General features: G+C 58.6%; 51 protein-coding genes and 1 tRNA gene (1 of these 52 running past the window's edge). 35 read left to right on the top strand and 17 right to left on the bottom strand.

Annotation, left to right across the window (positions count from 1 at the left end):
* The 15 genes from hpf to nagA all read left to right on the top strand — a co-directional run.
* A protein-coding gene (gene hpf, locus DXC52_RS03090; RefSeq protein WP_117746081.1) for a ribosome hibernation-promoting factor, HPF/YfiA family crosses the window boundary here: on the top strand, positions 1-231 show its 3' portion. The gene continues 354 nt to the left of window position 1, outside the view; the window shows 231 of its 585 coding nt (coding positions 355-585); the start codon falls outside the window, past its left edge; it ends in the stop codon at positions 229-231.
* A gap of 79 nt (positions 232-310) precedes the next feature.
* Positions 311-1,264 carry a DegV family protein gene (locus tag DXC52_RS03085; protein WP_117746110.1) on the top strand — a complete coding sequence of 318 codons (954 nt, stop codon included), beginning with the start codon at positions 311-313 and terminating at the stop codon, positions 1,262-1,264.
* Positions 1,265-1,362: 98 nt separating this feature from the next.
* Complete coding sequence (locus tag DXC52_RS03080) at positions 1,363-2,451, top strand: NAD(P)-dependent oxidoreductase (protein ID WP_117746080.1); 1,089 nt, start codon at positions 1,363-1,365, stop codon at positions 2,449-2,451.
* A complete protein-coding gene (locus tag DXC52_RS03075) occupies positions 2,448-2,876 on the top strand; it encodes a hypothetical protein (RefSeq protein WP_117746079.1) in 429 nt (142 codons plus the stop codon). The genes DXC52_RS03080 and DXC52_RS03075 overlap by 4 nt, the downstream gene beginning before the upstream one ends.
* 15 nt (positions 2,877-2,891) lie before the next feature.
* Positions 2,892-3,590, top strand: coding sequence for a HEAT repeat domain-containing protein (locus DXC52_RS03070; RefSeq protein WP_117746078.1), 699 nt, complete (start codon positions 2,892-2,894; stop codon positions 3,588-3,590).
* A 6-nt stretch (positions 3,591-3,596) separates the two neighbouring features.
* The gene (locus DXC52_RS03065; RefSeq protein WP_117746077.1) at positions 3,597-4,682 is read left to right on the top strand and encodes an isocitrate/isopropylmalate dehydrogenase family protein; all 1,086 of its coding nucleotides are present in this window, start codon (positions 3,597-3,599) and stop codon (positions 4,680-4,682) included.
* Positions 4,683-4,808: 126 nt separating this feature from the next.
* A complete protein-coding gene (locus DXC52_RS03060) occupies positions 4,809-5,903 on the top strand; it encodes a hypothetical protein (protein WP_117746076.1) in 1,095 nt (364 codons plus the stop codon).
* A gap of 631 nt (positions 5,904-6,534) precedes the next feature.
* A complete protein-coding gene (locus tag DXC52_RS03055) occupies positions 6,535-6,978 on the top strand; it encodes a PTS sugar transporter subunit IIA (protein WP_022094613.1) in 444 nt (147 codons plus the stop codon).
* Positions 6,978-7,259, top strand: a complete 282-nt coding sequence (yajC, locus tag DXC52_RS03050; RefSeq protein ID WP_022094612.1) for a preprotein translocase subunit YajC — start codon at positions 6,978-6,980, stop codon at positions 7,257-7,259. Before DXC52_RS03055 ends, yajC begins: the two co-directional genes overlap by 1 nt.
* A 36-nt stretch (positions 7,260-7,295) precedes the next feature.
* Positions 7,296-7,778, top strand: coding sequence for a PTS N-acetylgalactosamine transporter subunit IIB (agaV, locus tag DXC52_RS03045; RefSeq protein WP_022094611.1), 483 nt, complete (start codon positions 7,296-7,298; stop codon positions 7,776-7,778).
* Between the two features lie 90 nt (positions 7,779-7,868).
* On the top strand, positions 7,869-8,669 hold the full coding sequence (locus DXC52_RS03040) for a PTS sugar transporter subunit IIC (protein WP_022094610.1): 801 nt from the start codon (positions 7,869-7,871) through the stop codon (positions 8,667-8,669).
* A complete protein-coding gene (locus DXC52_RS03035) occupies positions 8,659-9,741 on the top strand; it encodes a PTS system mannose/fructose/sorbose family transporter subunit IID (RefSeq protein WP_055310429.1) in 1,083 nt (360 codons plus the stop codon). Before DXC52_RS03040 ends, DXC52_RS03035 begins: the two co-directional genes overlap by 11 nt.
* Before the next feature lie 185 nt (positions 9,742-9,926).
* Positions 9,927-10,658: a GntR family transcriptional regulator gene (locus DXC52_RS03030; protein WP_055310430.1), complete on the top strand. Its 732-nt coding sequence runs from the start codon at positions 9,927-9,929 to the stop codon at positions 10,656-10,658.
* 114 nt (positions 10,659-10,772) lie between these two features.
* Positions 10,773-11,939, top strand: a complete 1,167-nt coding sequence (locus DXC52_RS03025; protein ID WP_035137674.1) for an SIS domain-containing protein — start codon at positions 10,773-10,775, stop codon at positions 11,937-11,939.
* Between the two features lie 117 nt (positions 11,940-12,056).
* On the top strand, positions 12,057-13,226 hold the full coding sequence (gene nagA / locus DXC52_RS03020) for an N-acetylglucosamine-6-phosphate deacetylase (RefSeq protein ID WP_022094606.1): 1,170 nt from the start codon (positions 12,057-12,059) through the stop codon (positions 13,224-13,226).
* 75 nt (positions 13,227-13,301) lie between these two features.
* Here nagA and DXC52_RS03015 read toward each other — a convergent pair whose 3' ends face one another.
* On the bottom strand, positions 13,302-13,886 hold the full coding sequence (locus tag DXC52_RS03015) for a hypothetical protein (protein WP_117648434.1): 585 nt from the start codon (positions 13,884-13,886) through the stop codon (positions 13,302-13,304).
* A gap of 156 nt (positions 13,887-14,042) precedes the next feature.
* Between DXC52_RS03015 and DXC52_RS03010 the strand changes: the two genes are divergently transcribed.
* The 3 genes from DXC52_RS03010 (at position 14,043) to DXC52_RS02995 (ending at position 16,590) form a co-directional block, all read left to right on the top strand.
* On the top strand, positions 14,043-14,924 hold the full coding sequence (locus DXC52_RS03010; RefSeq protein WP_117746075.1) for an aldose 1-epimerase family protein: 882 nt from the start codon (positions 14,043-14,045) through the stop codon (positions 14,922-14,924).
* Positions 14,925-14,983: 59 nt separating this feature from the next.
* On the top strand, positions 14,984-15,919 hold the full coding sequence (locus tag DXC52_RS03005) for a hexose kinase (RefSeq protein ID WP_117746074.1): 936 nt from the start codon (positions 14,984-14,986) through the stop codon (positions 15,917-15,919).
* A 197-nt stretch (positions 15,920-16,116) separates the two neighbouring features.
* Positions 16,117-16,590, top strand: coding sequence for a YhcH/YjgK/YiaL family protein (locus tag DXC52_RS02995; RefSeq protein ID WP_117746073.1), 474 nt, complete (start codon positions 16,117-16,119; stop codon positions 16,588-16,590).
* A 134-nt stretch (positions 16,591-16,724) separates the two neighbouring features.
* Here the strand turns inward: DXC52_RS02995 and DXC52_RS02990 are convergent, their stop codons facing one another.
* On the bottom strand, positions 16,725-17,090 hold the full coding sequence (locus DXC52_RS02990; RefSeq protein ID WP_147330591.1) for a hypothetical protein: 366 nt from the start codon (positions 17,088-17,090) through the stop codon (positions 16,725-16,727).
* A gap of 427 nt (positions 17,091-17,517) precedes the next feature.
* Positions 17,518-17,593 (bottom strand) — tRNA-Thr (locus tag DXC52_RS02985).
* Between the two features lie 156 nt (positions 17,594-17,749).
* On the opposite strand from DXC52_RS02985, the gene DXC52_RS02980 reads away from it, so the two are divergent.
* Positions 17,750-18,232, top strand: coding sequence for a PTS sugar transporter subunit IIB (locus tag DXC52_RS02980; RefSeq protein WP_158554578.1), 483 nt, complete (start codon positions 17,750-17,752; stop codon positions 18,230-18,232).
* Positions 18,233-18,558: 326 nt separating this feature from the next.
* Here the strand turns inward: DXC52_RS02980 and DXC52_RS02975 are convergent, their stop codons facing one another.
* A complete protein-coding gene (locus tag DXC52_RS02975) occupies positions 18,559-19,611 on the bottom strand; it encodes an aldose epimerase family protein (protein WP_117746070.1) in 1,053 nt (350 codons plus the stop codon).
* Between the two features lie 205 nt (positions 19,612-19,816).
* Between DXC52_RS02975 and DXC52_RS02970 the strand changes: the two genes are divergently transcribed.
* Positions 19,817-20,581, top strand: coding sequence for a DeoR/GlpR family DNA-binding transcription regulator (locus tag DXC52_RS02970; RefSeq protein ID WP_233504765.1), 765 nt, complete (start codon positions 19,817-19,819; stop codon positions 20,579-20,581).
* Here the strand turns inward: DXC52_RS02970 and DXC52_RS02965 are convergent, their stop codons facing one another.
* From DXC52_RS02965 to DXC52_RS02955, 3 genes are all read right to left on the bottom strand, one after another.
* Positions 20,582-21,838, bottom strand: a complete 1,257-nt coding sequence (locus DXC52_RS02965; protein WP_117746069.1) for an ATP-binding protein — start codon at positions 21,836-21,838, stop codon at positions 20,582-20,584.
* A gap of 737 nt (positions 21,839-22,575) precedes the next feature.
* Positions 22,576-23,997, bottom strand: coding sequence for a 6-phospho-beta-galactosidase (gene lacG, locus DXC52_RS02960; protein ID WP_199409427.1), 1,422 nt, complete (start codon positions 23,995-23,997; stop codon positions 22,576-22,578).
* 75 nt (positions 23,998-24,072) lie between these two features.
* Positions 24,073-25,833: a PTS lactose transporter subunit IIBC gene (locus tag DXC52_RS02955; protein ID WP_117746068.1), complete on the bottom strand. Its 1,761-nt coding sequence runs from the start codon at positions 25,831-25,833 to the stop codon at positions 24,073-24,075.
* Between the two features lie 284 nt (positions 25,834-26,117).
* Here DXC52_RS02955 and DXC52_RS02950 point away from each other — a divergent pair, with 284 nt between their 5' ends.
* Entirely contained in the window at positions 26,118-27,119 is a 1,002-nt protein-coding gene (locus DXC52_RS02950) for a LacI family DNA-binding transcriptional regulator (protein ID WP_117746067.1), read from the top strand.
* 413 nt (positions 27,120-27,532) lie between these two features.
* Here the strand turns inward: DXC52_RS02950 and DXC52_RS02945 are convergent, their stop codons facing one another.
* Positions 27,533-29,293: a PTS lactose transporter subunit IIBC gene (locus DXC52_RS02945; protein WP_022094682.1), complete on the bottom strand. Its 1,761-nt coding sequence runs from the start codon at positions 29,291-29,293 to the stop codon at positions 27,533-27,535.
* A gap of 176 nt (positions 29,294-29,469) precedes the next feature.
* Positions 29,470-30,918: a 6-phospho-beta-galactosidase gene (gene lacG, locus DXC52_RS02940; RefSeq protein WP_117746066.1), complete on the bottom strand. Its 1,449-nt coding sequence runs from the start codon at positions 30,916-30,918 to the stop codon at positions 29,470-29,472.
* Positions 30,919-31,262: 344 nt separating this feature from the next.
* On the opposite strand from lacG (DXC52_RS02940), the gene DXC52_RS02935 reads away from it, so the two are divergent.
* Positions 31,263-32,291 (top strand): LacI family DNA-binding transcriptional regulator, encoded by a 1,029-nt coding sequence (locus DXC52_RS02935; protein WP_233504763.1) that lies wholly within the window; start codon positions 31,263-31,265, stop codon positions 32,289-32,291.
* 276 nt (positions 32,292-32,567) lie between these two features.
* On the opposite strand, the gene lacG (DXC52_RS02930) is transcribed toward DXC52_RS02935, so the two are convergent.
* Positions 32,568-34,007: a 6-phospho-beta-galactosidase gene (gene lacG, locus DXC52_RS02930; protein ID WP_117746064.1), complete on the bottom strand. Its 1,440-nt coding sequence runs from the start codon at positions 34,005-34,007 to the stop codon at positions 32,568-32,570.
* 66 nt (positions 34,008-34,073) lie between these two features.
* Complete coding sequence (locus DXC52_RS02925) at positions 34,074-35,849, bottom strand: lactose/cellobiose PTS transporter subunit IIB (RefSeq protein ID WP_117746063.1); 1,776 nt, start codon at positions 35,847-35,849, stop codon at positions 34,074-34,076.
* A 357-nt stretch (positions 35,850-36,206) separates the two neighbouring features.
* Between DXC52_RS02925 and DXC52_RS02920 the strand changes: the two genes are divergently transcribed.
* The 7 genes from DXC52_RS02920 to DXC52_RS02890 all read left to right on the top strand — a co-directional run bounded on the left by DXC52_RS02920 (position 36,207) and on the right by DXC52_RS02890 (position 42,359).
* Positions 36,207-37,211, top strand: a complete 1,005-nt coding sequence (locus DXC52_RS02920) for a LacI family DNA-binding transcriptional regulator (RefSeq protein ID WP_117746062.1) — start codon at positions 36,207-36,209, stop codon at positions 37,209-37,211.
* A gap of 214 nt (positions 37,212-37,425) precedes the next feature.
* Positions 37,426-37,764 (top strand): PTS lactose/cellobiose transporter subunit IIA, encoded by a 339-nt coding sequence (locus DXC52_RS02915; protein ID WP_055252615.1) that lies wholly within the window; start codon positions 37,426-37,428, stop codon positions 37,762-37,764.
* Between the two features lie 300 nt (positions 37,765-38,064).
* Entirely contained in the window at positions 38,065-39,045 is a 981-nt protein-coding gene (locus DXC52_RS02910; RefSeq protein WP_117746061.1) for a hypothetical protein, read from the top strand.
* 307 nt (positions 39,046-39,352) lie between these two features.
* The gene (gene lacA, locus DXC52_RS02905) at positions 39,353-39,781 is read left to right on the top strand and encodes a galactose-6-phosphate isomerase subunit LacA (protein ID WP_006234830.1); all 429 of its coding nucleotides are present in this window, start codon (positions 39,353-39,355) and stop codon (positions 39,779-39,781) included.
* Positions 39,782-39,844: 63 nt separating this feature from the next.
* Positions 39,845-40,369, top strand: a complete 525-nt coding sequence (lacB, locus tag DXC52_RS02900; RefSeq protein ID WP_006234831.1) for a galactose-6-phosphate isomerase subunit LacB — start codon at positions 39,845-39,847, stop codon at positions 40,367-40,369.
* A gap of 119 nt (positions 40,370-40,488) precedes the next feature.
* On the top strand, positions 40,489-41,370 hold the full coding sequence (locus DXC52_RS02895; RefSeq protein ID WP_117746060.1) for an aldose 1-epimerase family protein: 882 nt from the start codon (positions 40,489-40,491) through the stop codon (positions 41,368-41,370).
* Between the two features lie 53 nt (positions 41,371-41,423).
* On the top strand, positions 41,424-42,359 hold the full coding sequence (locus tag DXC52_RS02890; protein WP_117746107.1) for a hexose kinase: 936 nt from the start codon (positions 41,424-41,426) through the stop codon (positions 42,357-42,359).
* A 330-nt stretch (positions 42,360-42,689) separates the two neighbouring features.
* Here the strand turns inward: DXC52_RS02890 and DXC52_RS02885 are convergent, their stop codons facing one another.
* Together DXC52_RS02885 and DXC52_RS02880 are read right to left on the bottom strand one after the other, a co-directional pair.
* Entirely contained in the window at positions 42,690-44,318 is a 1,629-nt protein-coding gene (locus DXC52_RS02885) for a UDP-glucose--hexose-1-phosphate uridylyltransferase (RefSeq protein ID WP_233504761.1), read from the bottom strand.
* Positions 44,309-45,514, bottom strand: a complete 1,206-nt coding sequence (locus DXC52_RS02880; RefSeq protein WP_117746058.1) for a galactokinase family protein — start codon at positions 45,512-45,514, stop codon at positions 44,309-44,311. The genes DXC52_RS02885 and DXC52_RS02880 overlap by 10 nt, the downstream gene beginning before the upstream one ends.
* A gap of 383 nt (positions 45,515-45,897) precedes the next feature.
* Between DXC52_RS02880 and DXC52_RS02875 the strand changes: the two genes are divergently transcribed.
* Together DXC52_RS02875 and DXC52_RS02870 are read left to right on the top strand one after the other, a co-directional pair.
* The gene (locus tag DXC52_RS02875) at positions 45,898-46,884 is read left to right on the top strand and encodes a LacI family DNA-binding transcriptional regulator (RefSeq protein ID WP_117746057.1); all 987 of its coding nucleotides are present in this window, start codon (positions 45,898-45,900) and stop codon (positions 46,882-46,884) included.
* A gap of 129 nt (positions 46,885-47,013) precedes the next feature.
* Complete coding sequence (locus DXC52_RS02870; RefSeq protein ID WP_233504759.1) at positions 47,014-48,174, top strand: FprA family A-type flavoprotein; 1,161 nt, start codon at positions 47,014-47,016, stop codon at positions 48,172-48,174.
* Positions 48,175-48,233: 59 nt separating this feature from the next.
* Here DXC52_RS02870 and DXC52_RS02865 read toward each other — a convergent pair whose 3' ends face one another.
* Entirely contained in the window at positions 48,234-49,037 is an 804-nt protein-coding gene (locus DXC52_RS02865) for a DeoR/GlpR family DNA-binding transcription regulator (RefSeq protein ID WP_117746055.1), read from the bottom strand.
* Positions 49,038-49,371: 334 nt separating this feature from the next.
* Between DXC52_RS02865 and DXC52_RS02860 the strand changes: the two genes are divergently transcribed.
* Entirely contained in the window at positions 49,372-50,229 is an 858-nt protein-coding gene (locus DXC52_RS02860; protein ID WP_117746054.1) for a class II fructose-bisphosphate aldolase, read from the top strand.
* Positions 50,230-50,453: 224 nt separating this feature from the next.
* Here DXC52_RS02860 and DXC52_RS02855 read toward each other — a convergent pair whose 3' ends face one another.
* From DXC52_RS02855 to vsr, 3 genes are all read right to left on the bottom strand, one after another.
* A complete protein-coding gene (locus tag DXC52_RS02855; protein ID WP_117746053.1) occupies positions 50,454-51,077 on the bottom strand; it encodes an HAD family hydrolase in 624 nt (207 codons plus the stop codon).
* Positions 51,078-51,133: 56 nt separating this feature from the next.
* Positions 51,134-52,063 (bottom strand): AraC family transcriptional regulator, encoded by a 930-nt coding sequence (locus DXC52_RS02850; RefSeq protein ID WP_158554577.1) that lies wholly within the window; start codon positions 52,061-52,063, stop codon positions 51,134-51,136.
* A gap of 497 nt (positions 52,064-52,560) precedes the next feature.
* Positions 52,561-53,550, bottom strand: a complete 990-nt coding sequence (gene vsr / locus DXC52_RS10210) for a DNA mismatch endonuclease Vsr (protein ID WP_233504757.1) — start codon at positions 53,548-53,550, stop codon at positions 52,561-52,563.
* Between the two features lie 148 nt (positions 53,551-53,698).
* On the opposite strand from vsr, the gene DXC52_RS02830 reads away from it, so the two are divergent.
* The 3 genes from DXC52_RS02830 to DXC52_RS10205 all read left to right on the top strand — a co-directional run.
* Positions 53,699-54,484 (top strand): ABC transporter ATP-binding protein, encoded by a 786-nt coding sequence (locus DXC52_RS02830; protein ID WP_117746050.1) that lies wholly within the window; start codon positions 53,699-53,701, stop codon positions 54,482-54,484.
* Positions 54,474-56,675 (top strand): FtsX-like permease family protein, encoded by a 2,202-nt coding sequence (locus tag DXC52_RS02825; protein WP_117746049.1) that lies wholly within the window; start codon positions 54,474-54,476, stop codon positions 56,673-56,675. Before DXC52_RS02830 ends, DXC52_RS02825 begins: the two co-directional genes overlap by 11 nt.
* Positions 56,676-56,862: 187 nt before the next feature.
* The coding region (locus DXC52_RS10205; protein WP_233504755.1) for a hypothetical protein at positions 56,863-57,116 on the top strand (254 nt) is incomplete at its 3' end.

Below are 57,116 nucleotides of genomic sequence, written 5' to 3'. Positions count from 1 at the left end.
GATCTGGCCGACCTGCTGCTGCCCGAGGAGGACGACGACCTGCTCGTCCGCGAGAAGGTCATCGATGTCACCCCGATGACCGAGGAGCAGGCGCTGGTGCAGACCGATTTGCTGGGCCACGACTTCTACGTGTTCGAGAACGCGACGACCGGTCTCATCAATGTGGTGTATCACCGTAAGAATGGTGGATATGGCATCATCAAGCCCCGCATCGAAACACTTGACGAGTAAAATACGTTAACTTGCATGAGTTAACGGTTGGCGGCCATCCCATGCGGGTGGCCGCCTTTTTACGTAAGGAGTCGCTTTGATAGACAAGGCCGCATCCGCCGGTCATTCGAACCGTTGCCGCATCGTCGTCGATACCTGCTGCGACTTTAGCCCCGAGGTCGCCGCGAACCTCGATGTCGATATCCTGGGTTTCCCTTTCATTATCGATGGCGAGGAGCGCACAGACGACATCTGGTCGAGCATGAGCCCTAAGGAGTTCTACGACCGCATGCGCGCCGGTGCCCGCGTGTCCACCTCGGCTGTGTCGCTCGGTCGCTATATCGAGTTTTTTACCGAGTGCGCCAAAGAGGGCACGCCCACGGTCTACCTGTGCTTTACCTCGGCGCTGTCGTCGAGCTACAACTCCGCGTGCCAGGCGGCAGATGTCGTGCGCGCCGAGTATCCCAACTTTGAGCTCTACGTGGTCGACAACGCTCTGCCCTGCGCGACCGGTGCGCTCTTGGCGCTCGAGGCCGTGCGCCAGCGTTCGGCGGGACTGACCGCCAAGCAGCTGGTCGATTGGGCAAACGAGGCAAAGACCTACGTGCACGGCTACTTTACGCTCGAGAGCTTCGACGCACTGGCTGCCGGCGGCCGCATTCCTCCCGCGGCGGCGCAGCTCACGGCAAAGCTCGACGTCAAGCCCGAGCTCTCCTACGACCTGGCCGGCTCGCTGTCGCTGATCGGCGTCAACCGCGGCCGCAAGAAGGCGCTCAAGTCCATCCTCAAGTCGTTCCGCGAGAACTACGTGCCCGATCGCACCATGCCCATCGCCATCATGACGGCCGATGCCGAAAAGGATGGTGACTGGCTCGAAGCCGCCATCCGCAAGGAGGAGGGTTGCGCCGACGTCACGATCATTCGCGGCTCCGTGGGTCCCACCATCGGCTCGCACGTGGGGCCCGGCATGGTGGCACTTGCGTTTTGGGGTAAGAACCGCGCCGAGAAAGCCTCGCTTTCCGACCGTATCGCTCGCCGCGTGCGCGGGCAGTAGGCAAGCGATGCGTCCGTAATCGCCCTCGACTCACAGCCCAAACGCTGGCACCGAGTATTCAACCTGGTAATAACACCCAACCCAAAAGGAAAGGTTTCATGGCAAACAAGCTCTCTGTCGCATTTATCGGCACCGGAATTATGGGTGCCCCCATTGCCGGCCACATTCTGGACGCTGGCTATCCCGTCACGGTCAACAACCGCACCAAGTCCAAGGCCGCAGCGCTCGTTGAGCGCGGTGCCGTCTGGGCCGATACGCCGGCAGATGCCGCGGCGAACGCCGACGTCGTCTTTACCATGGTGGGTTATCCCTCCGAGGTCGAGGAGCTCTACCTGGCGGGTGACGGTCTGCTCGCGTGCACTAAGCCCGGCGCAGTCCTGATCGACCTTACCACGAGCTCGCCCGAGCTGGCGCGTGACATTGCCGAGGCCGCCCAGGTCTCCGGCCGCATGGCGTTTGACTGCCCCGTCACCGGCGGCGAGTCGGGAGCTATCGCCGGCACGCTTACGGCTATCGTGGGCGCCACCGAGAACGACATCGCGCCGGTCCGCGACATCCTTTCCACCTTTGCGGCAACCATCTGCTGCTTCGATGGCGCCGGCAAGGGCCAGGCTGCCAAGCTTGCCAACCAGGTGTCGCTGGGCGCCTGCATGGTCGGCATGGCAGACGCCATGGCGTTTGCCGAGCTGAGCGGCCTTGATCTTGAGAAGACCCGTCAGATGATCCTGGGTGGCACCGGCAAGTCCGGTGCCATGGAGAGCCTGGCGCCCAAGGCGCTCGACGGCGATTACAAGCCCGGCTTTATGGTCGAGCACTTCATCAAGGACCTGCGCTTGGCGCTCGCCTATGCCGACGACCGCGAGCTTGCGCTGCCCGGCGCCGACGTGGCCTTTACGCTTTACGACATGCTCGATGCCATCGGTGGCGCCAAGCTGGGCACCCAGGCCGTCACGGTCCTCTATAAGGAGGAGGCCGACGCCATCGCCGCCGGTCTGGACTGGTCGCAGTATCGTCCCGAGGAGCATGGCGCTCACGAGGAAGGCTGCGGTTGCGGCGAGCATGACGACGATCACGAGTGCGGTTGTGGCCACCACCATGGCGAGGACCACGAGTGCTGCGGCGGCCACGGTCATGACGACGGCCACGAGTGCTGCTGCGGCCACCATCACGGGGAGCAGCGCCTATGAGCTTGACGTTCGTGGTGCTTGCGCTGGTGCTCTTTCTCTTTGCGATCTACATCGGCTTTTTGTGCGGCCAGTGGGCGTGCGAAAAGCGCGTCATCACCAAGCGCGACTACTGGATTGCCAACTTTGCAGGCGCGGCGGCAGTCGTCCTGCTGACCTGGGTGTTCTCGCTGTTACCGCTGGTGCAGTTTGCGCCGATCGGCTGGCTCGGCGGCTTTATCGCCGGCCTTAAGATGAGCTTTGGCGAGTCCGTCGGTCCGTGGCGCAAGCACGACGAGGTCTTTAACGTCAACAAGGCACACCGCGCCGCCGCCGACGCGGGCGATGCCGAGGAACGCCGCCGTGCGCGTCGTAATGGCGCGGCCGACCGACAGCTCATCTCGGTCACCGATGACAGCAAGGGTGCTGGCAAGCACGCTAAGAAATAGTAAAAAGAGGTAACTATGGCAGAAAACAAAGACGAACAGCTCACCGACGAGGAGCTGGCACAGCTTCAGCTGGCAGAGGAGAACGAGAACGCCGTCGACCGTCTGGTCCAGGAGCTCGGCTGCCCCACGCGCCGCATCCGCCAGTTTGCCGCCCGCGTGCTGCACCTGCTCGCCGAGCGCGATCCGCAGCGCGTCGTGCCCTGCGTCCCCGCGCTGATCGAGGCGCTCGACCGCCCCGAGGCTCAGACCCGCTGGGAGGCCCTCGATGCCCTGACGGCGCTTGCCACCACCTGTCCCGAGCAGCTGGGCGATGCCTTTGAGGGCGCCGAGACCGCACTGTTCGACGAGATTTCCTCCACGCTGCGCTATGCCGCCTTCCGCCTGCTGTGCGTGTGGGGCGCCACGAGTGTCGAGCGTTCGCGCGAGGCTTGGCCCATCCTGGACGAGGCCATTCAGTGCTACCACGGCGACCTCGAGTATCGCGACATGCTCGGTTGCCTGTACGAGTTTGGCCAGGACGAGATCGACGCCGAGGTCGCCGAGAAGCTCGCGCTGCGCCTTAAGTTCGATGCCGAGAACGGCAAGGGCAGCTATCTCAAAGCCCGTTCGAGCGAGATTTGCGAAATGCTTGTTAAACGCTTTGACCTTGATCTCTCCAAAAAGAAGAAGCGTGCTAGCGTTAAAAAATCTGACGACGCCGAAAACGAGGAGTAACAGATTATGGCGCACGATGTAGTCCTGATTCCCGGTGACGGTATCGGTCCCGAGATTACGCAGGCCATGCGCCGCGTGGTCGAGGCCACCGGTGTCCAGATCAATTGGAATGTCCAGGAGGCCGGTGCCGGCGTCATGGACGAGTTTGGCACGCCACTGCCCCAGCACGTGCTCGATGCGGTCGCCGAGACCAAGGTTGCCATCAAGGGTCCCATCACCACGCCGGTCGGCACGGGTTTCCGCAGCGTTAACGTCGCCCTGCGCAAGCACTTCGACCTGTACGCCTGCGTGCGCCCCTGCCTGTCGCAGCCGGGCGACGGATCGCGCTTTCGCGATGTCGACCTGGTCATCGTGCGCGAGAACACCGAGGACCTCTACGCTGGCATCGAGTTCGATGAGGGGGCTGCCGAGGTCGAGGAGCTCTCGCAGCTTGTCGAGCGCTCGGGTCAGAAGACCTTCGCCGCCGATTCCGCCATCTCAATTAAGCCGATCTCCATCGCCAAGAGTCGCCGTATTGTGGAGTACGCCTTTGAGTATGCCCGCCGCTGCGGCCGCAAAAAGGTGACGGCCGTGCATAAGGCCAACATCATGAAGGCGACCGACGGCCTGTTCCTGCGCGTTGCGCGCGAGGTGGCCGCCAACTATCCCGATATCGAGTTCAACGACAAGATTGTCGACGCCACTTGCATGGGCCTGGTCCAGAACCCCAACGACTTCGATGTCCTGGTGCTGCCCAACCTGTACGGCGACATCGTGAGCGACCTGTGCGCCGGCCTGGTGGGTGGCTTAGGGATGGCCCCCGGCTCCAACATCGGTGTCGACTGCGCCATCTTCGAGGCAACGCACGGCTCCGCGCCCGATATCGCTGGCCAGGATATCGCCAACCCCACGGCCGAGATCCTTTCTGCTGCGATGATGCTCGATCACCTGGGCGAGAACGACGCTGCCAATCGCATTCGCGCCGCCGTATCTGCCACGCTCGACGAGGGCGAGCAGGTTACCGGTGACGTGCGTCGTGCCCAGACCGGCTCCGTCGAGGGGGCCGTGGGCACGCAGGCCTTTGCCGATGCCGTTATCGCGCACCTGGCCTAAGGTAGGCACGCTGCAAACGCCTAAATTGTACTTAAGTGTTTGCGTATAACCTAAGAATCAATACGCCCGGCGCTCTGTCGGGCGTATCCTATTGAGGACTATGTTTCCTAACAAGGAGTAACCGATATGGGTCTGATTCAAAAGAAGGACGAGAAGGACGAGATCGACGGTATCCAGATCATCGAGCGCGGCGAAGGCCCCGATGGTGATGAGGAGGAGAAGATCGATCTGGTCGCCGGTACGTCTGCCGAACATATTGCCGCCGGTACGACGGCCGAGGAGGAGGACGCTCGCCTGGAGGCAAAGATCGCCGCGGACGCCGCCGACGAGAACCTCATGCCCGAGGAGCAGGACGAGGACGACGATATCCTGGGTTCCGACGAAGACGACCGCGCATCCAAGCACAAGAAGACGATGATTGCCGCCTTCGTGGTTGCAGTCGTGATCGCTGCTGTGGTCGGCTTCTTTATCGGCAACGGTGGTTTTGGCGGCAAGGGCGTCGGCTCGGCGACCCTCACCGAGGACCAGCTCGATTCGACCGTGGCAAGCTACAGCTACAACGGCAAGAAGAGCGACATCACCGCGCGCGAGGCCATTGAGAGCCAGTACAGCCTCGACACCGTCAAGGATGGCGATGGCAACTACACCGCTCCCTCTGCCGACGTCATCCTGTCCTACGTGCGCAACAAGATCCTGCTCGACGCTGCCGAGGACGAGGGCATCACCGTCTCTTCTAAGGAGATGAAGAAGTACGCCGAGGATTCCATCGGCACTTCGGACTACAAGACCATGGCCACGCAGTATGGCGTGTCCAAGGACCAGGCCAAGCAGATCGTCCGCCAGTCCGCGACGCTGCAGAAGCTCTACAAGAAGAAGGTGGGCGATAGCTCCGCAAGCATGCCGACCGCTCCGACCGAGCCTGCTGACGGCAACGAGGAGACCGCGAGCAAGGACTACGCCGACTACATCATCAACCTTGCCGGTGACGAGTGGGATAGCGAGAAGGGCACTTGGAAGGACGCCGACAGCACCTACGCTAAGGCCTTTGCCGACGATGCCTTTACGGCCGATAGCGCCACCTATAAGCAGGCCATGACCGCCTACTACACTGCTTACCAGCAGTACTCTTCGCAGGCTTCGAGCGCCAGCTCCAAGTGGACCGAGTATGCTAACGGCCTCTACGCCAAGGCCAACATCAGCATCTACGGCCTGTTTGCGTAAGGTTTGCCTGCACTACTGCGCGCTAACCGATCTACCTGATTGAGCCCGCTAGAACGGACAACGTTCTAGCGGGCTTTTTGTTGCCGAAATCAATAGGATAGGCCTCGCGCCCGCACAAGCGCTCCATCGGGTTCCCCTAATTCATATGGGAAAACAGCTGCAAACGATTGCAAGTAACCGGTAAACGGTCGAAAACTACCGTTCACCGATAATCTCAAAACTGGTTCTAACTGGTATTAAGTCAAAAAGACCAATTCACATATCTTCACAATGACCTGCAATTTTTCTACACGCTATTTTTAGCCGCCCTGCGTTGTTTAGACACAGGAAAAGATCCGATCTTTTGCCAAAGCATTTCGGAACGGTTTCAAAACCGCAGGTAGAAGTGTTAACGACCGGTAAACGGTCGATTTATCACCGTGAGCGGTGCAAAAACGTTTTACCGTATGAATCAACGAAAGCGACCTCTTCTGGGGTGATATAGTGACAACAGCACGTCACGTGGTTACTACCAGTTTAGAAACCACTGGTCTTCAAAGTACGCTTTCTAAGAAGCTTTAAGGGCGAGCGCCCGCTGGCTTCCGAAAATCATCGGACTCAGATCGTACACACCTTCGGAAGGGAAATTTGAATGGTTGGCTTTATTCTTACCGGTCATGGACAGTTCGCACCCGGCCTCGCAAGCGCTATCGCTATGGTTGCTGGCGACCAGCCCGCTTTTACCGTCGTTCCTTTTGAGGGCGACCAGGCTGCTTCCTACGGTGAGGATCTCCGCGCCGCTATTACCGCCATGCGCGAGGAGTGCGATGGCGTGCTCGTCTTTACCGACCTGCTTGGTGGCACCCCGTTCAACCAGGCGATGATGATTGCCCAGGATGTCGACAACGTCGAGGTTCTGACCGGCACCAACCTTCCCATGGTTATTGAGCTTCTGTTCCTCCGCGGCAACGCCACGCTCGCCGAGCTTGGCGAGCAGGCCGTGACCGTTGGCCAGACGGGCATCACCGCCCAGACGGTCGCATCCGTTGCCGGCTCCGACGAAGAGGATATCTTCGGCGACGAGGACGGCATCTAATGGCCGATTTCGGAGCCAACGTCCTGAGCTCCTCGGTCGCCCTTTTAGGCCTGCTTGTCATCATGGGCTTGATTTACACCATCTGGTCGCAAATCAACATGAAGAAGAAGCAGAAGTACTTCAAGGAGCTGCACACCGAGCTCAAGCCGGGTCAAGAGGTTCTTTTCGCCGGCGGTATCTACGGAACCGTCAAAGGCATCGAAGGCGAGAAGGTCCAGATCAAAGTCCGATCCGGAGCCGTCGTAGATGTTTCGCGTTACGCGATTCAGGAGATCAAGTAACTGTCGTCAGCAAATAACGAAAGGAAGCTGATCAACATGGCAGAACCCAACATTCTTCTTACCCGCATCGATAACCGACTGGTTCATGGTCAGGTTGCCACCCAGTGGAACTCCACCCTGGGCTCCAACCTCATCCTCGTCGCCAACGACGACGTGGCGTCCAACACCATGCGCCAGAACCTCATGAAGATGGCCGCTCCCGCCGGCGTCGCTACGCGTTTCTTCTCTCTGCAGAAGACCATCGACGTCATTGGCAAGGCGAGCCCGCGCCAGAAGATCTTCATCGTGGCCGAAACACCGGAAGACGTGCTTACGCTCGTCAAGGGCGGTGTGCCTATAAAGAAGGTAAACATCGGCAACATGCACATGTCGGAAGGAAAGCGCCAAGTCGCCACCTCCGTCGCAGTTAACGACGAGGATGTCGCTGCGTTTAAAGAGCTGCAGGAATTGGGGGTGGAGTTGGAGATCAGGCGCGTTCCGAGCACGCCTGTTGAGGACACGAGCAAGCTCTTCTCGTAATCCTCGTGATCCACGTTGTCAGGAGTGAAACCCTGACGTTCTGTACGTGAAATCCAAAGTGCGTACATACATTTTGAAAGGAGGAGCAAGATGGAATACTCGATCATCCAGATCGCTCTGGTCTTCGTCGTCACGTTCATCGCGGCAATCGACCAGTTTGACTTCCTCGAGTCTCTCTATCAGCCCATCGTCACCGGCGCCGTCATCGGTCTTATCCTTGGCGACCTCAACACCGGTCTTCTCGTGGGTGGTACCTATCAGCTCATGACGATCGGCAACATGCCGATCGGAGGCGCTCAGCCGCCTAACGCCGTCATCGGCGGCATCATGGCAGCCATTCTCGCTATCGCCACGGGCCTCGAGCCCAACGCGGCAGTCGGTCTCGCCATTCCGTTCGCTCTGCTTGGCCAGCTCGGCGTTACCCTGGTCTTCACGCTTATGTCCCCGCTTATGTCCACGGCCGATAACATGGCTCACAACGCGGACACCAAGGGCATCGAGCGCCTGAACTACTTCGCCATGGCTCTGCTCGGCCTGATCTTCGCTGTCGTCGTCACCCTGTTCTTCATCGCTGGCGCTACCATTGGTCAGACCATCGCTTCTGCCATCCCGACTTGGCTGCAGACCGGTCTGTCCGCTGCAGGCGGCATGATGCGCTTCGTCGGCTTCGCCGTCCTGCTCAAGGTTATGATGAACCGCGATATGTGGGGCTTCTTCCTCATGGGCTTTGGCCTCGCGCTCATCACCGTTGCCAACGATTCGCTGGCAACCCCTGCTCTGCTCATCCTCGCTCTCATCGGCTTCGGCATCGCTTTCTGGGACTTCCAGCAGCAGACCGAGCTGAAGGGTGCAGCTGTTTCTGACGGAGGTGACTTCGAAGATGGCATCTAATGAGTATGTGATCCCGGAGCACTACGAGGATCTCACTCCTGCTCCGCAGCTCGACCAGAAGACCCTCAACAAGATGGCTTGGCGCTCCTGCTTCCTGCAGGCATCGTTCAACTACGAGCGCATGCAGGCCGCTGGCTGGCTTTACTCCATCATCCCCGGTCTGGAGAAGATCCACACCAACAAGAACGACCTCGCGGCTTCCATGAGCCACAACCTGGAGTTCTTCAACACCCACCCGTTCCTCGTCACCTTTGTTATGGGCATCGTGCTTTCGCTCGAGCAGAACAAGGTTGACATCCCCACGATCCGCGCCGTCCGCGTCGCCGCAATGGGCCCGCTCGGTGGTATCGGTGACGCCCTGTTCTGGCTGACGCTCGTGCCTATCACGGCCGGCATCACCTCCAACATGGCCATCAACGGCAACGCCGCTGCGCCGATCATCTTCCTGGTGATCTTCAACGCCGTCCAGTTCGCTCTGCGCTTCTGGCTCATGAACTGGTCCTACAAGCTTGGCACCAGCGCTATTGACGCTTTGACCGCCAACATGCAGGCCTTTACGCGTGCCGCTTCCATCATGGGCGTCTTCGTCGTCGGTTGCCTGGTCGTCACCATGGGTGGCACCCAGATCAACCTCGAGATCCCCAACGGCACCACCCGTGGCCTCTCCGCCACTACCGTGATCGTCTCCGAGAAGGAGGCCGAGAACTTCACCGGTATGGAGGGCATCGATACCGAGACCGCTGAGGCCGGTACCATCGCCATGACTAATGAGGACGGCGACGCCCTCACCGCCACCGATGCCGACGGCAACCCTGTCGAGTGCGGCGTCACCGATCTGGGCAACGGCATGGAGTCCGTTACCTACGGCACCGTTACCGAGGATCCGGTCAACTTCTCTGTTGCCGACACCCTCAACACCATCGTCCCGAAGCTTGTCCCGCTTATGCTTACGCTGCTGCTTTACTACATGTTCGCTAAGCACAGCTGGACCCCGACCAAGGGCATTCTGCTGCTCTTCGTCCTTGGCATCCTGGGCGCTGGCCCGCTTGGTCTCTGGCCGAGCATCTGGTAAGGCTCTAGCTTGAGGGGTGTGTCCCTACGCGGCTCACACCCCGACCCCTTAAGCCATGTGTATGTTAAAAGCCGCGTGCTCGAAAGAGCGCGCGGCTTTTGTTTTCTTGATGATTCGGGTGTGGCAGACAGATAATGCTAAGCACCCTAGGTAGCTAGCCGAATTCGAGCAAAAGGGAGGATAGGATGGCGATCGGAGCGCGTAAGCAACCGCTGTACGATCAGCTGGTCGATATTCTGACCGAAAAGATCGACCATGAATATCGCGCCGGTGACATGATTCCTTCCGAGCGCGAACTTTCGGAGCGCTATGGTCTCTCGCGTACTACGGTACGCCTGGCTCTGCAGGAACTGGAGCGTTTAGGACTGGTGGTTCGGCAGCACGGTCGCGGTACCTTTGTGACCGACCGTTCGGCAAAGGCAACCAATCTTATGCAGTCCTACAGCTTTACCGAGCAGATGCGCGCGATGGGTCGCGACCCCGAGACCACGATTCTCGAGTTTTGCGAGATGGAGGCCGATAAAAATCTGGCCGAGCATATGGGATTGCGTATAGGTGATCGCATTTTTAAGCTTAAGCGCCTTCGTTCTGCCGACAACATGCCCATGATGGTCGAACGCAGCTATCTACCAGTTCGTCAATTTTTGTCCCTAAAGCGACCGCTGCTGGAGCGTAAGCCGCTTTACGATGTGATTGAGCAAGACTTTCAGCAAAAGATACGCGTGGCCGAAGAGGAGTTCTATGCGAGCATAGCCCGTCCCACCGACGCCCACCTTTTGGGAATTGTCGAGGGCTCGCCTGTGCTCGATTTGGTCAGGACTACGTATAACGAGTCAAACGAGGTTGTGGAGTATACACTCTCGGTTGCTCGTGCCGATCAGTTTAAATACAAGGTTTACCACCAGCGTAGCGACTAGTGTTCGCATCGTATCCATATGATGATTCTTTGCATTTAACTGGTTACTACCAGATAACCAACTGAAGTGTATAATTGCACGTCAGAGGATTACTTCTAGAGAGAGGTATTAGAAATGTTCGAGAAGAGTGTCGAGGAGCTCACCGAGCTCGGCGCCCAGATCACCACGGCCGAGATTGCTCAGCAGCCCGAGCTTTGGCGTGATACGCTCAACATCTATCGCGAGAACAAGGAGGCCATCGAGGCCTTCCTGGCCGAGGCTCGCGCTATGGGCGAGGGCCGTCTGTCCGTTGTCTTCACCGGTGCCGGTACGTCCGACTACGTTGGCGATACCTGCGCCCCGTACCTGCGTCACGCTGGCAACACTGATCTCTACGACTTTAAGCCCATCGCCACGACCGACATCGTGAGCGCCCCGCGCGACTTCCTACGCGCCGAGGATCCCACGCTCGTGGTTTCCTTTGCCCGCTCTGGCAACAGCCCCGAGAGCCTTGCCGCCGTTGCCGTTGCCAAGGAGCTCGTCCACAACGTCAAGTTCCTCAACATCACCTGCGCTCCCGAGGGCAAGCTCGCCGTCGAGTCTGCCGATGATCCCAACGCGCTGACGCTGCTCATTCCGCGCGCCAACGACAAGGGCTTCGCCATGACCGGTTCTTATTCCTGCATGACCCTGCTCTCCACCCTTATTTTTGACACTGCCTCTGACGAGCAGAAGGCCGAGTGGGTCGAGACCATCGCCAAGATGGGCGAGGAGGTCATCTCCCGTGAGCCCGAGATCGCCGATTACCTGGCTGGCGACTTCAACCGCGTGACCTACTTGGGTTCTGGCTCCTTCGGTGGCCTTGCCCAGGAGAGCCAGCTCAAGATCCTTGAGCTCGCTCACGGTCTGGTCGCTACTTCCTACGACACCTCCATGGGCTATCGTCACGGACCTAAGTCCTTCGTCGACGATAAGACGCTCGTCTTCGTGTTCGTCAACAACGACGCCTACACCCGTCAGTACGACATCGACATCCTCAACGAGATCGGTGGCGACGAAATCGCTCAGCACACCATCGCCGTTCAGCAGGAAGGTGCCACCGTCTACGAGGGCGAGTCCTTCACCTTTAAGGGCTACGAGGCACTTCCCGAGGGCTACCTTGCTCTGCCGTTCGTGATGTTTGCCCAGGCTATCAGCCTGCTCAACTCCGTGCGCGTGGGCAACACGCCCGACACGCCGAGCCCCACTGGCACGGTCAACCGCGTGGTTAAGGGCGTGACGATTCACCCCTTCACCGCTTAATCGCGTCCCCCTGTAAGGGCGCCCGTCCGCTCATAACGGCGGGCGGGCGCTTTTTGTTTTACGTGAGCTGGGTATAAGCATCACCACAGTCAACTGCTTTAGAAGCGAGGAGTGCATATGAGCACGTACGCAATTAAGGCTGACAAGTTCTTCTTGCCGGCAGGCCCGCAACTGGGCGGCTATCTTATGGTCGAGGATGGCGTCTTTGGCGCCTGGCAGGCCGACGAGCCCTCTTGCGAGATTAAGGACTACACGGGATCGTGGATCGCACCGGGTATGGTCGATACTCACATCCATGGCTTCTACAACCACTCAACTACCGATAACGATCCCGAGGGCATCGATATCAGCTCGACCGAGCTCGCCCGTCGCGGTACCACCAGCTGGCTGCCCACGACGTTCACCGATGGCGTCGAGCAGATCAAGGACGCCTGCGCCGCCATCGCTCAGGCGGACGAGGGTCGCGGCCCCGACTTCTGCGGTGCCCGCATTCAGGGCATCTACCTGGAAGGCCCCTTCTTTACCATGAAGCACGTGGGTGCGCAGAACCCCGCTTACCTGATCGATCCCTCCGAGGAGGTCTTCGATCAGTGGCAGGAGGCTGCGGGTGGTCGCATCGTTAAGAGCGCCATGGCGGCCGAGCGCGACGGTGCCGCTGCTTATGCGGCTGCTCTGAATGCCAAGGGTGTGGTGACCAGCATCGGTCACTCCGACGCCACCTACGATGAGTGCATCGCCGCCATCAACGCCGGTGCCAGCTGCTTTACGCATACCTATAACGGTCAGCGCGGGCTGCATCACCGTGAGCCCGGTGTCGTGGGCGCTGCCATGTCCACGCCCGAGACCTACGCCGAGATCATCTGTGACGGCAAGCACGTTAACCCTGCCGCCATCAAGGCGCTGCTGCAGGCAAAGGGCTGGCAACACACGGTGCTCATCACTGACTGCCTGGGTTGCGGCGGCATGCCCGAGGGCAGCTACACCAGTGGTGGCATGGACGTCATCATGAAGGACAACCTGTGCTGGCTCGCCGACGGCAAGAGCATTGCCGGCTCGGTGCTCACGCTTGCCCAGGGCGTCAAGAACATCGTTGACTGGGGCATCGCCAGCGCCGATATCGCCATTCGCATGGCAACCGAGGTGCCGGCACGCTCCGCGCACATCGAGGATAAGTGCGGCAGCATCATGCCGGGTCGCGACGCCGACTTTGTCGTGTTCGACCATGAGCTTACCCTCGTCGAGACGTATGTTGGCGGCCAGAGCGTCGGCAACGCCTTTACCGAGTAACGATAGAAAAAGACGGCGGGCCCGAATCTGCTCGGACCCGCCGTATGGGTTAAACGCTCAAAAGCACCTTCACAGTTACAGCTTGTTAGCGATCTTCTTTGCCGTGCGCTTGACGCCGGCCACCAGGCCTCCTGCAGGATGCTCCTTCTCGTATGCTAGGCGCTTCTCGCGCTTGGCGTACTCTTCGACGATGATGTCGCCATACTCGTCTTCGATCTTGTCGAAGAAGTCGACGGCGCCCTTAATTTCCTCAGCGGTCGGGTGTCCCTTTTGGACACCGCCGGTGAGTTTGAACGGCCCCCACGTATCAAAGCCGGGGCAGCCGTAGACACCCATAAAGATGGCCTGCCTCATGCGGCAGATGCCATCGATATCCTTGCCGTACCACTTGTTTTTGCCACCGTAGGTCATAAGGCCAAACACCTTGTCCTGCGGCTGCAGCACGTTCGTGAGCACGCGTGCCATGTCCTTGTCGATCTCGGAGTAATAGATGCCCGTGGCGACACCGATCAGATGATATTCGTGCAGGTTGGGATACTCGTTTTTACCGAGCGTCTTCACATCGAGGGTATCGATCTCGGGGTGTGCCTCGACGATGGCGTCCACGAGCTTTTTCGTATTGCCGTGATGGCGCGAGGCGTAGAGGATGATGGTTCGCATAAGAAGGCCTTTCAGCTGTAATTGCATCAATGTCTGTATGGTACCCCGTTACATGGCTGGGATACCGGACGCATCGATGAACGTGCGGGTTTGTCCTTTGGTTAGGGCCGAGACGGGTACTTGCGAGCAAAAAGCAGTTGTTCGAAAGGATGGGCAATGGAATACGCTCTCTCCAACGATTCGATTTCTATTAAGGTGTCCACGGCCGGTGGTTCGTTTACCTCGATCGAGGCCGGAGGTCGCGAGTATCTGTGGCAGGGCGATCCCGCCGTGTGGTCCGGCCAGGCACCGATTTGCTTCCCGATTTGCGGAGGCTTGCGCGATAACAACGCCATGACGTTTGCCGGGCATCATGTAAAGCTCGCCCGCCATGGGTTTGCGCGCAAACAGGAGTGGAAGCTGCTGAGCCAGAGCGAGAACGAGCTGGCGATGTGCCTGGCTTCGGAGGATAACGCCGCGCTGCTGAGCGATTATCCGTACCCGTTTAAGCTTGTCGCTCGTTATACGCTCGAGGACGCTGCCGTGCGCGTTTCCTACGAGGTCACCAACGAGGGCACCGAGGACATGCCGTTCTTTATTGGCGGTCATCCCGGCTTTAGGTGTCCGCTCGATGAGGGCGAGGCCTATACGGACTACGAGTTGCGCTTTGAGAAGGACGAGGCTGCGGAGCTCTGCACCGCTGTCCCTTCGACTGGCTTGATTGATGTGGACAGGCGCTCCAAGAACCCCATGGTGGGAAAGACACTGCCTCTGTCGCATGAGCTCTTCGATTTTGCGGAGACCATCTTTGATGTGCTCGAGAGCCGTCAGGTCACGCTTTCCAAGAAGGGCGAGGACAAAGGCGTTTGCCTGAGCTTTGAGGGCTTCCCGTATCTCATTGTGTGGAGTAAGCCCGAGGGCGATTTTGTGGCAGTTGAACCCTGGGGTGGCCTTTCGACCTGCTCCGATGAGGACGACGTGCTTGAGCATAAGCGCGGCTGCCTTGTCGCCAAGCCCAAGGAGACCGTCGTTCGCTCGTTCACGATTGAGATTCTGTAATTCCGTTTTGTCGACTCGTATCGCGAGGCACAAGGAGCCTGCGAGATAAGGAGCTAAAAATGATCCTCACCGTTACGATGAACCCGTCTGTCGATACGCGCTATCAGCTCGATGAGCTCATTATCGACGACGTTAACCGTGTGAAGCCCGAAAAGACCGCTGGCGGCAAGGGCCTCAACGTGGCCCGTGTGCTGGGTCAGCTGGGCGACGACGTTGTGGCAACCGGTCTGCTCGGCGGCCACATGGGCGCCTTCATGGCTGAGCTCATGGACGCCAACGGTATTAACAACGACTTTGTGCCCATCAAGGGCGAGACTCGCATTTGCCTCAACATCCTCCACGCCGGCAACCAGACCGAGCTGCTCGAGAGTGGCCCGACAATTGCCCCCGAGGAACTCGATGCCTTTACCGCCAAGTTTACTGAGCTTGCGGGCAAGGCCGACGTCGTCACCATTTCGGGTTCTCTGCCCCGCGGTGTCGAGGCAGACTACTATGCCAAGATCACGGGCATTGCCGAGAACGCCGGCGCCAAGGTATTGCTCGATACCTCGGGTGCCTCTCTCGAGGCTGCGCTCAAGTCCGAGGTCAAGCCCGAGCTGGTCAAGCCTAACCTGACCGAGATCAACGGCCTTCTGGGTACGAGCTTTACCACCGACGATGTGGATGAGCTCCGCGCCGCGCTCGCCTCTGACGCCCGCTTCTCCGATATCCCCTGGGTCGTCGTGTCCATGGGCGCTGCCGGCTCCGTTGGCTTCCACAATGGCCGTGCGTTCCGCGCAAAGACGCCCGATATCCCTGCCGTTAACGCAACGGGCTCTGGTGACTCCACTATCGCAGGCTTCGCGCATGCCATCGCTGCTGGCGCAGACGACGAGACGGTGCTGCGAACCGCCAACACTTGCGGCAAGCTCAACGCCATGGATCCTATGACCGGTCATCTAGTCATGGACCGTTGGGACGAGGTCTACAACGGCGTTGTCGTGACCGAGCTGTAAGGGCTTGGGCGTCGGCCCCGGCATTGCTTGCTAGCTCATGTCGACGACAAGTGCGGTAGCATTATGCTGGGGCGCGACGCCGGCTTTGTCGTGTTCAATCCCGACCTTACCCTGGTCGAGACGTGTGTGGGTGGCAACAGCGTCGGTAACGCGTTTGCCGAGTAGCCGCCAAAAAAACGATCCGAGAGGGGATTTAGATGATTTACGGTGCATTGGGCGATATCGAGGAGTACCGCGGAATGCTCAAGGGCCTCGACGTGTTGATCGACTGGCTCGAGGAGAACGACCCGGCGCAGCTCGAGGTCGGCAGCCATCCGATTCTGGGCGACAAGGTCTTTGCGAACGTCATGGCTCCCACGACGCGTCCCGAGGCCGAGGCTCACTATGAGACGCATCAGCGCTATCATGACCTGCAGATCGACATCGAGGGTCGCGAGGCCTTTAAGGTTGCCACGGGCAGCCTGACGCTGGTCCAGGAGTTTGACGAGAAGGACGACTACGACCTGGTCGATTCCGACGCTTCGATCGCCGGCGATCTTGCCGACGACAAGTTCGCGCTGTTCGTTGCCGGCGAGCCTCACATGCCCACGCTCGAGTTCCCGGGCGATGGCGCACAGCCGGTCAAGAAGATCTGCTTTAAGCTGCTTGCAGACGCTTACTGGGAGGAGTAGCGAACTGCCTGGCAGAGCTATTCGTCTGATGGCGTGATTCCCCTAGGGAAATCACGCTAGGACCCCGCTAAACGTGTTTCCCTAGGGGAATCACGTTTAGCGGGGTTTTCTGTTTTTGAATAGGGAAGCCTCATTTATTTGCGAAGAACATCGGCTAGCCGCAGGATTGAAATCATCGACCGATAAGTGAGTTCCACTTTTTCGCCCGCAAGCAGTCGTTTCGAGCCAATCTCATCTAGCCCCACAAGCCGAGAAAACAGCGGGCCGCTCATCGTGCCATCGTCAATTGATTCCCTTATGGTCTTCAAAACGTCCGTATCATGAAGCGATGCCGAGCTGTAGGGGGCAACACGAGCGGAACTCTCAATTAACGACGAGACAAAAGGATGGAGATGCTTTGGACATAGTCCATCAAACACCACATCCCCATTGTCGTTCGAGCCGACCAGGCGCCAAGTATAATGATCGACCCAGTCATCTCCGTCATAGATGACGTCCATGAGCAACTTCCCGTCTAGAGAGAAACCTATTTGGACATCGGGGCGCAAGACCGCAATCCATATCGGGCCTGCAGCAGCTCCAACCCAACGCACCACATAGGTTCCCTTTCGTACATGTGTATCAATCTGCCCCGAAATGCCGGTGAATGCAATTCCAGACCCGTTTGTCGGATAGCAATCGACGTATTTTTGTTTTCCGCTCACAACCTTGTATAGATATATCGTTCCAGCAAAAGAGAAGGTATCGTGGCTATTTTAAATCTATATGACCAATTCGAGCCCTCACCATGGCAATTGTTACAGCTGGGTTTCTTTTCATTAAAATTTCACTTTGGTAAATCCCCGCCCCCTAAGCATTAAATCCGAAGTCCACCGAGCGGGCGAATCGGCAACAAAAAAGCCGCCCGAAGGCGGCTATCTTGTGCAATGGAGCCAGCGACCGGGCTCGAACCGGTGACCCCCGCTTTACGAGAGCGGTGCTCTACCAACTGAGCTACGCTGGCGGCCATGTGGTGACGCAACTGAGGCGTCAACGGCTGTCTATGATACGGGACATCGCACATCCGTGCAAGTGTTCTGACGGCTTTTCTCACTTTAAATGCACTAATATTGGAGACGTGATGTCTCGCTCTTACGAGTCTCAAACAGAATGGACTGCCATGGCTCAACCCAAGATCCTTCTCACGCGTATCGATGACCGGTTTATTTACGGGCAAGACGTCGAGCTGTGGAACGAGGCTATGGGTTCCAACCTCGTCCTAATCGTCAACGACGAGATTGCGGCGGATTCGCGCAAGTGGGCGCCTATGAGGGTCGCGGCGCCCGAGGGCGTGTGGACGCGGTTTTTCTCGGTGCAAAGGACCATCGACATCATTCATACCGCAACGCCGCGCCAGTTGATTCTGATCATGGTGGCCTCACCCGCCGATGCGCTCGCGCTGGTTAAGGGTGGTGTGCCAATCACCAAGATCAGCATTGGCCATATGCAGGCAGGGAAGGGCAAGCGCCCCATAACGCCCGCGGTTGCCGTGAGCGACGCAGACGTTGCTGCCCTCAAAGAACTGCAGGCGCTCGGCGTAGAGCTAGAAATCCGCTATCTCCCCAGCTCCAATCCCGACCCCATCGGCAATCTGTTCAAGTGATCCCTTGGGGACGGAGGAAAACGGATCATTTTGCCCTTGCGAGGGATGCGAGCGATGCCGTCTGTCAAAAACTATGTCCATTTACTACGTTTGATCGGCTATCGCCGAGCATGTCGAATTTGAGAAAAACAAAACTGCAGGTAGACGGCTCGAGAGTTTAACAAAAAACGGTGCATGGTCGAGCATCCCAGGCTAAACGTAGTAAATGGGCATAGTTTTGATATGTCACTCATACAGTCACAGCGAAAACAAGCCCAAAAGATGAAAAAACGCCCGCTGGCGGTGGTGCCGGCGGGCGCTGCTGTGCGATATGTTGCGTTGTGGGCTTAGTGCCTCATAAAGTGGTATTCGATCACATTGCTGTAGGGGTGACCCGGGCCCACAATGCCCTGCGGGAACAACGGCTGGTGCGGCGTGTCGGGGTACATCTCGGCCTCGAGAGCAAAGCCGGCGCCCCAGCCATAGTTAGCATCGTCCTTGGCGTGCTCGTCGCCCAGCCAGTTGCCGGTGTAGAGCTGCACGCCCGGGGCAGTGGTGTAGTAGTCCAGCTCGCGGCCGGTCCACATCTCCTCGACGTGCATCGCGCGGCGGAGATTGCGGCCGTACTGATAGCCATCGATGCACAGACAGTGATCGTAGCCACGGGCCTGCTTAATCTGCGGGTCGTCGGCCTCCATGCCGGGAGCGACGGGGCGCAGCTCGCGAAAGTCAAACGGTGTTCCCTCGACCGGAGCGATCTCGCCGGTGGGGATATTCTGCTCGTTGATGGGCAGGTAGTGGGCAGCGTTGGCAACAAAGAAGTGCTCGCAGTCCATGCCGGCGTTATGGCCGGCAAGGTTAAAGTATGTGTGGTTGGTCATGGACACGTAGGTGGCGCGGTCGCTCTCGCAGCCGTATTCGATACGGAAGCGGCCGGTGCGTGTCACGGTAAACACGGCCGTAAAGGTGCGGTTGCCGGGCAGGCCCAGCTCACCGTCCTCAAGCGAGGTGGTCATGCGCACGGCGTTATGGACCTCGTCGAGCTCAACATCCCACACGCGCTTGTGCAGACCATGCTCAAGATCGCTGTGCAGGTTGTTGACGCCTTCGTTGGCTGGCATATGCCAGTCCGTGCCATCGATGGTGATCGTGGCGCCTGCGGTGCGGTTGGCCACGGGGCCGATGGTTGCGCCAAAGCAGGCGGGATTGTCAAAGTAATCCTCGAGCTTATCGAAGCCCAGTACCACATCCTGCACATTGCCGGGGATGTCGGGCACGTCGATGCCCAGCACGGTGGCGCCGTAGTCCATAATGCGAACGCAGATCTCGGGCCCGTTGAGGGTGTAGCGATGAACGGGGGTACCGCACGGCGCGGTGCCGAAAAGCTCGGAAGTGATCATTTGGTTCCTAACATCGAGGTATTTCGGACAAACTGTAGCGCGAACAGGCGAGATTATCACTACACCCCACTAAAGCAGGGGGTATTTTTCTCAAAAAAGTGATGATTGGAGCTGTGCGGGCGTTCATTTCTGACGCGCGCGAGTCTGATACAATTTGTTCGTTATTGTTTGAATTGACGTGAGCGTGGAACAGCGAGGACTCATCGTGATTAAAGCAGAGCGACAGGATAAGGTTCGTCAGCTGCTCGAAGAGCAGGGCACGGTCTCGGTCAAGGAGATTTCGGATGCGCTGGGTGTCTCGGATATGACGATCCGCCGTGATCTTGAGGAGCTTGCGAGCCTGGGCGAGATCGAGCGCGTGCACGGCGGAGCCCGCAGTGCGCAGGGCCGTCCACACGCTATGCTGCGCCATGAGTATTCGCACAGCGAAAAGCGCACCAAGCATGCCGAGGAAAAGCTGCAGATCGCGCGCCGTGCTGTGGAGCTTATCGAGGAGGGCTCGACCATCTTTTTGGGTACGGGCACCACGGTTGAGCAGATGGCCTCGATGCTGCCGGCGTTTCGCCTGCGCATCGTGACTAATTCGCTTTCGGTGTTTAACCTGCTCGAGGCGCGCGAAGATTGCGACCTGTGCCTCGTGGGCGGTATGTACCGTCGCCGCACCGCCGCTTTTGTGGGGCCAACGGCTGAGGATACCCTGCGTGCGCTGGGCATCGATGCAGCGTTTATCGGCGCCAACGGCATCTTGGACGGTGACGTATCTACGTCCAACATGGACGAGGGCCGCATCCAGCAGCTCGCCTTTAGCAAGGCCGACTCGCGCTATCTGATCGCCGACTCCAGCAAGATCGGCAAGCGCGACTTCTACACCTTCTGCCGCTTGGACAGCCTGGACGCCGTAGTGTGCGAGCCGAGCATCTCCGCCGAGGACCGTGCCGCCATCGAGGAGCACGCGCAGGTCATCTGCTAGCTAGCGCAGCAGGCGATACTTCTGTCCCCTGCCGGTGCCTTCAACTGTCGCCAGGCCTGTCTCAACGAGTTTTTTGAGGATGCGATTGAGCTTCGAGCGGCTGAAGCTAACTTTGGCTGCAAGCTCACCTGTCGATTGAGGATGTGCGCTACTCAACAGTTCGAATACGATAAGTTCGTCGCCTTTGAGCCCCGGGTTATCCATGAGCAGGGGAAGTGTGACCACAATGGCGTTATCCGAAACTTGAAACCGGGGCTTTCTGACGCTGTCCTTATAGGTGTCGCGAATTCGCATGATGCCCGTTCCAAAGGCTTCGATAAGACCCAGGCGCAAAAAGACTTCGGCAAGAATACGATTGCGTCTAACGGATAGCATGTCGGACAGGTATTCATCGACGGTCATGCTTGCCGGCAAGCCGCCGGGCGAAGCGACTTCCACACGGTCGTCGAACATCGAGATGCGAATGTGCGCGGATACATCCCAAGTCCTGTGAACGATTGCATTGGTAATGGCCTCGCGGAATGCTTCGAGCGGAATGAGCTCCTTGCGGACCCGCTCCATTCCCTTGATCTCTTCGTAACAGTACTGAGTTTCAAATAGTTCAAGAGCGCCGTCAATCTCCGTTAAAACCGATGCATGTTCGAGAGTTTTGCGCTGCTTAATGAGATTGATGGTGTCGCCAAACACCGCCATGTCGATACCTGGGAAATCGTTCTCGTCCGCGAGCAGTTCTGCCGCGTTGTTGTAGGTTCCGGTCTCATCGAGCAGGCCGAGGGTTTTGAGAGTATCGGTTGTGAATGACTGAAGTGAGAGCTTTGCTTTTAGGCGATTCTCTAAAACGGTGAAAGATAGATCTTGCTTGCTTGCCGGGAGCTGTTCAAAGGAGAGGTTTTGACCCTCGAGTACAAGACGCGAAAGCCCTAGGGTGTCAACTGGTATGGTCGCGGTGTCATTGCGCTTGTATGCCTTCGAGCGGTATAGGTAAGGCTTCGATCTGCCGGGAAAGACCGTAAGCTCTACGGTTGCATCGGACTCGTTGATTTTTAGGGAGTAATCGGGCTGGGGGATGATCGAATCGTTAATCTTGTTTTCGATATCCAGACAGGTCTGCTTGAGGTCATTGAGGCCAACGGCTTCTCCGTCGTCGTTAATTCCAAATAGCACGCGTCCTCCCGTGCCATTTGCATAAGCGGAGACGGTTTTAAGGAACGAATTGGTGACGCATTCCTTGAATTCAAGATCTTTGGATTCTTGCATCGTGTTGCTCCGTTTCGCTTCAATCTGACGTGAGAAATGACACGTAAAATTTTACACGTCATTTTGCATGTCAAAAATATGACACGAAAAAATTTGCGTGTCATTTTGCGTGTCAAAGTGACGTGAAATGACGCGCAAACGCGAATGCATTGGCATTCTGAACAATAACGGAGTTTGTAAGCCTGGGGCTTGATTGGGCTAACGCATGGAATTATCCGTATTCTCGAACACGCTTTCGGTATCATTTTGGCATTAAAAGATACCGAAGTGTGTTCGTGATGCCGATAATAATTAAGAAAGAGGAGCGCTTCGTAGCTGCCTGGAAAGTGAGGATTTGACCATCTGATTGTCTCGATCTGTAACAACTAGGCGATCAAATGCTCGTTAGATGTTACAGATTTAGATTTTCTGCCTGGCCGATTCCGTTTGTCTCAATCTGTAACAACTGGGACCGAAAAGCTCGGCTAGATGTTACAGATCGAGATTGAGCGGATTGACCTGTGCGTTTGTCTCGATCTGTAACAGGTAGATGGTCAAAAGTGGGCTACGTGTTACAGATCGAGATCTTCAAGTTCGGGCCATTCGTTTGTCTTGATCTGTAACAGGTGGGACCGAGAAATTGGTCTATGTGTTACAGATCGAGACGAATGATCCGCTCGGGCCCACCAAAACAAAAAGGCCGCATGCGAACCCGTGGAGGGATTCGCATGCGGCCGACAGGGGGTATGCGGCGGAAACTAGGCCATAAGCAGGCCGGTCTCCGAGACGTTCTTGTACCAGTACGCGCTCGCCTTGGGATAGCGCTTCTGGGTCTCGAAGTCGATGTAGAACAGGCCATAGCGCTTGTTATAGCCGTTGGTCCAGGAGAACTGGTCCTGCAGCGACCACACAAAGTAGCCGTCGACGTTCACGCCGCCGTCAATTGCCTTGAGGATCCATGCGAGATGCTGACGCATGTAGTCGATGCGAGGGGCGTCGTCGATAAAGCCGTCCTCAAAGTCGTCCTTATAGCCCATGCCGTTCTCGGTGATATAGATCTTCTTGTAGTTGGGGTAATCGTTCTTAATGCGCAGCAGCAGGTCGTACAGGCCCTCGGGATAGATGATCCAGTCCCAATCGGTGGTGGGTACGCCTTCGCGCACGCATGACTCGCCCACGCCCTTGAGGAACCAGCGCGAGGAGCCCTTGTCGCCAGTGCCATTGTGGTTGATGTCGTTTTCGCCCTCGGCGGCGCGCAGGAACTGGCACTTGTAGGTGTTGACGCCCAGGCAATCGTTGTAGGGGAGCGCGGCGGTCAGCGCGGCGATGTCCTCGTCACGGACGTCGAGCTCGCCGCCGGCGATATGGGCCAGCTTGGTTGCGGCTTCCATGGTGTCGGCTGCATAGTGGCCGCGGAAAGTGGCGTCGAGCACCCAGCGGTTGTTGATGACATCGGCCATGCGAGCTGCCTCGCAGTCGGCAGCACTGTTGGGATCGAGGGGATACTTGGGCTCCAGGTTCTGGACAATGCCGATCTCGCCCTCAAAGCCGCCCTCATGGAAGGCGACGACAGCCTTGGCGTGGGCCACCATCATGTTGTGCATGAGCTGGAAAGCCTTGTCCAGGCGATACTTCTCGCCGTGTGGCCAGTTGCCGACGATAAAGCTGCCCTCGGCGGTCGCGGGAATCTCGTTAAAGGTAAACCAGTGCTTGACCTCGGTGAACTCGGCAAAGCAGAACTTGGCGTACTCGACAAAGGCGTCGATCGTCGTGCGCGTCAGGAAGCCCTCGCCGCCGTTCTGGTAAAAGGCCTCGGGCGTATCGAAGTGATCGAGCGTGACATAGGGGATAACGCCGGCTTTATTGCAGGTGGCAAAGAGCTCGTGATAGAAGGCAACACCCTCGGGGTTAATCTCACCAGTGCCGCTGGGGAAGATGCGGCTCCAAGCGATGGAGACGCGGATACCGTTGATGCCGAAGCGCTGGCACAGGTCGATATCGACCGGGTACTTGTTGTAGAAATCGCTTGCGGGATCGGGGGAGAAGCGACCCTGAGCAGCCAGGAAATCGTCCCAGGGCACTTTGCCCTTGCCGTGCGTACGGGTCTCGCCCTCAACCTGGTAAGCAGCGGTGGCGCCGCCAAACACAAAGCCGTCGGGGAACTGCATGGGGTTGGTCATGAGTCATCCTTTCTGTGGGATACGAATAGGGAGAGGTGCCCGAACCGGGAATCCGGGCACCAACAGAGGGAGGAACTAGTCGAGGTTCTCGCGGAGCCACTTGATGGCGCCAGCGGGGTCGCGAGTAAGGTCGATATATTCCTTACCGCGGGGAGCGAGCAGCTTAATGCCCAGGCGATCGGTGTCGGCCTTCATGTCGTTGTAGTAGCTACGAACCTGCGGGGCGAGCACGATAACGTCGTACTGATCCATGATGGCAGTGTGCTGGCCATAGGCGCCTGCGGAGGAAGCGATGTTCTCTCCGGTCTGCGCAGCACCTTCCTTGATGGCGTTGGCGAGCATGGCAGAGGTGCCGGCGCCGGCGCACAGGACGAGGACCTTCAGGCCATCGACATCCTTCTTAGCGGATGCGTCGGAGGCGGGCTCGGGCTGATCGGCGGCAGCGGCGGTCGGCTCGACGGAAGCGGCGGTCTGCTCGACAGCGGGCGCAGAGGTGCTGGCGGTGATGGTGGCAGCACCATCGGACTCGAGACCCAGCTCGGCGGCGCGCTCGGCCTCCTGGTCGCAGAGCAGCTTATCGTATGCCTTCAAGAACGGCAGGTAGATGATGGCGTCCAGCAAGATGATGATCGCGACAAATACCAGGGCGATAAGCTGGAAGTTCGTGGTGATGAAGATGCCGATGGGGGCAGGGGTAGCCCAAGGCACCACGAAGGAGAAGCCGTTCATGCCCACGTTGTCGATAAAGAACTTGGCAACACTCACGTTGACGCAGCCGGCGGCAACAAAGGGGATGAGCATGTAGGGGTTGAGGATCATGGGAGCGCCAAAGAGCAGCGGCTCGTTGACAGCGAAGGCAACAGGAACAATCGAGGCCTTACCGACGGCTTTGAGCTGCTTGGACTTCATAAAGAGAATCAGCAGAAGCGGCACGATGAACGTGGCGCCGGTGCCGCCGAACTCACCCACGAGCGACATGTTAAAGGTGAGGGAGTGGGCGGGGTGGCCACCGGCCAGCAGAACCTGCAGGTTCTCGGCCTGGTTGGCAAGACGGATGGGGTCGATGCCCGGCTGGACGATCGAAGGACCGTGGACGCCGATGAACCAGAAGAACGCGGTGGCTGCCTGGATAAGGATAAGGCCAGGATAGGTTTCTGCCGCAGTGAAGAGCGGGGAGAGCAGCTTGATGAGCAGCTCGGAGAACGGAACGCCCATGAGGTTGCGCACGACAACATCGATGATGCCGCAGATGATGACAGCGCCGCCAAAGGGGATAATGTCGCGGAAGTTCTGAGCGATGGCGCCCGGGACCTCCTTGGGCAGCTTAATGGTCAGATCGCGCGAGACGCAGAATTTGTAGACCCACACGGTGATGAACGCGGCGATATAGGCCGAGAACAGACCGCGCGTGCCCATGCTGGTGCAGTCGAAGACCGAAAGCTCGGAGCCGTTGAACTTGGTGGTGAACTGCGTAACAGCGAGCAGCAGCATGCTGCACTGGGCGGCAACCATGGTGGAGCCGTCGTTGAGCACCTTGCCGGCGGGCATGCGACGGTTCATGGAAGCCGTGAAGTTCTTGGCAGTGGTGCCGGCAACCATGATGCCCATGACGCCCATGGTGAAGTTGTACAGCTTGTTGCACCAGTCGATGAGCGGCTGGGGCAGCGTGATGCCAACTACGCCGGGAAGGGTGGCGATCAGCAGGAAGATCGAAGAGGTGAGGACGATGGGCATGCACCCAAGGAATCCGTCTTTGATGGCCTGGAGGTAGATGTTTCTCGAGATCTTCTCGAAGAACGGTTGATGCTTTTCGAGCATCTTTACGATGGCGTCCATAGAGCTCCTTTGCTACTTGATGCGCGATGCATGTGGATGGAACTGGTCGTCGATGGATGGTCAGGACTGCCCGGAAACCTTCCTGCTTAAGGAAGGCATTGCGAAATGACAACGTTGTCATTTCGTTAATGACAACGTAAGACATTTTTGGAAGAGCAACAAGGATATACGGGTGAGCGGTCGATATTGTCCGGTAAACGGTTGATTTGTCAGTCGGGCAGGTAGTGTATGCTAGAACGCAAAAAACAAGCGATGCAAAACCGACTGGAGAAGTAGTGGCAACGATGGACAAGAAAAATGTCTCAATGAACGATGTGGCGATTGCCGCGGGTGTTTCTCTCAAGACGGTGTCGCGTGTGATCAACGAGCCCGATAGCGTGCGAGAGTCGACACGCGATAGGGTCCATGCTGCCATGGAAGCGCTTGAGTTCCGGGCGAACTTTGCCGCGCGTTCACTCAAGTTGGGCCGTTACGGGTGCATCGGCGTGGTGCTGTTCCACTTGTCGGGCGGTGCCGTGGACATGATTGACGGTATCGCCGATGCCGCCGAAGAGCGAGGCTTTGCGCTCACGATGATCAAAAAGCGGGCGGGGGAGAAGATGACCCTTGCCGAAGCGGCGCGTAGGATGTCGCAGCTGCCTGTTGATGGCATGATCTTCAACCTGCGTCAGATGGTCGATGACTTTGATACCTTTGAGGCACCGAAAGACCTCAAGACGGTGATTATCACACCGATGGAACATCCTACCTGCTCTACCGTCAGTGACGACCAAGAGGGCGGCGCGCGCATGGCGTGCGAGTACTTCTTGAACCACGGGCACAAGAACGTGTACTTCGTCTCTGGTAAGAAAGAGTCACTGTCGAGCCAGTGCCGTATGAAAGGTTGGCGAGCGGCACTCGAGGCACGTGGCATTGAGCCGCCCGAGCCTCTGCAAGGCGATTGGAATGCGGATAGTGGCTATGCCGCGGGCCTTGTGCTTGCCGATAAGCCCGATTGCACGGCGGTCCTCGCTGCTAACGACTGCATGGCAAACGGCGTGATGATGGCTCTGCGTGACAGAGGGCTCAGGGTGCCCGACGACGTGTCCGTGATCGGCTTTGACGACGAACTCTACAAGACGATTCCCAACTCGATTCTGACGTCAGTGAAGTTTCGCCACCGCGAGCTGGGCATCCGTGCGCTTAACGAGGTCGTCGCAGGTCTGGAAGCCCCGAGCTCCAGAAGCCGTACGCTCGTCTCGGGCGTGCTGGTCGAGCGTTCCAGCGTAAGGGATCTGCGGGCGTAGACGTGCTCGGCCTGCTCGTCTAAATCTGTAACAGGTGGGACCCGAAAACTCGGCTAGATGTTACAGATTTAGACAATTCGGCCCGGCTTATTCCGTTTGTCTCGATCTGTAACAGTTAGGAGTGAAATGACCAGCCAGGTGTTACAGATCTAGATTGATTGGATTGACCCATCTGTTTGTCTCGATCTGTAACATCTAAGCGGTCAAAAGCGGTCTACATGTTACAGATTGAGATTTTTGGCTTGGCCTGTGCGTTCACCTCGATCCGTAACAGCTGGGACCCAAAAACTCGGCTAGATGTTACAGATTGAGATGAACAGGAGGACGGGTGCGGTCTAAACAAAATGGCCCGCGCATCACACATCGATGCACGGGCCATTTATTGTCTGCAAGCGGCAGGTGGTGTCAGCGTCTTATGCCTCGAGGTTTTCCTCGATCCAGGCGACGGCACCCTTGGGATCCTTAGTGAGGTCGATGTACTGTTTGCCCTTGGGCGACAGCAGCGTGATGCCCAGGCGGTCGGTGTCGGCCTTCATCTCGTTGTAATAGGTGCGAACCTGCGGAGCCAGGACGATGACGTTGTACTGGTCCATGATGGCGTAGTGGCTGCCGTAGGCACCGGCGTTGGCGGTAATGTCGATGCCCAGCTCGTCGGCGCCTTCCTTAAGCGCGTTGGCGAGCAGTGCAGAGGTGCCGGCGCCAGCGCACAGAACCAGAACCCTCAGATCCTTGCCCTTAAGGGCGGACGGAGCTGCGGAGGCCTCAGTGGCAGAAGCGGTCTCGACAACAGGAGCCTCAACGGCGGGGGCGGCAGCGGTCTTGACGGCCTTGGTCTCCTCGGCCTCTTCTTCGGCCAGGGTCTCGGCCTCCTGCTTGCACAGGACGTTGTCGTAGGCCTTGCAGAACGGGTAGTAGATCAAGAAGTCAACGACCAGCAGGACGACAACCAGGACCAGAGAGATCGGCTGGAAGTTGGTGTCGATGAAGGTGCCGATCGGTCCGGGGAGTGCCCACGGCATGGCATAGATAAAGCCGTTCATGCCCAAAAAGTCGATGAAGAACTTACCAATGAGGACGTTGGCCACGGGGGCAAACAGGAACGGGATCAGGAAGTACGGGTTGAGGATGATGGGCGCGGCGAACAGCAGCGGCTCGTTGACGGCGAACATCACGGGTACGACAGAGGCTTTGCCGACGGCCTTGAGCTGCTTGGAGCGCATAAAGAGCAGGAAGATGATCGGGACAATGAACGTGGCGCCGGTGCCGCCGAGTTCGCCGATGTAGTTACCGAAGTTTTCGGTCAGGGCGAGGGCGGGGTGACCGCCGGCCTGCAGCGTGGCGAGGTTGGTGGTGATGTTGCCAAACAGCGCGGCGTTGAGGGCAGGCTTAACGACCGAGGGGCCGTGGATGCCCATGAACCAGAACAGCGGGATCATGAACCAGATGAGGGCGAGGCCGGCGTAGGAATCGGCAGCGGCGAACAGCGGGCTCACCAGCGTGGAGATGACGTTGGCAAACGGGACGGCCAAGCAGGTGCGGCAGATAACGTCGATGACGGCGACAAACAGGATGGAGAAGCTGAAGGCGAAGATGTCGCGGAAGTTCTGGGCGATGGCGCCGGGGACTTCTTTGGGCAGCTTGATGGTGATATCTCGCTTAATGCAGAAGGCATAGATGTTGACCGTGGCAAATGCGGCGACAAAGGAGCTCAGCAGGCCCTTGGTGCCCATGTTGTCGGTAAAGAACACCGAGACATCGGCGCCGTCGATCTTGGCACTCGTCTGGGTAACGGCCAAGATGAGCATAGCGCACATGGCGGCGACCATGGTGCTCGTGGCGTTGATGGCCTTGCCGGCAGGCATGCGGCGGTTCTTGGAGCCGGTCAGCGCGCTTGCGGTGGTGCCGGCGACCATGATGCCCACGACGCCCATCGTGAAGTTGTAAACCTTGTTGCAGAAGTTCACGACGTCGACGTTCCACCAGTCGGGCAGCGTAAAGCCGCCGACCGTGGCGACAACGCCCGGCAGGGTCGAAATAAGCAGGAAGACAGAAGAAGACAGGATGATGGGCATTGCTGCCAAAAAGCCGTCTTTAATGGCCTGAAGGTAGATGTTCTTAGAGACCTTGTCGAAGTACGGCTGACCTTTCTCCAAGAACTTAACGATCGATTCCATAGTTCACGCTCCTCTTTGCATGAAATCTTAATGGCATGGACGTTGAAAACCTATATGGTCTCCCGCTTGCTAAAAGCCCGGGTGCAGGCGGGGTCGGTCCCAGGGGGAGAGAGGGGAGCGGCTGGGTTTGTATCGCATAAGGCCGCTCCCTTCTCGGGGGAAAGCGAGGCGATGCGCTACTGCGCGTCCGCCATAGTGTCGGCGAGCTCCTTGTACCAGAGTGCCGACTGCTTGATGTAGCGTTTTTGCGTGTCGAAGTCGATGTAGAACAGGCCGTAGCGCTTGTTATAGCCGTTGGCCCACGAGAACTGGTCCTGCAGGCTCCAGATAAAGTAGCCCTGGACGTCGACGCCCTCGGCGCGCGCCTGGAGCACCTTCTCCATGTGCTGGTCGACAAAGTCGATGCGCTCGGGATCGGCGACGATGCCGTTTGCGTCGGGCTCGGGGTCCTTGTGGCCCAGGCCGTTTTCGGTGATATAGATGACGGGGAGGTTGGGATAGGTGGCGCTGATGTGCTTGAGCGTGTCGTAGAGGCCTTGCGGGTAGATGAGCCAATCCCAGTCGGTGGTGGGGATACCCGGCATATCGACCTGCTGCCCGACGCCCTTAAACTTAAAGCACGAGGTGCCCTTGTCTCCGGTGCCGTTAAAGCTGTTGGTGGACTCGCCATCGTAGGCGGCGATAAACGCCGACTGATAGTAGTTGAGGCCGAACATATCGTTGCGGGGCGCCGCCTTGGCGAGCTCCTCCATGTCGCTGTCCTCAACCGTAAGCGTGGCGTTGTTGGCACGCAGAATCTCGTTGATGAGTGAGAGGGTGCGCGCGGAGTAGTGGCCCAGGAAGGCGCCGTCCATGATGAAGTCGGTGTAGAAGGCGTTGTACAGGTCGGCGGCGTGCTGGTCGGCGGGCGAGTCGGTGGCAGGATATGCCGGCGTCAGGACGTTGACCATGCCAATGCGGCCGCCCAGGTGCTCGGTCTCGTCAAGATCCTTATACAGGTTGACGGCGCGGGCGTGGGCAACGAGCTCGTTGTGCTGGCTCTGGATGCCGCTCTTCACATCAAAGTGATGGTTGGGCGGGAAGTTGCCTTGGATGTATTGGGAGTGCGAGAGGCTGATGAGCTCGTTGATGGTGAACCAATTCTTGACCTCGCGGAACTCGCGGAAGCAGAACTCGGCATAGCGCACATAGGCGTCGACGGTCTTGCGGTTGAGCCAGTCGCCCTGGTTGAACAGGGCGGCGGGGGAGTCAAAGTGATGCAGGGACACATAGGGCTCGACGCCATACTTTTTGCAGCAGGCGAACAGCTCGTGGTAGTGCTTAACGCCCTCGGCGAGGGGCTCGGCATCGTCGCCGTTGGGGAAGATGCGGGTCCAGGCGATGGACACACGGATGGCGTTGAGCCCATGCTCGGCAGAAAGGCGGATATCCTCCTCGTAGCGGTTGTAGAAATCACTGGCCGGGTCGGGCAAAAAGCGACCCTGGGCGACAAGGTAATCGTCCCACATGGTCTTACCCTTGCCTGCCACCTTCGTGGAACCTTCCGTTTGGTACGCGGCGGTTGCGGCGCCCCAAACAAAGCCCTTCGGCAGCTGCTGTACGCGGTTTAGCGAAGACATATGCATACACCCTCTCGTCTTGCTGTTCGATATTGTGCGTTTGCGCTCAGGAGGCTCCCTGGTTAGCGTTCAGCGGTGAAAAAGCCCGATAAACACTATCTTATAATGATTAGAACCATAATGAGCACGTGAACATTTGACAATGAGCACGTTAACATCCGGCTGGGATGTATAGAAACAAAACAACTTCAAACAGCCGCGAACGGTTGTATTTGTTCGGTAAGCGGTTTTGATTGACAGAAGTTTTCATGTTGTGGTATATGGCTCGGGTATCATGAGCACGTTATCAATGTATGTACGATGCGCCATGGGCGCGGGGTATAGTTGGGAAGCAGGTTGGCGTGGAAGGCATGGCTCAGCGGACAAGGAATGGTCGTTCGGCGAGCGCGGCAGAGGTTGCGGCGCTCGCTGGCGTGAGCCGCCAGACTGTGTCTCGCGTGGTCAACGGTATGCCCAACGTGACGGAAAAGACGCGCAAGCGTGTGCTGGCCGCCATGGAAGAGCTGGGCTTTCGTCCCAATTTTGCTGGAACGGCGTTGCGCGGCGGGTCGTATCGTTCTATTGGCCTGTGCATGTACAACATCACACGTGTCGGTAACCTGGCGACGCTCGAGGGTATCATGCAAGCGGCGCGCGAGCACGATTTTGCCGTCACTATGATCGAGATGGGCGGCGACAAGCCCTATGCACTTGCCGATGCCTCGCGCCGCATGGTCGAGCGACCCGTCGACGGCATGATTCTCAACATGAACCGCATGGCTCCCGATTTTGAGGAGTTTGTTCCCCAGCCGGGAGTGCGAACGGTCATCCTGTCCATGTATGCGCATCCGCGCTGCACGACGATCGACTCCGACCAGTATGGTTCGTGCGAGCTGTTGACCAATTATCTGCTGGAACATGGTCACTCGAATATGCGGTTTGTGGCGGGTCCGGAAAACTCGATTTCCTCGCGTTTTCGTGAGGCCGGTTGGCGCGATACGCTGGGTCGTGCTCATGTCGATGCCGCTCCGATGCTGCGCGGCGATTGGAGTGCGGACAGTGGGTACGCCATGGGCGAGCGGATTGCGGCCGAGGTGCTTGCCGGCGGGTCGCAGGCGCCGACTGCCGTGCTTGCGGCAAATGACCAGATGGCGCTGGGCGTTATCGCCGCGCTCGAGAACGCGGGCCTGTCCGTGCCCGACGACGTGAGCGTGGTTGGTATCGACGACGCACTCGAGGGACTTGTTCCTCACAATCGGCTGACGACGCTGCGATTTGATTTGCGCGGTGTCGGTAAGCTTGCGTTTGAGGCGGCGATTGGAGAGAGCTCGTCTATCGAGGCGATTCATGTGCCGAGCACGCTGGTCGAACGCTCGACTGTTAGGGACATACGGGGTTAGGTCCTACTCCGTTTGTCTCGATTTGTAACAGGTAGACGGTCAAAAGCGGGCTACGTGTTACAGATTTAGATTCTTCGGAAAGAGCAATCCTGTTCGTCTCAATCTGCAACAGCTAGGACCCAAAAACTCGGCTAGATGTTACAGATTGAGACAAACAGACCCCGAACCGCCCAAAAAGGCCGGGGGCGGCGCGCCGTGTGACGTGCCGCCCCCGGCTGAGAAATGGGGACAGGTTATGTGGGCGGTGCAATTCCGCCAACCGCTTGTCGCAAGCCGCTAGTCCAGACGACGGGTCTGCGCTACGTGCTTGTACCAGTATGCGCTTGCCTTGGGCGTTCGCTTCTGGGTTTCAAAGTCAACGTAGAAGAAGCCGTAACGCTTGTTGTAGCCATTGGTCCAGGAGAACTGATCCTGCAGGCTCCACAGGAAGTAACCGCCCACGTTGACACCCACCTCCATGGCCTTAAGCAGCCAGCGCAGGTGCTGCTCGATGTAGTCGATGCGCGGCTGGTCGTCCACAAAACCGTCCTTGTAGGGGTCCTTGTAGCCCATGCCGTTTTCGGTGATGAAGATCTGCTTGTAGTTGGGGTAGCGCTGCTTAATGTAGACGAGCAGATCGAACAGGCCCTCGGGATAGATGATCCAGTCCCAGTCGGTGGTAGGGATGCCGGGTTTGTTCACGTGCTCGCCAATGCCCTTAACGCGCCAGCGGCCGGTGCCCTTTTCGCCCGTGCCGTTGTGGTGCAGGTCGTTCTCGCCATCGTAAGCCTTCAAGAAGCGGCACTGGTAGTTGTTAACGCCCAGGTAGTCGTTGTAAAGCGCGGCTTCGCGCATAATCTTGAGGTCCTCGTCCAGGATTTCGATGGTGCCGCCCGAGACGGCGGCCAGGCGGTTGGCGCACTCGAGGGTGTCGGGTGCGTAGTCGCCGCGGAAGGTGGCGTCGAGCAAAAACTGGTTTTGCAGCACGTGCTCGTTGTTGGCGGCTTTGATGTCGGCGGGGTCGTTCTCGTTGAGCGGATACTTAAACTCCAGCGACTGAATGACGCCGATCTTGCCCTTAAAACCGCCGTTGTGGAAGGCCAGTACTGCCTTGGCGTGCGCGAGCATCATGTTGTGCTCGCACTGGAAGGCCTCGGCCAGATGCGCCTTGACACCGCCGGGGAAGGTGCCCTCGATGTAGGTGTTGGAGGCGTCGGCCCAGATCTCGTTAAAGGTGAACCAGTAGGTCACCTGGCCGGCGTACTCCTTAAAGCAGAAGGTGGCAAAGTCCACAAAGGCGTCGATGGTCTCGCGGTTGAGGAAGTCGCCCTTCTCAAAGAGGGGGAGCGGCGTGTCAAAGTGATGCAGCGTGACGAACGGCTCGACGTGGTGCTTGTGGCACTCGGCGAAGAGGTCGTGGTAGAACTGCACGCCCTCGGGGTTGATCTCGCCGATGCCGTTGGGGAAGATGCGGCTCCAGGCAATGGAGAGGCGGATGCCGTTGATGCCGAACTCCTCGCACAGCTCCAGATCGACGGGGTACTGGTTGTAGAAGTCGGAAGCGGGATCGGGGGAGAAGCGGCCCTGGGCCTCCAGGAAGTCGTCCCAGGCAACCTTGCCCTTACCGTGAGTGCGGGTCTCGCCCTCTACCTGGTAGGCAGCAGTGGCGCCGCCAAAGACAAAGTCCTCGGGAAACTGCGCGGGCGGGTTGGTGACGCTAGTAGGATTAACGGACATGATGATCCAATCGTCTAAATCGAAGGGCCAGCCGGTCTTGGATGGTCGGCTGGCCCTGAGCGTTACTTACTTCGAGAGTTGCTCGCTTACGAAGGCGAGAGACTTATCGCCGTTCTGGGAGAGCTCGATGTACTGTTTACCGCGGCAAGCGACGCACTTGTTGCCCACGCGCTCGCAGTCCTTCTGCAGGTCGGCCAGGTAGCTGGCGGCCTGCGGGGCCAGGACGACCAGGTCAAAGTCGGGGAGCATGTCAACGTGGTTGCCATAGGCCTCGGCAGCGGTCTCAAGATCGATGCCGCGCTCTTTGGCGGCCTTAGCCAGTGCGTTGGCGAGCAGGCCCGAGGTTCCGCCGCCCTGGCAGAGCACGAGCACGCGCTTGCCGTTGAGGTCGCTGGCGGTCGTTGCCTCGGCAGCGGGTGCTGCAGAAGCGGCGGGGGCATCGGCCTTCACGGCCTCGGCAGCAGCGCCGGCGGCAACGCTCTTGGCGTCAGCCTTGCCCTGGAAGGCATCGTTGAGCTTGGCAGCCTTCTCGGCGTTCTTGGCGGCGAGCTCCTCCTCGGAAATCTCGGCCTCCTCGGCGCACTTCTGGGCGTCATAGGCACGGAAGAACGGATAGTACAGAACGAAGTCGACGACCAGGATAAGGGCGAGCATCACAAAGGCGAGCGGCTGGAAGCCCAGGCCCATGATGGTGCCGATGGGGCCGGGGACGGTCCAGGGCAGGGTGTACATAAAGCCGTTCATGCCCAAGAAGTCGATAAAGATCTTGAGGATCCAGATGTTGGCGATCGGGGCAAAGACAAACGGGACAAAGAAGACGGGATTGAGCACGATGGGTGCGGCGAACAGTAGCGGCTCGTTGACGGCAAAGCACACGGGGACGATAGCGGCCTTACCGACGGCGCGCATCTCCTGAGACTTGGCCAAGAAGCAGAACATAAAGACCAGGACGAGCGTGGCGCCGGTGCCGCCCATGCAGACGACGAAGTACTGGGCACCCTGGGTCAGGACAGCGGAAGCGTGCTGACCGGCCTGGAACGCAGCCAGGTTGTCGGTCATATTGGCAACGAGAGCGGCAGCGATGGCGGGCTCGACGATCGAGGGGCCGTGGACGCCGACGAACCAGAACAGGCTCATGGCGCCGTAGATCACAGCGAGGCCGATGTAGCCGTCGGCAGCGGTGAACAGGGGCTGGAACACCTGGATGACGCCCTGGGCAAAGCAGAAGCCAAAGGCAGCGCGGAAGGCGATGTCAAAGACCCAAAAGACGGTGATGCAGACGGAGAAGGGGATGATGTCCTTAAAGGTCTGCGAGATGTTGGGCGGAACCTGCTCGGGCATCTTGACGGTGATGTTGCGCTTAATGAAGAACTTGTAGATGATGCCGGTCACAAACGCAGCGATGAAGGCGGTCAGCAGGCCCTTGGAACCAAGGTAGGTGGTGTTGAAGCCGCTGGCGGCGTCCGTGGCGATGGTGTCGCTCGAAAGGAGCAGGAAGCCGATGATGGCCGCGCACATGCAGGAGATAAAGTTGATCTGGTTGTTCTTGGGCAGATCACGGTTCTGGGCGTCGGCGAAGTGCTTGGCCGTGGTGGCGGCGCAGGCGATGGCCAGGATGCCCATGGAGTAGTTGTAGCACTTCCACAGGGCGTTGTTGATGTCATCGGGCCAGTAGAAACCCCAGATGTTGGGGACCGAGGCTACCAGGCAGAAGATGGACGAGAAGATGATGATGGGGATGACGGAGATAAAGCCGTCGCGAATCGCCTTGAGGTACTTGTTGCGGGCGATCGCGTTGAAAAAGGGCTGGCCCTTTTCGATGATGGCGATAAGTTGCTCCATGCAATGCTCCTAAGAGTCGGTGGGTTAACAACGATGGTAGCTTTTGACGTTCGGTTGCCAAAATGTTGACGTTGCCATTTTGCGACACAAAAAAAGACGCGAACCGGTGGTTCCTGTGCCTGCGAACCGTCGATTCCCTATGCGTAAACGTTTGAGCCGCCCGGTGGCTCTGTGTTTGCACAATGGCAACGTTAACATTTGGGCGCCAAAAGCCGTTTGGGGAAGCAAAAATGTCGGTGAACGGTAGGTTTTGGGTGGTGAGCGTATGGTGGGGGAGGCGTTGGATATACTTGAAGGCGTTAAAAATGACTGCGTAGGGTGCCACCAATGGCATCGTTGACATAGAAAGATCGACCTATGGCCGCTGTTAAAAAATCGGTATCCGTCAAAGACGTGGCGCGCCTCGCGGGCGTTTCGGAGCAGACGGTCTCGCGCACCGTGCACGATTCGCCCAGTGTGCGCCCCGAGACCAAGGAACGCGTGCGTGCCGCCATGCGCGAGCTGGGGTATCGCCCCAATTTCGCCGGTCGATCGCTGCGCCGTGGCAAGTTTAAGACCGTCGGCGTCGCCATGTTCAACATTACCGGTACCGGCAACCTCGACCGTATGGAGGGCTTTGCCGCCGCGGCCGACAAACATGGCTATGCCATCACCCTCACTAAAGTAGATGGACATCCCTATACCCTCGAGAGCGCATCGTCGCGTATGAGCGCGCTGCCGGTAGACGGCATGGTCGTGATCATGAATCGCATGCCGGCGGACTTTGGCACCTTCGAGCCGCTATCTGGCATGCAGACGGTGCTCGTTACCATGCTGGAGCACCCACTGTGCTCGACGGTCGATAACGATCAGCTCGATTGCTCACGCCAGGTTGTCGAGTACTTGCTGGGGCAGGGACACAAGACCGTGCACTTTATCTCGTGTCCCGAGCGCTCGCTTTCGGGCATGCGGCGCGAGGAAGGCTGGCGCGAGACATTGCGCGCGCATGGCATTGAGCCACCGCGACTCGTTCGTGGCGATTGGACGGCACAGAGCGGGTATGCTGCCGGTCAGGCTCTGGCGGACGATCCGACCTGTACGGCCATTTATGCTTCCAACGACGCCATGGCCTACGGCTGCATTCGCGGACTCGAGTCGCGCGGAAAGCACGTGCCCGAGGACGTGAGCGTGGTGGGTGTTGATGACAGTCTGGGCGACATCGTGCCCGATCGTCGCCTGGCCACCGTGCGCTTTGACAACAAGCGTGTCGGCATGTGGGCAGTCGATAAGATCGCCGGTGCCGAGGGCGTTGAACCCGGTGTGGAGCACATGCTGTTTCCGGGCGTACTCGTCGAGGGCGATACGGTGCGCGATTGGCGCTAGGGCACGGGCCTGTTTGGGTTTCCGCTAATTGTGTTCGATATTGTTCAGATTGGTTTAAAAACCGTTCACGGGCGAAAAGTGACCGTTCATAGCTTGAAATTACGTTTTGCGCTGTTCTTTTTTGTTTGAATGTTAATGTTTCTGCCATACAGAACGCAGCGCGTATGCCCGGACGCGATGCTCTCCATTGGTTCATATGTGAAAGGAACGCAATATGGCAACCAAAGAAGAAATCTCGATGGTTGGATTCGAGATTGTCGCATACGCAGGTGACGCCCAGACCGATCTGCTTGCAGCGCTCGATGCTGCTCGCGAGGGTGACTTTGAGAAGGCCGAACAGCTGCACAAGGATGCCAGCGATGCGCTCATCGGTGCCCACGACACGCAGACCAAGCTGCTTTCGCAGGAGGCCGGCGGTGGCGAGATGGAGATGACCTTCATCATGGCTCACGCTCAGGACACTCTCATGACCACTATGATTCTGGAGAAGCAGGCCCGCTTTACCATCGATGCTTACAAGCGCATCGCCGAGCTCGAGGCCAAGCTCGCCTAACGAGTCCGCACAATCAAGTCCCCTTCCAAAAGCTCTGCCGCTACCCGCGGCAGAGCTTTTTCTGTCCTCCTCCAAGTTGCGGTGAAATGGGGACTGAATAGGGGCCGGCGGGCGCAAAACAATCCCTATTCCACCGCAACTCATCCCGAGACAGTCATTGGGGACAGTCTTGTTGCGCTCCGTTGGTCCTCCCGTTCGATTTTTGCTCGGTGGGTATACTTCCTTTCGCATTAAACGCCGGACTGAGGAGGTATCCAAATGCCGGATAACGGGTCAATACAAAAAAGAGACGCGCACGAGATGGCTCATGGGCGTCCTGTCCAGATAACCGAGCACACGACGGTAACCGAGCTGCAGCCCAGCCTGTCCGATGTCGTGTGCGCAAACAAAAAGCTGCAGATCGGTATCATCGTTGCGCTCGTGGTGCTGGCGTTGCTGTCGGGCTTTGTAGCTCGTCCGCATTTCGCCGATACCAAGACTTGGGACTCCACCATCGAGGTCATCGATCAAAAGAAGGGCAATGTTTTGGCGCTCACGACCTCGTGCGTGGCGCTGTCTGCGGGCATTACCGCACTGCCGGGTGATACGGGAACGCCGGTTGCCGAGCAGCTCGCGCAGCTTTCAGGCAACCTTGGTATCGTGCTTGCCGTGCTCTACCTAGAGAAATATTTGCTCACGATTTTGTGGTCAGTTGGCTTGGGCATCTTAATCCCGTTTGCGTTGGTGCTCTTTGCGGTGTCGCTCGGCATTCACGGGCGCTGGAGCACGAGCGCTGTCCTGCGCCGTGTGGCGACTCGCGTGCTGGTGGTTGCCGTGATCGGCATGGCGCTCGTGCCTGCGAGCGTATGGGTGTCGCAGAAGGTCGATGAAACGTATCGCGTAAGTATTGAGCAAGCTGAGCAAAAGGCTGCGGACGCAGCCGACACCACGGACAAGTCAGCCGAGACCAGCTCAAAATCGAACAAGAAAAAATCCGAGGCCACGGAGTCCAAAAACGTGCTCGAGCAGTTGACCGATGGGGCATCGAGCCTTGTTACGTCGGTAACCAGTGGTGCCAAGCAGATGACCGACGAGATCGTGCAGCAGGTGACCGACCTCATCGAAGGCGTCATCGTGATGATCGTGACCTCGTGTGTGATTCCTCTACTGGTGCTCGTGGCGTTCCTATGGCTAGGACACGTGCTGCTGGGGATCGATATCTCCGGTCCCGCGAACTATCTGACGGGTCGTTTCTTGAGCGCTCCGTCCAGACATGCCAAGAAGAGCGGGCAGTCTGAGTAGGCGGCAAAGCGATCTTTGGAAGATCAACCGTGAGAAGGGCGGACGAGACACGTTCTCGGCCGCCCTTTTGTTTGTTGAACACATGGTCGCTACGTCCGTGCCCAGTCCAAACGGTCAGCAATCATCCGTAAACGGTATTTGTTCAAAAAAGAACAAAGATAAACAAATAGTTGTTGCAGTTACTGTTCGAATGTGTTCAAATAAACATGAACAGTGAAGAACCGCACATTCAGATGCCCGGACCTGAACGCGATTCAACACTTCCAAACAGAAACTACGCACCTGCGTATCTCTCAAGGAGGATGTCATGAGGGTTGTAATCGCTTCCGATGCCGACGGTATGTCGATGAAGGAGTCCATCAAGGAGATGCTCATCGCCGACGGTCACGAGGTCGTCGACTATTCCGAGACCCCTGCCGCGGACTTTGTCGATTCCGCGACCGCCGTTGCCAAGGACCTGCTGGAGCACAAGGATTCCCAGGGCTTCGCATTCGATAAGTACGGCGTCGGCTCCTATATGGCCGCCGTCAAGATTAAGGGCATGGTCGTCGCCAACATTTCCGACGAGCGTTCCGCCTACATGACCCGCGAGCACAACGGCTCGCGCATGGTCACCATGGGCCCGGGCGTTGTGGGCACCGAGGTCGCCAAGAAGATCGCCCGCGAGTTCCTGCGCGCCCAGTACGCCGGCGGCCGTCACCAGATCCGTGTCGACATGCTCAACAAGATGGCCTAACGAGAGCCACCGAGAACTCGAACTTCTACCTCAACTTGTGAATTCAGACGAAAGGACGTTCTGATGAAGAAGACCATCGCAATCGGTTGCGACCATATCGTTACGGACGAGAAGATCTATCTGGCCGACCGCCTGGAGCAGGCTGGCTACAAGGTGCTCGACTGCGGCACCTACAGCCACACCCGTACGCACTATCCCATCTACGGTAAGGCCGTGGGCGAGGCTGTTGCCAGCGGCAAGGCCGACTTTGGCGTGGCCCTCTGCGGCACCGGCATTGGCATCACCAACGCCGTCAACAAGGTTCCCGGCGCCCGCTGCGCCCTGGTTCGCGACATGACCTCTGCCCTGTATGCCCGTCGCGAGCTCAACGCCAACATTGTGGGCTTTGGCGGCAAGATCACCGGCGAGTTCCTGATGGCCGACATCATGCTTGCCTTCCTGGAGGAGCCCTACGAGAAGACCCCCGAGCACGATGCCCTGATTGCCAAGATCGATGCCTGCAACAAGGCCGACGCCGAGGCTCAGGCTGACCCGCACTTCTTTGACGAGTTCCTCGAGAAGTGGGACCGCGGCGAATACCATGATTAGTGGGTATTCGGCGTAATTAACTAGTCCGTTGACGGCTCGCGTTTCTGTGAGGGGGCGCGGGCCGGTTTTCTATCAGCCCTATTGACTTGGCGGGCTGTCGTAAGAAAGGGAAGGCTCCTATGGAGTTTGTTCTTGATAACGGTTCTATCCGCGTAGCACTGAGCACGGCGGGCGGGTCGTTCACTTCTATTGCGGCCAACGGCCGTGAGTACCTGTGGCAGGGTGACCCGGCGGTCTGGTCGGGCCAGGCGCCCATTTGTTTCCCGATCTGCGGTGGCCTTCGTGACGGTCACGCAATGACCATGGGCGGCCGCGAGGTAAAGCTCGCCCGCCACGGTTTTGCGCGCAAACAGGAGTGGAAGCTCGAGGAACAGAGCGACAACATGGTTGCGCTGAGCCTAAGCTCTACCGACCATGCCGAGTTGCTCGAGCAGTACCCGTATCCGTTTAAGATCGTTGCTCGTTACACGATCGATTCGGAAAAGGTGGCCGTGTCGTACGAGGTGACTAATGAGGGCACCGAGGACATGCCGTTCTTTGTGGGCGGTCACCCCGGCTTTAAGTGCCCGCTCGACGAGGGCGAGTCCTATGACGACTACGAGCTCCGTTTTGAGCAGCGTGAGGCCACCGAGCTCTGCACTGCCGTTCCCTCGACGGGCCTGATTGATGTTGAGCATCGCAGCAAGAACCCCATGATCGGCCAGAACCTGCCGCTTACCCACGAACTCTTTGACTTCGCGGAGACCATCTTCGACGTGCTCGAGAGCCGCGTGGTTACGCTGACCAAGAAAACCGAGGATAAGGGCGTGCGCCTGACGTTCCCCGATATGCCGTACTTGATTGTGTGGGGCAAGCCCGAGGGCGACTTTGTGGCTGTTGAACCGTGGGGTGGTCTGTCCACCTGCTCCGACGAGGACGATATTCTGGAGCACAAGCGTGGCTGCCTGGTGGCCAAGCCGGGGGAGACCGTTACCCGCGGCTTTGAGATCGAGATCCTTTAACGAGTTATCGTATGTTTGGGGCGGGTCATGCCGCCCCGGAACAGGAGTTCAACATGATTCTGACCGTTACCATGAACCCGTCGATTGATACGCGCTATCAGCTCGACAAGCTGATCATCGACGATGTTAACCGTGTGACGCCCGAAAAGACCGCTGGCGGCAAGGGCCTCAACGTGAGCCGTGTGCTGCTGCAGCTGGGCGACGATGTGCTCGCGACCGGTCTGCTCGGCGGCCACATGGGTGCCTATATGGCCGAGCTTATGGATGCCGACGGCGTCAAGAACGACTTTGTGCCCATTGCCGGTGAGACGCGCATCTGCCTGAATATCCTGCACGAGGGTAATCAGACCGAGCTGCTGGAGAGCGGCCCGCAGATCGCCCCGGCCGAGCTCGAGGCCTTTACGGCCAAGTTCGCCGAGCTTGCAGCGAAGGCGGACGTTGTGACGCTTTCGGGCTCGCTGCCGCGTGGCGTCGATGCCGGCTACTATGCCGAGCTCGTCAAGATCGCCGAGGAGGCGGGCGCCAAGGTGCTGCTCGACACTTCGGGTGCATCGCTGGAGGCCGCGCTGGAGTCCGACGCAAAGCCTGAGCTCGTAAAGCCCAACCTGACCGAGATTAACGGCCTGCTGGGTACGTCCTTTACGACCGATGATGTCGATGCCCTGCGCGAGGCGCTTGCCGCCGATGACCGTTTTGCCGGTATCCCCTGGGTTGTCGTTTCGATGGGCGCTGCCGGTTCGGTTGGCTTCCATGAGGGTCGCGCGTTCCGCGCCAAGACGCCCGCGATTGCGGCTGTGAACGCGACGGGTTCCGGTGACTCGACCATCGCCGGCTTTGCGCATGCCATTGCGGCTGGTGCCGATGACGTCACGGTGCTCAAGACCGCCAATACCTGCGGCAAGCTCAACGCTATGGATCCCAAGACTGGCCACCTGGTCATGGATCGCTGGGACGAGGTCTACAACAGTGTTGTCGTGACTGAACTGTAGGGTTACGGCGTTTTACCAAACGCCGTAACGGCTCAACGCTGCAAACGCCCCTAAGCGGCAATCTGACGTTCAATCGTCGGGCATGACCAGAAGGTCAATGCCCTCCTCTTTCACGTCACCTTGCTCGCTTAGGGGCGTTTTCGCTGACAATGCCAAGACATCGGCGTTGCCTTGGTCGCAAGTAGTCATTGGGGATGTTCTTGTTTGACTAGTCGTTTAAGAACGTCCCCAATGACTAGCCAATAAAACGGCGCTCGCTGGCGATGTTGCTGGCGGGCGCCGTTGTCTTGAAGACGAAGCGATCCGTTTTCCTCCGTCCCCAAGGGATCATTACAGTGAGTCGATAAAGCGCTGTTGGGCGGCGCGGCCGGCTTCGTCCCACTTAAAGACGCCGGCGTTGTCGAGCACGTGGCCAAACACCACGCCGACCTCCTCGTGCAGGATATCGATGGCGTTGTCGGCCGTAAGTTCGTCGGCGCGGCGGGCATAGACATCCTCGGCCCATGCGGCGTGGCTGCGGCATAGATCATCGCCCTCGAGCGCACCGGCAAGGTCGTAGCTGGCATCGACCTTGGCCGCCAGCAGGTGCTCGCGGACAGCGCCGAGCTCGGGAACCAGGCGCGGCGGAAGAATGGCCAGGCCCATGACCTCGATCAGGCCGATGTTCTCCTTCTTAATGTGGTGGTACTCGGCGTGCGGGTGGAACACGCCCAGCGGATGCTCGTCGGTCGTGATGTTGCAGCGAAGCGCCAGGTAGGCCTCGTAGATTTCGCCGCCGGCATTTCCGCGAGAGTCGACGCGGCGGATGACGGGCGTCACGGTGTTGTGCGCCACGCCATCGGCTGTGTACGCGATGACGCCCACAGACTCATCGGTCCACTCGCGCCAGGCGAGGATAATCTTCTCGGCAGCGTCGAGCAGCTGAGCGCGGTCATGCGAGCGCAGGCGCAGCACCGAGAGCGGCCACTGCAGCACGGTACCGCTGACCTGGTCAAAACCGGGCACGCTAAACTGCGAGACCTCGGCAGCATGCATCATGGGGAACTCGTGCGCGCCGCCCTGGAAGTGGTCGTGCGACAAGATCGAGCCGCCCACGATGGGCAGGTCGGCGTTGGAGCCAATGAAATAGTGCGGGAACAGGTCCACAAAGTCGAGCAGACAGGTCAGGCCCTTGCGGTCGACGTGCATCGGACGATGCTCGGAGCTCATGGCAATGCAGTGCTCGTTAAAGTACGCGTACGGGCTGTACTGGAAGCCCCAGCGCTCGCCATTAAGCTGAATGCGAATAACGCGCAGATTCTGGCGGGCGGGATGGGCGCCGCCGTCGGCTGCGGCGGAGCGTCCGGGATAGCCCTCGTTTTCGATGCAGAGCTGGCAGGCGGGATACTTCTCGCCCGTGTTCTTGGCTGCACCTGCCACAGCGATATCTCGCGGGTCCTTCTCGGGCTTGGACAGGTTGATGGTAATCTCCAGGTCGCCCCAGTTGGTTGGGGTGTTCCATTTGATGTTGCGCGCGATGGCGGCACGGCGCACGTAGCCGGCGTCGCAGCACAGGCCGTAGAACCAGTCGGTCGCGGCGCGGGGCTCGTTGACGCCCATGCGTCCGTTGAACTCCTCGTTTACAACCGAAGGCCTCGGCATGAGTGCGCCCATGATGCGCATGGCGATGCGGTCGCGGCCCGATGCCGTGTCCTCGGCGGCGCCGTTGGCAACGGCGGCCTCGGCAAGCGCGGCGAGCGTGCCTTCAAGGTCAAAGTCGGGTAGGGTATCGGGGTGCAAGAGCGAAATCTTCTCGGTCTTGAGCGCCCAAGCCATGTCGAGCGCGGGGCCCGTGGCGCCGATGCACTCCAAAATGGTGTTGTATGCCCAGATGCGATCGTCCTGGCCGATCATCGATCGGTGGATAGCGTACTCGATCAGGTTCTGCGCGGCCTCGCGCACGTCAGTCATTACAGCCATGCCGCGTAAGCCCCCTTGTCAGAGATAGTGTAGTGGCGGGCGGAACCCTCGCCCAGCCAGCCGTTCATCTTGGTGATAAAGGTGTCGACCAGGTCGATCGGCACGAAGGCCTGGATGGTGCCACCAAAGCCGCCACCGTGAATACGAACGGCACCGCGACCGTCGAGCACGTGCTCGGCCAGTGCCAGGGCATACATTGAGGGCTGCTCGGAGCCCAGCTTGGCGACGACATTCTGCAGGTACATGGCAGAGCTGGCGCCGGACTCGCGCGTCAGGACCAGGAACTGGTCGATGTCGCCGGCGTTCAGGGCCGCCCAGCGCTTATCGACCAGGCCGTTCTCGTACCAGTAGTGAACGGCGCGCAGGCAGGCGCGGTCGCCCAGCTTGGCGCGCAGCTCGGGGAGCTTGGCGTCAAAGTCGGCAACATCGACCTCGCACAGGCGTTCCTTGCCAAACTCGGCGGCGACGTCCTGCATCTCGCGCGGAACGGCGGCGTAGTCGTCGGTGGCTGCCACGTGATCGGCACCGACCTTAACGAGCACGAGCGCGTAACCGTGATCCTCAAAGTTGAGCTCGAGCTTCTGGGTTTTAGGCTGGGCCTGATCCTCAAAGTCCATGTAGGCGAGGCCGCCCAAGCAAACGGCGGCCTGGTCCATCAGACCGCAGGGCTTGCCGTAATAGTTGTTCTCGGTGCGCTGGCTCATTTGGGCGAGCGCGACGGGCTCGATGGCGGGTGCGCCCCAGAGGGTTTCCATGGCACGACCGTATGCGGCCTCGACGGCGGCAGAGCTGGAAAGGCCGCCGCCCGAGGGGACGGAGCAGGTGAAGGCGAAGTCGAAGCCGTGGGGCTTAACGCCAAGAGTAGCGATTTCGTGGGCCATGCCGCGGACGAGGCTTGCGGACGTGCCCTTCTCGGACTCCTGAACATCCAGCGTGTCGAGCGTGATCTCAAACGTAGGATAGCCCTCGTCGGCGACGCGAACCTTGTTGGAGTCGGTTGCCACGGCGATGCCGTCGACAGCGACATCGAGCGAACCGGCGATAACGTGGCCACCCTCGTGGTCGGTGTGGTTGCCGCTGATCTCGGAACGGCCGGGCGCGTGCACGTAGAGCACCTGGCGGTCGCCGATGGGGCCAAACTCCTCCTCGAACAGCTTGGTGAGCGTGGCGAATGTCTTTTCGTCGGGGGTGGTCATGGGAGTCCTTTCCTTGGCGCGCACGGGTGGGTTTTGCGTCGTTATGAGTACGTTAACAACTTGAAGCGGCATGAACCAAGTGTTCACGATACCGCACGTTACGGGCTATGTTAACGTACTCATAACACATCGCTTGTCACTTTTTGAGAATCTGGTAATCGGTAGAAATACAGCCGTGAACGGTACTGCCGTATGGACTTATAAAGCAGAAGAGATGCAGATAGAAAAAGTAGAGTACGTTAACATGCGTCCGACGATAGCGGGCCTCGGCGCGGGATGTATTTCTGCCCGGGCCGGCATTCACGCCATTCAGATCTCGCAAGGGTGAAGGTGATCCTGTGGCAAGGCGCCCGTCCAACGATACAGGTACGCGTCCGGTCTCCATGGCCGACGTCGCCCGCGCTGCTGGCGTTTCGCAGCAGACGGTTTCGCGCGTCGCCAACGGTTTACCCAACGTTAACGAGCAGACGCGCCAGCGCGTGCAGGCCGCTATGCAAGAGCTCGGCTTTCGTCCGAGTTATGCCGGTCGCTCGCTGCGCGACGGCCGTTACCATTCGGTAGGCCTATGCATCAACGATGTCACCAAGTTTGGCAACCTCTCAATGATCGACGGCATCGCCAGCGCTGCTCGCGAGCATAATTGCGCCATCACGCTGGTCGAGATGTCCAAGACCGAGGAATTCTCGCTTGCCGAGGCCACGCGTCGTATGGCCGCATTGCCGGTGGACGGCATCATCATCGGCATGAGCCGCATGGCGCCCGATTTTGAGACGTTTGATCCACTGCCGGGCATTGGCACGGTCATCGTTACCATGTACGCGCACCCGCGGGTGACCACGGTCGATTCCGACCATTACGGCTGCTCGCTATTGCTTATGGATCACCTGTTTGAGCTGGGGCACGAGCAGATTCGCTATATCGGCGGCCCGTCGTTCTCGGTCGACGAGCAATTTCGTCGCGCCGGTTGGCAGGATGCGCTCGAGCGTAAACACATCGAGCCGGCAGAGCCGCTCGAGGGCGACTGGTCTGCCAACAGCGGTTACGAAGCCGGCAGGTATCTGGCCGAGCACGATCACACCATGACGGCGATCTATGCGGCAAACGATCAGATGGCAAATGGCGCGATTGCCGCGCTGCGTGATAGCGGCCTGCGCGTGCCCGAGGACGTGAGCGTGGTGGGCGTCGACGATTCGCTCGATGATTTTGTGGCACACAACGAGCTCACGACCGTGCGATTCGATCTACATCAGCGCGGACGCGAGGTGTTTGAGCATGCGGTTCCCGAGGCGGGTACGGCGGGCAAAACCGTTGCCATCCGTATTCCCGGCCAGCTCATTATTCGACATAGCACGGCGATACTGCGCGCATAGTTTGTGCAGGTCAACGGCAGTATATTCCGCCTCAATTACAATCGGTAAGGATGCTGACGGATAGCCGTGGCTATGAAGGCGAGTGTTATGATAGACGGGTTCTTTTGTCTATCTAGGAGGCTTTGCCTGATGGAGATCACCAAGGATATCCGCTACATCGGTGTCGACGATCACGACATTGACCTGTTCGAGGGCCAGTACGACGTGTCCGAGAACGGTATGGCATACAACAGCTACGTTATCTTGGGCGAAAAGATCGCTGTCGCCGATTCAGTCGACGGCGGTTTTGTTGACGAGTGGCTCGGCAACCTCGAGGCCGTGCTCGATGGCCGTACGCCCGACTACCTGGTTGTCCATCACATGGAGCCCGATCACTCCGCCGGTATCGCCGCCTTTATGGAGCGCTATCCCCAGGCACAGATTGTGGCCAGCATGGGCGCCTTCCGCATGATGGTCAACTACTTTGGCACCGACTACCCCGAGCGCAAGATGGTCGTCAAAGAGGGCGACGTGCTCGACCTGGGCGGCCACAGCCTGACCTTTATCGGCGCCCCCAACGTTCACTGGCCCGAGGTGATCTTCTCCTACGAGTCCACCGACAAGGTGCTCTTTAGTGCCGACGGCTTTGGCAAGTTTGGCGCCAACGACATCGAGGATCCCGAGGGCTGGGCTTGCGAGGCTCGCCGCTACTACTTTGGCATCGTCGGTAAGTTCGGCAAGTTTGTGCAGGCCGTCCTCAAGAAGGCCGCCGACCTGGACATCCAGATCATCTGCCCGCTCCACGGCCCCGTGCTGACCGAGAACCTGGGCTATTACCTCGACACCTATAACACCTGGTCGAGCTACCAGCCCGAGGACAAGGGCATCACGATTGCCTATGCGAGCGTGTACGGCCATCTGAAGGCTGCCGTCGAGGAGCTCGCCGCAGCGCTTGAGGCTCGCGGCCAGAAGGTCTCCGTCTTTGACTTGGCTCGCGACGACATGGCCGAGGCCGTTGAGGATGCGTTCCGCTACGACCGTCTGGTGCTCGCCTCCATCACCTATCAGGGCGAGATCTTCCCGTGCATGAGCACCTTCATCCATACGCTCGCCGAGCACGCCTACCAGAACCGTACGGTGGCGCTCGTCGAGGCCGGCTCTTGGGCGCCTGCAGCTGCCAAGGTTATGACCAAGGAGCTCGAGGGCATGAAGGACATCACCCTGACGCAGAACAAGGTGACCGTGCTGGGCTCGCTCAACGACGCCTCGCGCGCTCAGATCGAGGCCCTTGCCGACGAGCTGTCCAAGTAGCGACACATTCACTTCTGATGCTCAACCACCACAAAGGTGACCTTTGTGGTGGTTTTTGTTTAAGCGCCGGCGATGAGGAGATTTGGGCGGGCGTTGTCGACGATCTCGGCGATTGAGGTGGCGACGGCATGATCGGGGTCACGGTTCATCACGATGGTGTCGACATCGGTCAGCTCGGCAAAGCGGTACATGCCGCGTCCGTTAACCTTGCTGGCGTCCATGAGGGCGACGCTTTGACGGGCGGTGCCGACCATAGCCGCTTTGGTCTCGGCCATCTGCGGAAAGTCGGTCGTAAAGCCGCAGCTGGGAACAAAAGCTCCGGGGCACATGACGGCAAGATCGGCGTGGACCATTTGGAGCGCTTGCATAGTGAGCGGGCCGTACAGATAGCGATGACCTTTGCGCAGCGCCCCGCCCAGCATGACGACATCGACCGAGGGCATGCTTTCGTCGATGTAATCGGCGATGGTAATGTCGGCCGTGATAACGGTGATGCCGTCGCGCTGATCGAGGAGCCGGACGAACTCGAGCGCCGTGGTGCCCGAGTCAACGAGCAGCGTGTCGCCGTCATTGACGAGCTCGATGGCGCTTTGCGCGATGGCCTGCTTGGCGGCGACGTTGACATTGATGCGGCGATCCTGCGTGGAAACAGTCAGACGCTTGTGGAGCGATACGGCGCCACCATGCGTGCGGCGCAGCTTGCCTGCTTCGGCGAGCGCGTCCAGGTCGGCGCGGGCGGTAACGGAGGACACGCCAAAGGTCTGGGCGATTTCTGCTACCTGCACCGAGGCATTATGCTCAAGCATTTCCATGATGGCGGCACGACGCTCATCGGCGAAGGCTCGGGTTGTTGCGTGGGCCATAGCTGCTCCATTCTCGGCCAAATTTGCAGGAATTGTGTTGACTCTATTTTCGTTCATTTTCTTTTTGAGTAAGAAAACACCTTTCGATTACTTATCTTTTCTATAAAAGAAAGACGCTCAACGCCCAAAATTCAATATCGAACACGCCCACTCGGCTCCAATTCCTTCCGTTTACTTTTCAAAAACGACGGTATTGACCTGCATGGGCTCAATATCTCGCACGTGCAAAGCCGCTGAATTTCATACAATGAGCGCAGTAAAACGCAAGGTAAAACGCCTTGTGAACAACTACGCCCGATGTCCAGATGCGGGCGAGGGAGAGGAGCAAACGCTCATGGCACTTGTTACCACCGAAAAGATGCTCAAGGACGCTCAGGCCGGTCATTACGCCGTTGGCGCGTTCAACGTCGAGAACCTCGAGTTTGTTATGGCCGTTCTGGCCGCTGCCGAGGAGACCAAGTCCCCCGTCATCATGCAGACCACCCCGGGCACCATCAAGACCGCTGGTCTGGACTACTTCTACGGCATGGTCAAGGCTGCCGCCGAGCGCGCTTCCGTGCCCGTCGCTCTGCACCTCGATCACGGCGATGGCTATGACCGCTGCATGCAGGCTTTCCGCACTGGCTACACCTCTGTCATGATCGACGGCTCGCACGAGTCCTTCGAGGACAACATCGCTCTGACCAAGTCCGTCGCCGACGCTGGCCGCGCCATGGGCGTGCCCGTCGAGGCTGAGCTCGGCAAGGTTGGCGGCAAGGAGGACGACGGTCCCGCGGTTGAGGGCGAGAGCCCCTACACCGATCCGGCCGAGGCCAAGGAGTTCGTCGAGCGCACCGGCTGCACCTCCCTCGCAATTGGCGTTGGCACCAGCCACGGTGTGTACACGAGCGATCCGCACATCGAGCAGTCCGTGGTCAAGGCCATCCGCGACGCCGTCGACGTGCCGCTGGTTCTGCACGGCACCTCCGGTGTGCCCGATGAGCAGGTCGCCGAGGCCGTGAAGAACGGCATCTGCAAGGTTAACTACGCCACCGAGCTGCGTCAGGCCTACACCAAGGGCTTCATGGTCTACATGGCCGAGAACCCCGCCTGCTTCGACCCCAAGAAGCCGGCCAAGGAGGGCATGCGTGAGATCACCGAGCTGGTTAAGATCCGCATGACCAACCTCAACTCTGTGGGCAAAGCAGAGTAACAGCAAGGGTACTCTGATCCCACCGGACGGTTTGGGCGGGTCCCGTACTTAGTTTCCAAAACGTCCTCGCGCATGAAGGCCCCCGTTGTCTCGCTTCTTCGAAGCGTTGACAACGGGGGCCTTCGCGCTGCGGAATAATTTTGGAAACTAAGTACGGGACCCGCCCAAGCCGTCCTGCTCGATCGCCCTTGTGGCGTTGGGGCGGAAAGGGTGGGGCGCGGGGGTTACTTGGTTGTTAGGGTTAGCAGGTCGTTGGGGGTTTTGAGGTTGTAGGTGGCGTTTGGGATGTCTTGGTGTGATCCCCATGCCGCTCTGGCAAAACTGACCCCTGCCGAAGTTGCGCATTGTTCGTCGTAGACGGTGTCGCCAACGTAGACGACGTTGCCAGGATTCGCGCCCGTACGCCGGAGATATTCGAGCATGGGAGCGGGTGCGGGTTTATGTTCGGTTGTGTCTTCGACAAGGATGATGTGCTCAAAATACTTATCGAAGCCAAGGGGTGCAATTTCTTCTGCGTATTCGTCGCGCGCACGTGAGGAGACGATGCCAAGTTTGCAGCCGTTGTCGGCGAGTGTTGCGATGACTTCAAGCAAACCTGGAAACACGCTGATGGTGCTTTTAAAGCTGGCGGCAACTTGGCACCAGCGATCCAACGTTGCCTGCGAGTAGATCCCAAGTTTCTCAAGGGCATCCTTGCCGGGTATGCCGAGGGCAAAATCAAGCTCGTGTCGGGGGAGCGTTTTGCTGGTCTCTTCTTGGACAATCTGGACAAGCGATGACAGAACGCTTTCTTCTGTATCTGCCAATGTCCCATCAACGTCAAATACGATATGGTCAAAGTGCTTCATATGATTGCTCCTCTCTGTTGTTTGCCTGCAAGTTTGATGCAGTGACAGAAGAAGGGCTAGCGGGATTTCTGCCTGGTGCTATCGAGATTCTGCCTCGCTGCTCGATAGCTCGAAGGAGTGCATCCCATTTGTTCTTTAAATACCTGGCCAAGATGGCTTGCTGTCGCAAAGCCGCATTGGCGCGCGACTGTCTGGACCGTTCGCGTGGTGTGTGCCAAAAGTTCGCAAGCACGGTTTACGCGGTATGCACGCAGATATGCCGCCGGGGTCGTTCCTGCGCAAGCTTCGATAATGCGGTAACACTCTCTTTCGCTTACGCCGGCTGCAGATGCCATCTGGGGCACATCTATAGCGGCTGCATAGTTTGCGCGGATATAGTCCAGGATTGCCTTGAACTGTACGTCGCGGTTGGTCATCCAAGAGGCGTTGTCGGAGGAAAAGAGCGGTTCGGCCTTGGCGTTAATCTGAATCCAGAGCTCTGACAAACTATTTCGAAGCGCCATCTCGTTCTGCGGCCGTTGAAGGTCGTGGCTAAAGGAGCTCTTCAGCAAATCAATAAAGGGCATATCGTCGGGATTGGTGGGCGACCATTTGAGCACATCGACGCCTCGACATTGAAGCAATGGGTTGATGTAGCGCTTTTGGAGACGTCCCGCGGGATCGCCGAGCATCGACGGCTGAAAGATATGCAGCATTTGAATGGCTGGCGCCGAATTGGGTGATTGCAGCGTGCTGTGCAAAACGCCGCCGTTGATAAAGCCGGCGGACCCTTCCTCAAAGCGTACGTGCTCATGAGCCGCGCGCGTTCGATAGTCAATCGCTCCCTGCTCCATGTAGAAAAGCTCAACTTCGGAATGCCAGTGCCAGGGGACGGAATTGCCCGGATAGCGAGCGAATTCTGCGCGTTCGGCAATATAGGGCCAGTCTTCGGCGGTCTCGGGAAAAGCTTCCTCGCGTCCTCCGCGGTGCAATTCTATGTGATCCATGTTTCGCATGGCATCAGTATAAAGCGCGATGGGCTTAGATTGCTCTTGCCTGTTCGGGGAACGCCTTGTCTAGGGATGCTTGGAGCTTTTCGAACGATGCTCGCAAGTTGTGGCTCTGGTCGGTTGAGCGTTTGGCTTTTGTGGTGGGGGAGTCGAGGAGGCCGTTTCTCTGTGTCGGGGGGAAGGAGAAAAGGTCTGCATGTGTTAGGGATGGCTGCTGTGCTGCGTCGTTGGAAGAATGCATGCTTATGCGGCCTCCTCGATGTCCACCAAAAGGTTGCGCACGGGGTGTGCTGCTAGGTCCCGTGCGTTGGCAGTATTATGCCGCGGCTGTTGCAAAGAATCGCTAAAGAAAAGCTTAATGAGGTTTGACGTTGTGATGAAACCGCAGGTCAAAGCTATCGGGTAACACTCTTGAAAGGTTTTGGGCTTAAGGGCTTTCTAAGGTTTGTGACGTGGATGTGGCGCGGACGTGCGGAGCGTGTGAATGCTCACTGTTAGCGCTGCGGCTCTGCGGCGCGCACCTGCTCGATGACCTTTTCCATCGTGGCGTCGATGCGGTCTTTTTTGAGCTCGCATTCCCAGACGGTGATGGGCGTCCAGCCCATTTGGGTAAGTGCGTTGATGGCGGCGCGGTCGCGCTCGACGTTGCGACGGAACTTTGCCTCCCAAAACTCAACGTTGCGCTTGGGCTGGCTCGGATTGCACTTGGGGCAGCGGTGCCAAAAGCAGCCGTTGACGAAGATGGCGATCTTGCGCCCGGGAAAGGCGATGTCGGGCTTTCCGGGCACCTTCCATTCCAGACGGTATCCCGTAAGGCCTGCGGCGCGCAGGCGCTGGCGAACGAGCAGCTCGGGTTTGGTGTTCGCACGCTTGTTGCCCTTCATGGATTTTTTGATGGCGGCGCGACGGCGCACGAGCTCACGCTCGTCGGCGGAGAGGTCCGAGGTGTCGATGCCGTCCAGCAGGCCGGGCTTGGGGCGCTTTTTGCTGCGGCGCTTAGGTGCGCGCTTGGGCTTGGCGACGGGGCGTTCGGTCGTGGCGGCCTCGGCATCTTTGGCAGTGCTGTTGACCTTAAGCCGATCTTCCTTCAACTCAATCAGGGCATCGATAAGCCCTTTGTCGGCGGGCATCCACTCAACCGTGGCAAGCGAGGTGCGCGGAATCCAGCGGATATCGAGCTGGCGGTCGTGCTTCTGAGGCTCATCGGATTCATCGGCGAGCGAGCAGTAGTAACACTCCATGGAGAGATGGAAATCGGGGTAGTCATACTCGACGGTGTAGAAATCGCGCAGGTTGGTGACTTTTACCTGCAGCTCTTCCATGAGCTCGCGGCGTACGGCGTCTTCGGGCGTCTCGCCGCGCATGAGCTTGCCACCGGGAAACTCCCAAAGTCCCTGCATGTCGCCATAGCCGCGCTGTACGGCCAGTAGCTCGTCGGATCCTTCCTTGCGAATGATCCCAGCGGCAACATGAACAGTCTTCAACAGGAGTCCTCTCTCAACATCAACACGTGACAGGCTAACTACCCGCACCTTACACAACGGTAAGGCAAGCGTAAGCCATATCGATGGTAGCCGACTCGGCTTCTTGCGACTATAGATGCCGTAGACTAATCGCAAGAAAGGACTCGGTATGCAAACCACGCACATGGCGACCCCGGTATTGGAGGTCGCGCATCTCGAAAAGGTATATGGAGCGCTGGGCAACGTGACCCGTGCGCTCAACGACGTCAGCTTTACCGTCAACCGCGGTGAATTCGTTGGCATCATGGGCGCTTCGGGCTCGGGCAAGTCGACGTTGCTCAACTGCGTGTCGACCATCGATAGCGCCACGAGCGGCACCATCCGCATCAACGGCCAGGACGTAACACGCATGAAGCAGGCTAAGCTTTCGCAGTTCCGCCGCGAGGAGCTCGGTTTTATCTTCCAGGATTCCAACCTGCTCGATACACTCACGGCACGCGAGAACATCGCCCTGCCGCTCACCATCGTCCGCACAAACTCGGCAGAGATCTCGACCCGCGTGCAGGATGTGGCAGCGCGCCTGTCCATCAGCCAGGTGCTCGACAAGTATCCCTACCAGATGTCCGGCGGCCAGCAGCAGCGCGTTGCCGCGGCTCGCGCGCTCGTCACCGACCCCACCATGATCATGGCCGACGAGCCCACCGGCGCCCTCGATTCCAAGAGCGCCCGTTTGCTGCTCGAGAGCCTGGAGGCTCTTAACCGCCGTCTACGCGCCACCGTGCTCATGGTCACGCATGACAGCTTTGCTGCCAGCTACACGAGCCGCGTGTTGTTTATCCGCGACGGCAAGATCTTCACCGAGCTGCGCCGTGGCGACACCGACCGCCGAGAGTTCTTCGACCGCATTATGGAGGTCGTTGCCATGATGGGCGGTGAGGGCTCCGATGCTCTGTAAACTCGCTTGGGGTAACGTCCGCCGCGCCGGCCGCGACTACCTCGTCTACCTTTTGACGCTCACCCTGGGCGTCACGGTCTTCTATGCCTTTAACACCATCTCGATGCAGGTCGACATCGCCGGAATCGATGAAGAGGGCTTGGCGCAGGTTATGGGCAGCATGCTCGGCGACCTGACGTACTTTTTGGCCGGTGTCATGGCCTTTTTGATGGTGTATGCCAATAACTTCATCATGAAACGCCGCAAGAAGGAGTTTGGCCTGTATCAGGTGCTCGGCATGGGGCGCGGACGCGTCGCCACGATCATGGCGCTTGAGACCGTGATAGTATCGGTCGTGGCCTTTGTCGCCGGCATTGTGCTGGGTATGGGACTCTCCCAGCTCATGACGTTCTTTACGGCCTCGCTCTTTAAGACACAGATCGCCAATTTCCACTTCTTTTTCTCGGTGCATGCGTTCAACCTGACCCTTGCTTGCATGCTCGTAATGTTTGTGCTCACGCTACTGCTGAACCTTCGCGCCGTGCGTCGTACCAAACTCATCGAGCTTATGGGTGCCGAGCGTCGCAACGAGAGCATCAAGACACGCAACCCCTGGATTGCGATTGCCATCTTTGTCGTGGGCGTGGCGCTTGTGGGCGTGGCCTATTACCGTCTGCTACGTGATGGGTTCCCGCTAACCGCGACGGACAGCAAGCTGCAAGAGGCCATGAACCAGTTTGGCATTACGACCGCTATGGTTACCGTGGGCACCTTTGCCCTGTTCTGGGGACTCTCGGGCATGCTCATCAAGCTGCTGCAGAGCCTGCGCGGCGTGTATTGGCGCGGACTCAACATGTTTACCGTGCGCCAGCTTGCGGCCAAGGTCAACACGGTGTGCTTTTCGATGGGCGTCATCGCGATGCTCCTGTTTTTGGCCATCACCTCGGTGACGTGCGGTATGTCGATTGCCAATGTGATGAACGAAAACCTGGAGCGCTATAACCCTGTTGACGTGTCACAGACGTATGTCTATTACACGCCCGATACGCTCGACTACTACAAAGAATATGTCAATCCGTCTGAAGCCGACCGCATGGTGCTAGCCGATACAACGGTCGATTTGTACTCCGCATGGCACGGCAAGGGCAAGTCGGCGGACAACAACGACGAGACCGGCAAGAAGGTCAATATCGCCGATGTTGCCGGTGAGCATGTTCAGATCGATTCGTATCTGAGTTACCCGTTTGGCGGTTCGAATCCTTCGGTGTCTGCGGGTGAGATGTGCAAGACCATGGGCGAAAAGCTCCCCAAGGCGCTCGGGGGTAGCAATGCCGATACGATGGTTCTGTTTGTGACGCCGGCGAGCCAGTACAACAAACTGCGCCAGATGATGGGCGAGGAGCCGGTGAGCATTGGCCGCGACCAGTACCTGCTTACGTGTGATATGGGCGGTGAGCTGGGCGACCTGTACACCAAGTACATGGCCGGCGGCCATACCCTCACCTTGGGCGGGCATGAGCTCAAGCCCGCAACCGATAAGTCGGACAAGGACACGGCGGCCATCGCCAACTCGGCGATGGGCAGTAATCCGGGTACCGTCGTCGTTGCCGACGAGCTGTTGTCCCAACTTAATCTGCAGCCGTATTCCAGTAGCCTGCTCGTTAATTACAAACAGGAGATGGATACGACCGAGGCAGACGAGAGCATTAAATACACTTTGCTCGACAATCTGCTCGTTGACGGCAAGGAGCCGGGGTCATGGGGAATCTTCATCACACGCTCCGAGATGTACACGCAAACAGCGCAAATGAACGGCATGATTAGCTATCTGGCCATCTACATTGGCTTTGTACTGGTCGTTGCGTGCGCGGCGATACTGTCGATCCAGCAGCTCTCCAATGTGGCCGACGGCAGCCGCAGCTATCGTGTGCTGGCACAGATCGGCTGTGACGACCGCCAGATTCGCCATTCGGTGATGGCGCAGCAAGCGGTATTCTTCTTGTTCCCGCTGGCAGTGGGCCTGGCGCACTCCTTTGTGGCGCTCAAGGTGATTATCGAGCTGGTGAGCATATTCGGAGATATGAGCATCGGCGGCACCGTGGGCCTCACCTGTGCAATCTTCCTGGCAGCATACGGTGGCTACTTCCTGGTGACCTACCTCATGAGCGCCGGCATGGTGCAAGCTGCCATCGCCACCCGCTATAGCGAATAACAAGCGGGCAAAACGGTCGCAAAACCAGAGCAAATAACCGCCGCGAAGGGAGCCGGGCGCCTTTCGCGGCGGTTTTTGCCTATCTGGTGTGTCTCGGATGCAAGTGAGTAGACTTTTTTGAACTTGCCGAGTACATCGCGGCAAGTGCTCAATAAAATCGCAGGTCAGGGCTGTGGCGTTTTGAGGTGTGCTCGGCATCCCGCCAAAAGCCTACTCACTTGGTTTTACTGCTAGAAAACCGCCGCGAGGGAAAGTAGCTCCCTCGCGGCGGTTTTTGGCGTTTGCCCAGATAAAACCTGCCAAAATAAACCTGTCCCTTTTTGGCAGGTTATCGCTTCCAAAAGTGGAGGATGAGCGTCGTGCGGTTTTGCTGTTCGGTTTTGACCAGGACCTTGATTATCGACTTCATCCGAACACCTCCCACATTCATCCGTACATGTG

This window comes from Collinsella sp. TF05-9AC (genome assembly GCF_003438495.1).
Taxonomy (GTDB): Bacteria; Actinomycetota; Coriobacteriia; order Coriobacteriales; family Coriobacteriaceae; genus Collinsella.
The sequence above is the reverse complement of the archived record's forward strand: the minus strand, read 5'-3'. Positions and strand labels throughout refer to the sequence as shown.

What these genes read in the sequence shown, in the direction of transcription:
- DXC52_RS03080 (WP_117746080.1), top strand. Translation starts at nt 1,363, where the DNA reads ATGGCAAACAAGCTCTCTGTCGCATTTATCGGCACCGGAATTATGGGT.
- DXC52_RS03075 (WP_117746079.1), top strand. Translation starts at nt 2,448, where the DNA reads ATGAGCTTGACGTTCGTGGTGCTTGCGCTGGTGCTCTTTCTCTTTGCG.
- DXC52_RS03070 (WP_117746078.1), top strand. Translation starts at nt 2,892, where the DNA reads ATGGCAGAAAACAAAGACGAACAGCTCACCGACGAGGAGCTGGCACAG.
- DXC52_RS03065 (WP_117746077.1), top strand. Translation starts at nt 3,597, where the DNA reads ATGGCGCACGATGTAGTCCTGATTCCCGGTGACGGTATCGGTCCCGAG.
- DXC52_RS03060 (WP_117746076.1), top strand. Translation starts at nt 4,809, where the DNA reads ATGGGTCTGATTCAAAAGAAGGACGAGAAGGACGAGATCGACGGTATC.
- DXC52_RS03055 (WP_022094613.1), top strand. Translation starts at nt 6,535, where the DNA reads ATGGTTGGCTTTATTCTTACCGGTCATGGACAGTTCGCACCCGGCCTC.
- yajC (WP_022094612.1), top strand. Translation starts at nt 6,978, where the DNA reads ATGGCCGATTTCGGAGCCAACGTCCTGAGCTCCTCGGTCGCCCTTTTA.
- agaV (WP_022094611.1), top strand. Translation starts at nt 7,296, where the DNA reads ATGGCAGAACCCAACATTCTTCTTACCCGCATCGATAACCGACTGGTT.
- DXC52_RS03040 (WP_022094610.1), top strand. Translation starts at nt 7,869, where the DNA reads ATGGAATACTCGATCATCCAGATCGCTCTGGTCTTCGTCGTCACGTTC.
- DXC52_RS03035 (WP_055310429.1), top strand. Translation starts at nt 8,659, where the DNA reads ATGGCATCTAATGAGTATGTGATCCCGGAGCACTACGAGGATCTCACT.
- DXC52_RS03030 (WP_055310430.1), top strand. Translation starts at nt 9,927, where the DNA reads ATGGCGATCGGAGCGCGTAAGCAACCGCTGTACGATCAGCTGGTCGAT.
- DXC52_RS03025 (WP_035137674.1), top strand. Translation starts at nt 10,773, where the DNA reads ATGTTCGAGAAGAGTGTCGAGGAGCTCACCGAGCTCGGCGCCCAGATC.
- nagA (WP_022094606.1), top strand. Translation starts at nt 12,057, where the DNA reads ATGAGCACGTACGCAATTAAGGCTGACAAGTTCTTCTTGCCGGCAGGC.
- DXC52_RS03015 (WP_117648434.1), bottom strand. Translation starts at nt 13,886, where the DNA reads ATGCGAACCATCATCCTCTACGCCTCGCGCCATCACGGCAATACGAAA.
- DXC52_RS03010 (WP_117746075.1), top strand. Translation starts at nt 14,043, where the DNA reads ATGGAATACGCTCTCTCCAACGATTCGATTTCTATTAAGGTGTCCACG.
- DXC52_RS03005 (WP_117746074.1), top strand. Translation starts at nt 14,984, where the DNA reads ATGATCCTCACCGTTACGATGAACCCGTCTGTCGATACGCGCTATCAG.
- DXC52_RS02995 (WP_117746073.1), top strand. Translation starts at nt 16,117, where the DNA reads ATGATTTACGGTGCATTGGGCGATATCGAGGAGTACCGCGGAATGCTC.
- DXC52_RS02990 (WP_147330591.1), bottom strand. Translation starts at nt 17,090, where the DNA reads ATGGACGTCATCTATGACGGAGATGACTGGGTCGATCATTATACTTGG.
- DXC52_RS02980 (WP_158554578.1), top strand. Translation starts at nt 17,750, where the DNA reads ATGGCTCAACCCAAGATCCTTCTCACGCGTATCGATGACCGGTTTATT.
- DXC52_RS02975 (WP_117746070.1), bottom strand. Translation starts at nt 19,611, where the DNA reads ATGATCACTTCCGAGCTTTTCGGCACCGCGCCGTGCGGTACCCCCGTT.
- DXC52_RS02965 (WP_117746069.1), bottom strand. Translation starts at nt 21,838, where the DNA reads ATGCAAGAATCCAAAGATCTTGAATTCAAGGAATGCGTCACCAATTCG.
- lacG (WP_199409427.1), bottom strand. Translation starts at nt 23,997, where the DNA reads ATGACCAACCCCATGCAGTTCCCCGACGGCTTTGTGTTTGGCGGCGCC.
- DXC52_RS02955 (WP_117746068.1), bottom strand. Translation starts at nt 25,833, where the DNA reads ATGGACGCCATCGTAAAGATGCTCGAAAAGCATCAACCGTTCTTCGAG.
- DXC52_RS02950 (WP_117746067.1), top strand. Translation starts at nt 26,118, where the DNA reads ATGGACAAGAAAAATGTCTCAATGAACGATGTGGCGATTGCCGCGGGT.
- DXC52_RS02945 (WP_022094682.1), bottom strand. Translation starts at nt 29,293, where the DNA reads ATGGAATCGATCGTTAAGTTCTTGGAGAAAGGTCAGCCGTACTTCGAC.
- lacG (WP_117746066.1), bottom strand. Translation starts at nt 30,918, where the DNA reads ATGCATATGTCTTCGCTAAACCGCGTACAGCAGCTGCCGAAGGGCTTT.
- DXC52_RS02935 (WP_233504763.1), top strand. Translation starts at nt 31,263, where the DNA reads ATGGCTCAGCGGACAAGGAATGGTCGTTCGGCGAGCGCGGCAGAGGTT.
- lacG (WP_117746064.1), bottom strand. Translation starts at nt 34,007, where the DNA reads ATGTCCGTTAATCCTACTAGCGTCACCAACCCGCCCGCGCAGTTTCCC.
- DXC52_RS02925 (WP_117746063.1), bottom strand. Translation starts at nt 35,849, where the DNA reads ATGGAGCAACTTATCGCCATCATCGAAAAGGGCCAGCCCTTTTTCAAC.
- DXC52_RS02920 (WP_117746062.1), top strand. Translation starts at nt 36,207, where the DNA reads ATGGCCGCTGTTAAAAAATCGGTATCCGTCAAAGACGTGGCGCGCCTC.
- DXC52_RS02915 (WP_055252615.1), top strand. Translation starts at nt 37,426, where the DNA reads ATGGCAACCAAAGAAGAAATCTCGATGGTTGGATTCGAGATTGTCGCA.
- DXC52_RS02910 (WP_117746061.1), top strand. Translation starts at nt 38,065, where the DNA reads ATGGCTCATGGGCGTCCTGTCCAGATAACCGAGCACACGACGGTAACC.
- lacA (WP_006234830.1), top strand. Translation starts at nt 39,353, where the DNA reads ATGAGGGTTGTAATCGCTTCCGATGCCGACGGTATGTCGATGAAGGAG.
- lacB (WP_006234831.1), top strand. Translation starts at nt 39,845, where the DNA reads ATGAAGAAGACCATCGCAATCGGTTGCGACCATATCGTTACGGACGAG.
- DXC52_RS02895 (WP_117746060.1), top strand. Translation starts at nt 40,489, where the DNA reads ATGGAGTTTGTTCTTGATAACGGTTCTATCCGCGTAGCACTGAGCACG.
- DXC52_RS02890 (WP_117746107.1), top strand. Translation starts at nt 41,424, where the DNA reads ATGATTCTGACCGTTACCATGAACCCGTCGATTGATACGCGCTATCAG.
- DXC52_RS02885 (WP_233504761.1), bottom strand. Translation starts at nt 44,318, where the DNA reads ATGGCTGTAATGACTGACGTGCGCGAGGCCGCGCAGAACCTGATCGAG.
- DXC52_RS02880 (WP_117746058.1), bottom strand. Translation starts at nt 45,514, where the DNA reads ATGACCACCCCCGACGAAAAGACATTCGCCACGCTCACCAAGCTGTTC.
- DXC52_RS02875 (WP_117746057.1), top strand. Translation starts at nt 45,898, where the DNA reads ATGGCCGACGTCGCCCGCGCTGCTGGCGTTTCGCAGCAGACGGTTTCG.
- DXC52_RS02870 (WP_233504759.1), top strand. Translation starts at nt 47,014, where the DNA reads ATGGAGATCACCAAGGATATCCGCTACATCGGTGTCGACGATCACGAC.
- DXC52_RS02865 (WP_117746055.1), bottom strand. Translation starts at nt 49,037, where the DNA reads ATGGCCCACGCAACAACCCGAGCCTTCGCCGATGAGCGTCGTGCCGCC.
- DXC52_RS02860 (WP_117746054.1), top strand. Translation starts at nt 49,372, where the DNA reads ATGGCACTTGTTACCACCGAAAAGATGCTCAAGGACGCTCAGGCCGGT.
- DXC52_RS02855 (WP_117746053.1), bottom strand. Translation starts at nt 51,077, where the DNA reads ATGAAGCACTTTGACCATATCGTATTTGACGTTGATGGGACATTGGCA.
- DXC52_RS02850 (WP_158554577.1), bottom strand. Translation starts at nt 52,063, where the DNA reads ATGGATCACATAGAATTGCACCGCGGAGGACGCGAGGAAGCTTTTCCC.
- DXC52_RS02830 (WP_117746050.1), top strand. Translation starts at nt 53,699, where the DNA reads ATGCAAACCACGCACATGGCGACCCCGGTATTGGAGGTCGCGCATCTC.
- DXC52_RS02825 (WP_117746049.1), top strand. Translation starts at nt 54,474, where the DNA reads ATGCTCTGTAAACTCGCTTGGGGTAACGTCCGCCGCGCCGGCCGCGAC.